Source organism: Brevibacillus laterosporus DSM 25 (assembly GCF_002706795.1).
Taxonomy (GTDB): domain Bacteria; phylum Bacillota; class Bacilli; order Brevibacillales; family Brevibacillaceae; genus Brevibacillus_B; species Brevibacillus_B laterosporus.
In genome coordinates this window covers 757,672-815,342 of record NZ_CP017705.1, presented here as the reverse complement: position 1 = coordinate 815,342, position 57,671 = coordinate 757,672, and the positions used below count along the sequence as shown (strand labels likewise).

General features: G+C 40.8%; 62 protein-coding genes (2 of these 62 only partly in view). 46 read left to right on the top strand and 16 right to left on the bottom strand.

Annotation, left to right across the window (positions count from 1 at the left end; translation table 11 throughout):
- Positions 1-586, top strand: the 3' portion of a protein-coding gene (gene qoxC / locus BrL25_RS03975; RefSeq protein ID WP_018674024.1) for a cytochrome aa3 quinol oxidase subunit III. It extends 17 nt beyond the left edge of the window; 586 of the gene's 603 nt are visible here — the last part of the coding sequence; the start codon falls outside the window, past its left edge; the stop codon is at positions 584-586.
- The gene (gene qoxD, locus BrL25_RS03970; protein WP_018674023.1) at positions 583-867 is read left to right on the top strand and encodes a cytochrome aa3 quinol oxidase subunit IV; all 285 of its coding nucleotides are present in this window, start codon (positions 583-585) and stop codon (positions 865-867) included. Before qoxC ends, qoxD begins: the two co-directional genes overlap by 4 nt.
- Before the next feature lie 93 nt (positions 868-960).
- Here qoxD and BrL25_RS03965 read toward each other — a convergent pair whose 3' ends face one another.
- On the bottom strand, positions 961-1,536 hold the full coding sequence (locus BrL25_RS03965; protein ID WP_018674022.1) for a hypothetical protein: 576 nt from the start codon (positions 1,534-1,536) through the stop codon (positions 961-963).
- Positions 1,537-1,788: 252 nt separating this feature from the next.
- On the opposite strand from BrL25_RS03965, the gene BrL25_RS03960 reads away from it, so the two are divergent.
- The 9 genes from BrL25_RS03960 (at position 1,789) to BrL25_RS26365 (ending at position 10,261) form a co-directional block, all read left to right on the top strand.
- Entirely contained in the window at positions 1,789-3,015 is a 1,227-nt protein-coding gene (locus BrL25_RS03960) for a M20 metallopeptidase family protein (RefSeq protein ID WP_018674021.1), read from the top strand.
- A 40-nt stretch (positions 3,016-3,055) separates the two neighbouring features.
- Positions 3,056-4,357 carry an MFS transporter gene (locus tag BrL25_RS03955; protein ID WP_018674020.1) on the top strand — a complete coding sequence of 434 codons (1,302 nt, stop codon included), beginning with the start codon at positions 3,056-3,058 and terminating at the stop codon, positions 4,355-4,357.
- Positions 4,358-4,359: 2 nt separating this feature from the next.
- A complete protein-coding gene (locus BrL25_RS03950) occupies positions 4,360-5,703 on the top strand; it encodes a CapA family protein (protein WP_018674019.1) in 1,344 nt (447 codons plus the stop codon).
- Positions 5,704-5,819: 116 nt separating this feature from the next.
- Positions 5,820-6,752: a manganese-dependent inorganic pyrophosphatase gene (locus tag BrL25_RS03945; RefSeq protein ID WP_018674018.1), complete on the top strand. Its 933-nt coding sequence runs from the start codon at positions 5,820-5,822 to the stop codon at positions 6,750-6,752.
- Positions 6,753-6,949: 197 nt separating this feature from the next.
- Entirely contained in the window at positions 6,950-8,362 is a 1,413-nt protein-coding gene (locus BrL25_RS03940) for a hypothetical protein (RefSeq protein ID WP_018674017.1), read from the top strand.
- A complete protein-coding gene (locus BrL25_RS26210; protein ID WP_255193678.1) occupies positions 8,313-8,435 on the top strand; it encodes a hypothetical protein in 123 nt (40 codons plus the stop codon). The genes BrL25_RS03940 and BrL25_RS26210 overlap by 50 nt, the downstream gene beginning before the upstream one ends.
- Before the next feature lie 117 nt (positions 8,436-8,552).
- Positions 8,553-8,861, top strand: a complete 309-nt coding sequence (locus BrL25_RS03935; RefSeq protein WP_099327224.1) for a transposase — start codon at positions 8,553-8,555, stop codon at positions 8,859-8,861.
- A complete protein-coding gene (locus BrL25_RS03930; protein ID WP_236848055.1) occupies positions 8,858-9,736 on the top strand; it encodes an IS3 family transposase in 879 nt (292 codons plus the stop codon). The genes BrL25_RS03935 and BrL25_RS03930 overlap by 4 nt, the downstream gene beginning before the upstream one ends.
- 228 nt (positions 9,737-9,964) lie before the next feature.
- The gene (locus BrL25_RS26365) at positions 9,965-10,261 is read left to right on the top strand and encodes an aspartyl-phosphate phosphatase Spo0E family protein (protein ID WP_308470847.1); all 297 of its coding nucleotides are present in this window, start codon (positions 9,965-9,967) and stop codon (positions 10,259-10,261) included.
- Between the two features lie 17 nt (positions 10,262-10,278).
- On the opposite strand, the gene BrL25_RS03920 is transcribed toward BrL25_RS26365, so the two are convergent.
- Together BrL25_RS03920 and BrL25_RS03915 are read right to left on the bottom strand one after the other, a co-directional pair.
- Positions 10,279-10,596: a zinc-binding dehydrogenase gene (locus BrL25_RS03920; RefSeq protein ID WP_018674353.1), complete on the bottom strand. Its 318-nt coding sequence runs from the start codon at positions 10,594-10,596 to the stop codon at positions 10,279-10,281.
- 278 nt (positions 10,597-10,874) lie between these two features.
- Positions 10,875-11,240, bottom strand: coding sequence for a helix-turn-helix domain-containing protein (locus BrL25_RS03915; RefSeq protein WP_018674352.1), 366 nt, complete (start codon positions 11,238-11,240; stop codon positions 10,875-10,877).
- Between the two features lie 338 nt (positions 11,241-11,578).
- Between BrL25_RS03915 and ytaF the strand changes: the two genes are divergently transcribed.
- From ytaF to BrL25_RS03900, 3 genes are all read left to right on the top strand, one after another.
- A complete protein-coding gene (gene ytaF, locus BrL25_RS03910) occupies positions 11,579-12,211 on the top strand; it encodes a sporulation membrane protein YtaF (RefSeq protein ID WP_018674351.1) in 633 nt (210 codons plus the stop codon).
- 194 nt (positions 12,212-12,405) lie between these two features.
- Positions 12,406-12,744 (top strand): winged helix-turn-helix transcriptional regulator, encoded by a 339-nt coding sequence (locus tag BrL25_RS03905; protein WP_018674350.1) that lies wholly within the window; start codon positions 12,406-12,408, stop codon positions 12,742-12,744.
- A gap of 215 nt (positions 12,745-12,959) precedes the next feature.
- Entirely contained in the window at positions 12,960-13,673 is a 714-nt protein-coding gene (locus tag BrL25_RS03900; RefSeq protein ID WP_018674349.1) for an SDR family oxidoreductase, read from the top strand.
- A gap of 83 nt (positions 13,674-13,756) precedes the next feature.
- Here BrL25_RS03900 and BrL25_RS03895 read toward each other — a convergent pair whose 3' ends face one another.
- The 4 genes from BrL25_RS03895 to BrL25_RS03880 form a co-directional block, all read right to left on the bottom strand.
- A complete protein-coding gene (locus tag BrL25_RS03895) occupies positions 13,757-14,650 on the bottom strand; it encodes an EamA family transporter (protein ID WP_018674348.1) in 894 nt (297 codons plus the stop codon).
- Positions 14,651-14,747: 97 nt separating this feature from the next.
- A complete protein-coding gene (locus BrL25_RS03890; RefSeq protein WP_018674347.1) occupies positions 14,748-15,920 on the bottom strand; it encodes a pyridoxal phosphate-dependent aminotransferase in 1,173 nt (390 codons plus the stop codon).
- A gap of 47 nt (positions 15,921-15,967) precedes the next feature.
- On the bottom strand, positions 15,968-17,605 hold the full coding sequence (locus BrL25_RS03885; protein ID WP_018674346.1) for a pyridoxal phosphate-dependent decarboxylase family protein: 1,638 nt from the start codon (positions 17,603-17,605) through the stop codon (positions 15,968-15,970).
- Between the two features lie 379 nt (positions 17,606-17,984).
- Entirely contained in the window at positions 17,985-18,350 is a 366-nt protein-coding gene (locus tag BrL25_RS03880) for a helix-turn-helix domain-containing protein (protein WP_018674345.1), read from the bottom strand.
- Between the two features lie 160 nt (positions 18,351-18,510).
- Here BrL25_RS03880 and BrL25_RS03875 point away from each other — a divergent pair, with 160 nt between their 5' ends.
- The 4 genes from BrL25_RS03875 to BrL25_RS26205 all read left to right on the top strand — a co-directional run bounded on the left by BrL25_RS03875 (position 18,511) and on the right by BrL25_RS26205 (position 21,976).
- Positions 18,511-18,750, top strand: a complete 240-nt coding sequence (locus tag BrL25_RS03875; RefSeq protein ID WP_018674344.1) for a helix-turn-helix domain-containing protein — start codon at positions 18,511-18,513, stop codon at positions 18,748-18,750.
- Positions 18,751-18,802: 52 nt separating this feature from the next.
- Positions 18,803-20,170, top strand: a complete 1,368-nt coding sequence (locus BrL25_RS03870) for a helix-turn-helix domain-containing protein (RefSeq protein ID WP_018674343.1) — start codon at positions 18,803-18,805, stop codon at positions 20,168-20,170.
- Between the two features lie 320 nt (positions 20,171-20,490).
- Entirely contained in the window at positions 20,491-21,903 is a 1,413-nt protein-coding gene (locus BrL25_RS03865; protein WP_018674342.1) for a hypothetical protein, read from the top strand.
- Positions 21,854-21,976, top strand: a complete 123-nt coding sequence (locus tag BrL25_RS26205; protein WP_255193680.1) for a hypothetical protein — start codon at positions 21,854-21,856, stop codon at positions 21,974-21,976. Before BrL25_RS03865 ends, BrL25_RS26205 begins: the two co-directional genes overlap by 50 nt.
- Positions 21,977-22,067: 91 nt before the next feature.
- On the opposite strand, the gene BrL25_RS03860 is transcribed toward BrL25_RS26205, so the two are convergent.
- Positions 22,068-22,739, bottom strand: a complete 672-nt coding sequence (locus tag BrL25_RS03860; protein WP_018674340.1) for an O-methyltransferase — start codon at positions 22,737-22,739, stop codon at positions 22,068-22,070.
- Between the two features lie 182 nt (positions 22,740-22,921).
- Between BrL25_RS03860 and BrL25_RS03855 the strand changes: the two genes are divergently transcribed.
- Positions 22,922-23,140, top strand: coding sequence for a sigma factor (locus tag BrL25_RS03855; protein WP_026315380.1), 219 nt, complete (start codon positions 22,922-22,924; stop codon positions 23,138-23,140).
- A gap of 74 nt (positions 23,141-23,214) precedes the next feature.
- Complete coding sequence (locus tag BrL25_RS03850; protein WP_018674339.1) at positions 23,215-23,469, top strand: hypothetical protein; 255 nt, start codon at positions 23,215-23,217, stop codon at positions 23,467-23,469.
- A gap of 78 nt (positions 23,470-23,547) precedes the next feature.
- On the opposite strand, the gene BrL25_RS03845 is transcribed toward BrL25_RS03850, so the two are convergent.
- The gene (locus BrL25_RS03845; RefSeq protein ID WP_018674338.1) at positions 23,548-24,906 is read right to left on the bottom strand and encodes a TrkH family potassium uptake protein; all 1,359 of its coding nucleotides are present in this window, start codon (positions 24,904-24,906) and stop codon (positions 23,548-23,550) included.
- Positions 24,907-25,052: 146 nt separating this feature from the next.
- Entirely contained in the window at positions 25,053-25,772 is a 720-nt protein-coding gene (locus BrL25_RS03840; RefSeq protein WP_018674337.1) for a 3-ketoacyl-ACP reductase, read from the bottom strand.
- Between the two features lie 214 nt (positions 25,773-25,986).
- On the opposite strand from BrL25_RS03840, the gene BrL25_RS03835 reads away from it, so the two are divergent.
- Positions 25,987-26,679 carry an SDR family oxidoreductase gene (locus BrL25_RS03835; protein ID WP_018674336.1) on the top strand — a complete coding sequence of 231 codons (693 nt, stop codon included), beginning with the start codon at positions 25,987-25,989 and terminating at the stop codon, positions 26,677-26,679.
- 462 nt (positions 26,680-27,141) lie between these two features.
- Here BrL25_RS03835 and BrL25_RS03830 read toward each other — a convergent pair whose 3' ends face one another.
- Positions 27,142-28,020, bottom strand: a complete 879-nt coding sequence (locus BrL25_RS03830) for an IS3 family transposase (protein WP_236848055.1) — start codon at positions 28,018-28,020, stop codon at positions 27,142-27,144.
- Positions 28,017-28,325 carry a transposase gene (locus BrL25_RS03825; protein ID WP_099327224.1) on the bottom strand — a complete coding sequence of 103 codons (309 nt, stop codon included), beginning with the start codon at positions 28,323-28,325 and terminating at the stop codon, positions 28,017-28,019. Before BrL25_RS03825 ends, BrL25_RS03830 begins: the two co-directional genes overlap by 4 nt.
- A 280-nt stretch (positions 28,326-28,605) precedes the next feature.
- On the opposite strand from BrL25_RS03825, the gene BrL25_RS25090 reads away from it, so the two are divergent.
- The 3 genes from BrL25_RS25090 (at position 28,606) to BrL25_RS03810 (ending at position 32,758) form a co-directional block, all read left to right on the top strand.
- Positions 28,606-30,372 carry a copper amine oxidase N-terminal domain-containing protein gene (locus BrL25_RS25090; protein ID WP_018674052.1) on the top strand — a complete coding sequence of 589 codons (1,767 nt, stop codon included), beginning with the start codon at positions 28,606-28,608 and terminating at the stop codon, positions 30,370-30,372.
- Positions 30,373-30,596: 224 nt separating this feature from the next.
- Positions 30,597-31,472 (top strand): LysR family transcriptional regulator, encoded by an 876-nt coding sequence (locus BrL25_RS03815; RefSeq protein ID WP_018674053.1) that lies wholly within the window; start codon positions 30,597-30,599, stop codon positions 31,470-31,472.
- An 80-nt stretch (positions 31,473-31,552) separates the two neighbouring features.
- Positions 31,553-32,758 (top strand): MFS transporter, encoded by a 1,206-nt coding sequence (locus BrL25_RS03810; protein WP_018674054.1) that lies wholly within the window; start codon positions 31,553-31,555, stop codon positions 32,756-32,758.
- 125 nt (positions 32,759-32,883) lie between these two features.
- On the opposite strand, the gene BrL25_RS03805 is transcribed toward BrL25_RS03810, so the two are convergent.
- Both BrL25_RS03805 and BrL25_RS03800 read right to left on the bottom strand, forming a co-directional pair.
- Positions 32,884-33,600, bottom strand: coding sequence for a response regulator transcription factor (locus BrL25_RS03805; RefSeq protein ID WP_018674055.1), 717 nt, complete (start codon positions 33,598-33,600; stop codon positions 32,884-32,886).
- 5 nt (positions 33,601-33,605) lie between these two features.
- A complete protein-coding gene (locus tag BrL25_RS03800; RefSeq protein WP_018674056.1) occupies positions 33,606-34,802 on the bottom strand; it encodes a sensor histidine kinase in 1,197 nt (398 codons plus the stop codon).
- A gap of 201 nt (positions 34,803-35,003) precedes the next feature.
- Between BrL25_RS03800 and BrL25_RS03795 the strand changes: the two genes are divergently transcribed.
- The 6 genes from BrL25_RS03795 to BrL25_RS03765 all read left to right on the top strand — a co-directional run bounded on the left by BrL25_RS03795 (position 35,004) and on the right by BrL25_RS03765 (position 43,161).
- Positions 35,004-35,420 (top strand): MarR family transcriptional regulator, encoded by a 417-nt coding sequence (locus BrL25_RS03795; RefSeq protein WP_018674057.1) that lies wholly within the window; start codon positions 35,004-35,006, stop codon positions 35,418-35,420.
- 22 nt (positions 35,421-35,442) lie between these two features.
- Positions 35,443-38,571, top strand: a complete 3,129-nt coding sequence (locus BrL25_RS03790) for an efflux RND transporter permease subunit (RefSeq protein ID WP_018674058.1) — start codon at positions 35,443-35,445, stop codon at positions 38,569-38,571.
- A 25-nt stretch (positions 38,572-38,596) separates the two neighbouring features.
- A complete protein-coding gene (locus tag BrL25_RS03785; protein ID WP_018674059.1) occupies positions 38,597-39,847 on the top strand; it encodes an efflux RND transporter periplasmic adaptor subunit in 1,251 nt (416 codons plus the stop codon).
- 703 nt (positions 39,848-40,550) lie between these two features.
- Entirely contained in the window at positions 40,551-41,372 is an 822-nt protein-coding gene (locus tag BrL25_RS25085) for a hypothetical protein (RefSeq protein ID WP_018674060.1), read from the top strand.
- 60 nt (positions 41,373-41,432) lie between these two features.
- On the top strand, positions 41,433-42,485 hold the full coding sequence (locus tag BrL25_RS25465) for a hypothetical protein (protein ID WP_236848090.1): 1,053 nt from the start codon (positions 41,433-41,435) through the stop codon (positions 42,483-42,485).
- A gap of 319 nt (positions 42,486-42,804) precedes the next feature.
- Positions 42,805-43,161 (top strand): (2Fe-2S) ferredoxin domain-containing protein, encoded by a 357-nt coding sequence (locus BrL25_RS03765; protein ID WP_018674062.1) that lies wholly within the window; start codon positions 42,805-42,807, stop codon positions 43,159-43,161.
- Between the two features lie 250 nt (positions 43,162-43,411).
- Here the strand turns inward: BrL25_RS03765 and BrL25_RS03760 are convergent, their stop codons facing one another.
- A complete protein-coding gene (locus BrL25_RS03760) occupies positions 43,412-43,960 on the bottom strand; it encodes a cysteine hydrolase family protein (protein WP_018674063.1) in 549 nt (182 codons plus the stop codon).
- A gap of 201 nt (positions 43,961-44,161) precedes the next feature.
- Between BrL25_RS03760 and BrL25_RS03755 the strand changes: the two genes are divergently transcribed.
- The 4 genes from BrL25_RS03755 to BrL25_RS03740 all read left to right on the top strand — a co-directional run bounded on the left by BrL25_RS03755 (position 44,162) and on the right by BrL25_RS03740 (position 48,864).
- Entirely contained in the window at positions 44,162-44,872 is a 711-nt protein-coding gene (locus BrL25_RS03755; protein ID WP_018674064.1) for a response regulator transcription factor, read from the top strand.
- A 157-nt stretch (positions 44,873-45,029) separates the two neighbouring features.
- Entirely contained in the window at positions 45,030-45,983 is a 954-nt protein-coding gene (locus tag BrL25_RS03750) for a sensor histidine kinase (protein ID WP_051088630.1), read from the top strand.
- 108 nt (positions 45,984-46,091) lie between these two features.
- Complete coding sequence (locus BrL25_RS03745) at positions 46,092-46,862, top strand: ABC transporter ATP-binding protein (RefSeq protein WP_018674066.1); 771 nt, start codon at positions 46,092-46,094, stop codon at positions 46,860-46,862.
- The gene (locus BrL25_RS03740; protein WP_018674067.1) at positions 46,837-48,864 is read left to right on the top strand and encodes an ABC transporter permease; all 2,028 of its coding nucleotides are present in this window, start codon (positions 46,837-46,839) and stop codon (positions 48,862-48,864) included. Before BrL25_RS03745 ends, BrL25_RS03740 begins: the two co-directional genes overlap by 26 nt.
- A gap of 198 nt (positions 48,865-49,062) precedes the next feature.
- Here the strand turns inward: BrL25_RS03740 and BrL25_RS03735 are convergent, their stop codons facing one another.
- Complete coding sequence (locus tag BrL25_RS03735; protein WP_018674068.1) at positions 49,063-49,419, bottom strand: helix-turn-helix domain-containing protein; 357 nt, start codon at positions 49,417-49,419, stop codon at positions 49,063-49,065.
- A 196-nt stretch (positions 49,420-49,615) separates the two neighbouring features.
- Between BrL25_RS03735 and BrL25_RS03730 the strand changes: the two genes are divergently transcribed.
- The 12 genes from BrL25_RS03730 to BrL25_RS03680 all read left to right on the top strand — a co-directional run.
- Positions 49,616-49,816 (top strand): XtrA/YqaO family protein, encoded by a 201-nt coding sequence (locus BrL25_RS03730; RefSeq protein ID WP_018674069.1) that lies wholly within the window; start codon positions 49,616-49,618, stop codon positions 49,814-49,816.
- Between the two features lie 143 nt (positions 49,817-49,959).
- Positions 49,960-50,121, top strand: coding sequence for a hypothetical protein (locus BrL25_RS25080; RefSeq protein ID WP_018674070.1), 162 nt, complete (start codon positions 49,960-49,962; stop codon positions 50,119-50,121).
- 118 nt (positions 50,122-50,239) lie between these two features.
- Positions 50,240-50,854, top strand: coding sequence for a sigma factor-like helix-turn-helix DNA-binding protein (locus tag BrL25_RS03725; protein ID WP_018674071.1), 615 nt, complete (start codon positions 50,240-50,242; stop codon positions 50,852-50,854).
- Positions 50,855-50,909: 55 nt separating this feature from the next.
- Positions 50,910-51,134, top strand: a complete 225-nt coding sequence (locus BrL25_RS03720; protein WP_018674072.1) for a hypothetical protein — start codon at positions 50,910-50,912, stop codon at positions 51,132-51,134.
- A gap of 3 nt (positions 51,135-51,137) precedes the next feature.
- Positions 51,138-51,587, top strand: a complete 450-nt coding sequence (locus BrL25_RS03715) for a hypothetical protein (protein ID WP_018674073.1) — start codon at positions 51,138-51,140, stop codon at positions 51,585-51,587.
- The gene (locus tag BrL25_RS03710; protein ID WP_018674074.1) at positions 51,580-51,843 is read left to right on the top strand and encodes a hypothetical protein; all 264 of its coding nucleotides are present in this window, start codon (positions 51,580-51,582) and stop codon (positions 51,841-51,843) included. The genes BrL25_RS03715 and BrL25_RS03710 overlap by 8 nt, the downstream gene beginning before the upstream one ends.
- A 2-nt stretch (positions 51,844-51,845) precedes the next feature.
- Positions 51,846-53,183: a phage tail sheath subtilisin-like domain-containing protein gene (locus BrL25_RS03705; RefSeq protein WP_018674075.1), complete on the top strand. Its 1,338-nt coding sequence runs from the start codon at positions 51,846-51,848 to the stop codon at positions 53,181-53,183.
- A gap of 2 nt (positions 53,184-53,185) precedes the next feature.
- A complete protein-coding gene (locus BrL25_RS03700; protein ID WP_018674076.1) occupies positions 53,186-53,638 on the top strand; it encodes a hypothetical protein in 453 nt (150 codons plus the stop codon).
- An 11-nt stretch (positions 53,639-53,649) separates the two neighbouring features.
- Positions 53,650-54,030, top strand: a complete 381-nt coding sequence (locus BrL25_RS03695; protein ID WP_018674077.1) for a hypothetical protein — start codon at positions 53,650-53,652, stop codon at positions 54,028-54,030.
- A 208-nt stretch (positions 54,031-54,238) separates the two neighbouring features.
- Complete coding sequence (locus BrL25_RS03690; protein ID WP_018674078.1) at positions 54,239-56,773, top strand: phage tail tape measure protein; 2,535 nt, start codon at positions 54,239-54,241, stop codon at positions 56,771-56,773.
- Positions 56,770-57,384: a hypothetical protein gene (locus BrL25_RS03685; RefSeq protein WP_018674079.1), complete on the top strand. Its 615-nt coding sequence runs from the start codon at positions 56,770-56,772 to the stop codon at positions 57,382-57,384. Before BrL25_RS03690 ends, BrL25_RS03685 begins: the two co-directional genes overlap by 4 nt.
- A 12-nt stretch (positions 57,385-57,396) precedes the next feature.
- A protein-coding gene (locus tag BrL25_RS03680) for an XkdQ/YqbQ family protein (protein ID WP_018674080.1) crosses the window boundary here: on the top strand, positions 57,397-57,671 show its start. Its footprint extends 673 nt past the window's final position; 275 of the gene's 948 nt are visible here — the first part of the coding sequence; the start codon lies at positions 57,397-57,399; the stop codon falls past the right edge of the window.

The following is a 57,671-nucleotide window of genomic DNA, read 5'->3' as shown; positions in this document are numbered from 1 at the left end:
ACTGCCACTTGAATACAGCACGGAACAAAATTCCTTAAACATTTTAGGATTCTGGATCTTCCTAGGAGCCGAAATTGTACTTTTCGGCACGCTTTTTGCTTCCTATTTCACATTGGTCGATCGCACTGGCAATGGCCCTACTGGAGCCGAAATTTTTGAAATTACTCCCGTGCTAATTGAAACCATCCTGCTTTTAACAAGTAGCTTTATCATCGGTCTCGGCATTCATGCGATGCGTATCGGCAACAAAAAAGCAATGATTACATTTTTTACGATCACATTGCTGCTCGGGCTTGGATTCCTAGGTGTTGAAATCTATGAGTTTCTTCATTACGATCACATTGGAGCAGGCTTGCAAACCAGCGCATTTACAGCGATTCTATTAACAACATTGGGAACACATGGAGCGCACGTTTCCTTTGGATTATTCTGGGGATTATATATTATTATGCAGGTCAGGAAACGAGGATTGACGCCTCAAACAGCGAATAAATCATTCATTTTCTCACTGTACTGGCATTTCCTAGACGTTGTTTGGATCTTCATTTTTAGCTTCGTCTATCTGAAAGGAATGATGCAAACATGAGAGAATTATTCCCACGCAAACAGGTAATGGGCTTTGGATTGTCGATGATTCTTACTGCATTGGCTTTGACTGTTTATTTCTTTGACATTTCATTTGCAGTCGGGATGACAATTTTGCTTGCAACAGCATTCATTCAAGCTGCCGTACAGCTCGTTGTATTTATGCACACGAGTGAAACAGGAGACAAAGTATCAATTTATACCAATCTCTATTACGCATTATTCATAGCGCTTGTTACCGTTTTCGGAACCTTACTATGCATGATCTGGGGTTATCAGTGATCGGTTATAACTAAAGAATTAAAAAGGAGCCTAATCTCGATGGATCGGGCTCCTTTTTCTATTAGAACTCTAGGTTGGTTGATCTGTGATATCTTACTTCGTTTCCTTCAACCGATAGGTCTCAAAAAATTCCTTTTTGGCGATGCGATATACTTCAGAATAGTCCAGCGGCGATACGAGATAGTCGCCTTCCTTAACGATCATTTTCTCATCCCAAGCTGCAATAAAGTAAAATTCCTGTGTAGGGATCTGAGCTTCTTTTAGCAAGTCGGAGGTTACTTCAATCGCTTTAATTTCACCTACTGCTTGATACTCTTTAAATCCATCTTTTGCTTGGCCGATTTGTTTATATCTTTTAGCAAACTTGTCCGGTTTTAAAATGTACATTTCTTTCGCTTCGGTTTGGTTTTTCACGATCATATCCTTAGCCACGGCGGTATTTTCTGTTTCTACACCATCTTTGGTGATGGTTGCGATCTTTTCGCCTCCAACGGCTTCTTTGGCATAAACGCGAGTAAATTTTTCATAAGTAGACGCTTTTTCTAGTTTAGGCTGTAAAAGAGAAATCATGTCCTGCTGTGCAATAGGGTCATTTTCGGTAGAACGGAGGGGGTCACAAGCAGTTAAAAGAAGCATGAGGGCAAATAATGCTACTACGATTTTTTTCATAGATGTACCTCCTAGTTTATGCTGTCTTTTCAAGACTATCGTAAATGTTGGGAATAAACAATAAGTATCTCGTCACTGTTTTGCTTCTTACCTTGCGATGCATTCATCCAGAAAGTACAATAGGTAATAACTGATAATTCTGATAAAAAACAGTAAGTTTTTTCGTCAAAATCCATTCATGATGAACCAAGTGGCATTTGTTTGTTGGCACTAGCAAATATCACATATTGATCTTACGAGGGAGGAAAGCCGATGCTACATCAGGCATGTACCAAATTAGAAGAACTGTACACGGAAATGGTGGACTTACGTCGGGATTTTCATATGTACCCAGAGCTGTCTTTTCAAGAGGTAGAGACACCCAAAAAAATTGCTGCTTATTTGAGAAAGCTTGGTATTGAAGTACAGGAAGGGGTTGGTGGTCGAGGAATTGTTGCTACGATCTATGGAAAAAAACAGAAGAGCTCAGGGGAGCCAGGTAAAACGGTGGCGTTACGAGCCGATTTTGATGCGCTTCCGATTCAGGATGAGAAGCAGGTGGAATATAAGTCAAGGGTTCCTGGGGTCATGCATGCATGTGGACATGATATCCATACAGCGGCTTTATTGGGAACGGCTAAAATCATCAAAGAGTATGAGCATGAACTTAGTGGAACAGTGGTATTAATCTTTCAGCATGCAGAGGAGCTAATTCCTGGCGGGGCGATCTCGATGGTAGAGGATGGTTGCCTGGATGGAGTGGATGTTATTTATGGGGCGCATGTATTCTCAGGACTACCGCTGGGAGTGATTGGCGTACAAGAAGGATATATGCTGGCTGCGGGCGATGAATTTCAAATTGAAATTCAAGGCAAAGGTGGACATGGAGCAAGTCCTCATGAGTCCATTGATCCAGTAGTGATTGGTAGCCAGCTTATTCTGAATTTACAGCAAGTGGTGAGCAGACGTGTAGATCCCTTACAGCCGGCTGTAGTAACGATAGGCTCCTTTCAAAGTGGCGCTACTTACAATGTAATTCCAGATACTGCACAGATTCTGGGAACAGTCCGAACATTTAGTGAAGAAACACGTACTAGCATTGAAAAGGAAATGCAACAAATCGTCCAGCATACAGTTGAAGGCGCTGGCGCTACTGTTCAATTTACGTATCGCAGAGGCTATCCGTCTGTCTGGAATGATCCGGCGGAGACCAGGAGAGTGGAGGCTATCGCGAAGCAGCTAGTCGGGAATGAACGAGTCATTCGGGTTCCCCCACAGATGGGTGGTGAGGACTTTGCTTATTATTTGCAGAAAATACCGGGGAATTTTATCGGTGTAGGAGGCGGAAATAGTGAAATAAATGCCACATATCCGCACCACCATCCGATGTTTGATGTGGATGAACGCTCGATGCTACAGATCGGTAAGCTATTTTTGGGCTTACTTGCTGAGCATTTAGTTGTATCTGAAGATGAGGGGGCAGTAAAAACAACATCATGACCAAGAATGGATCAGAGAAAATGTGTAGGGGGAGTCTCTGATGGCATGGGTAACGGTCGTATTTCTATTTGTTTTATACATGATTAACTATCTGGATAAATCGATTGCTGGATATTCCGCTACCCAAATTATTCAGGAGATGACGCTTAGTCCAACACAATGGGGAGTGGTTGGTAGCAGTTTTTTCTGGTTTTTTGCTATTGCTGGTGTCATTGGGGCAGGCGTATCTGACAGGATAGGTACCAAAAAAATGCTGACGATCCTAGCGATTTGCTGGACAGTTATACAAGCTGGCTCACTTGTAATTACGAGCTTACCTATCTTAATAATGGCGAGGGTTCTGCTAGGAATCGGAGAAGGACCTACATGGCCAGTCATTGTTAGTCACATTAGCAAGTGGTTTCCCGCAGAGCGACGTGGCTTTATTTTTGCCTTGTTAACCTTGGGGGCGTCCATTGGTTCTAGTTTGTTTACTCCTGCTTTGGTATCCTCTATTGAACACTGGGGATGGAGATGGGCCTGGGCTGCGTTGGGAGCCGTAAGCCTCGTCTGGGTAATGTTCTGGCTAGTAGGTGGAAAGGATCGTCCGGACGGGAAAGGGGTGTCTGAAAATCATGTATCGCCAAAGAGTCACTTTGCCCAACTCGCAACAAGCCAGTCTGTAAGTAAATCCTCCGCGTTGCATTGGTCTGATGTCCGTCACATATTATTATCAGCAGACTTCCTATTTTCTTTCCTGCTTTACTTTGCACAGATGTGGGGTGTGACCTTCGTGTTGGTTTGGTTACCAACATATCTAGTGAAAGTAATGAAGCTGAGTTCTACTCAGATGAGCACATCTATCGCCATAATTGGTACAATCGCTGGACTAATCACGTTGCTAGCTTGTATGTTAGCAGACCGTTTGTTTCAAAGAACGAAGCTGGTACGCCAATCATATGTAGCAGTCGGCGGCATTGCTGTACTGACAGGCGGTATTTTGTTTAGCCTAGTTCCTTTGTTTCAATCTACGTCAATACTTCTTTGCCTCTTTTGTTTAGGAATAGGATTAACGACAACAGCAGGAAGCCTTGCTTCTGTGATTGGAAGTACACTATTACCTGAGCGAACAGGTCTAATTATGGGGGTTATGTCTGGACTAGTAACGTTGGCAGGTATGATTTCCCCCCTCGTGACAGGAGCCATCGTACAAGCTGCTGGAGCTAATCTGACCAACGGATTTCATCAGGTAGTACTTCTGAATGCGTTTATTTATGTTACTAGTGGTTGGCTGTTCCTCTTGAACGTAAAACGCAAGGAACAGGTCAAATTATCTCATACTGCTGATTGGGAGGGAAAGTAATCATGAATTCAATCATGACCTTCGTAACTACAGGAGATTATCTTCAAACCAGACGAGTACCCAGCTATCAGGAACCAAGCTTCCAGGAGATTGCAAAGCTTATTTGTCAGGCAGATGTACGCCTGACTAATTTAGAGATGCATGTTTCTTACAATGAAGGTACCCCAAATGCGATTTCTGGCGGTACTCATGTGCAAACAACCCCCGATCGATTGGAGGATGTAGTGGCATACGGATTTAATGTAGTGGGCACAGCCAACAATCACTCAATGGATTTTTGCCATGATGGCTTGTTACTTACTAACAAATATCTGCGAGAAGCTGGGCTATTGCACACAGGGATGGGGGCCAATCTGTTTGAAGCTGGCCGGCCTGTCTATTTGGATACCCCTTCAGGGAGAGTAGCGCTTCTTTCTGTGACCTCCTCCTTTCATCAAACCCATCTGGCTTCCGAACAGCGCCGCGACGGGAAAGGTCGTCCCGGTGTGAATGGGCTAAGACATGTGAAAAAACATCTAGTATCGCAAGCCGATTTTGAGGTATTGAAACGAATCGCTAGTCAAACAGAGGTAAATGCTCTATATGAAATGCTGGTGGAAGAGGCATTTCTGTCCCCATTACCAGAAGGAGTTCTACCGTTTGGCTATGATTTGTATGGATATCCTGCCATTTTTTATGCGGGAGAAAAAGAAAAATTGCTCACAATGCCGCATGAGCAGGATATGAAACGTCTGGAAGCCAGCATTGATGATGCAACACGTCAAGCGGATTATGTCATCGTAAGCTTCCATGCTCATGAAATGAAAGGGGCAAATAAGCAGCTTCCCGCTGATTTTGTGGAGATAGCTTCCCGTAGGTTTATTGATGCTGGCGCCCATGCGGTAGTCGGGCACGGGCCACATACGCTACGCGGTATCGAGATTTATCAGAATCGACCGATTTTTTATAGCCTAAGTAATTTTATTTTTCAGGATGAAACCCTGGAAGTGTTACCACAGGAATTTTATGATGCCAATTCATTCCCACAGGATATGAGCATTATGCAGGCCATGGACTCGAAAACAAATCAAGGGACAAAAGGCTTGCTGTCGATTCCTGAGGTCATGGAATCGGTCATCGCTTCATGGAGTATGGAGAATGGTCAAATAAAAGAGATTACCCTGTACCCTATTGAGCTCGGATGTGGCAAAAAACGTCATCAAAATGGTTTTCCTGAGCTAAGTAGGAATGAAGCGATTGTAAAACGAGTAGCAGAGCTATCAAAACCATATGGCACAGAGATTCAGGTTGTGGAGGGGATTGGCGTAGTACATATCACACCAAAAAAAATGGGAATAAAAGTGTAAAGTTTTACAGAAGGATTCAAAAACATGAATTTTATATTTATAATGTAAAGGGAGAGTGTCATGACTCCTATGATATGATAATTATATCCCTAAAACACCGAATAAGGAGAACGATTATGGAAAAAACACTAATTTTCGGACATAAAAACCCAGACACAGATACGATTTGTTCCGCATTGATTTATGCAGATTTAAAAACAAAATTGGGGGCAAACGTGGAACCAGTTCGTTTAGGCAACATGAACGGAGAAACAGAATTCGTCCTCAAATACTTTAACGTGGAGGCTCCACGCTTAGTAGAAACCATAGCGACAGAAGCTCAAGATGTTATCCTTGTAGATCACAATGAGCGTCAACAAAGTGCGAACGACATCGATCAGGTTCGCGTGGTTGAGGTTATTGATCATCACCGTATCGCTAACTTTGAGACAAATCACCCACTGTATTTCCGTGCTGAGCCAGTTGGATGCACGACTACTATTTTAAATAAAATGTATAAAGAGAACGGTGTAGAGGTAACGAAAACGATTGCTGGTCTTATGCTTTCTGCAATCATTTCTGACACGCTGTTGCTCAAATCCCCAACTTGCACGGAACAAGATGTGAAAGCAGCTCATGAACTAGCAGCAATTGCTGGGGTTGATTTGCAAGCCTATGGCTTAGAAATGTTAAAAGCAGGTGCAGACCTTAGCGACAAAACAATTAGCCAATTGATTTCTCTTGACTCAAAAGAGTTTGCTATGGGTAATTCCAAAGTGGAAATCGCTCAAGTAAATGCAGTTGATGTGAATGATGTGCTAGTTAATCAGGCTGAAATCGAATCGCATCTAACTTCTATCATTGAAGAAAAAGGGTTAGATTTGTTCCTATTTGTCGTGACAGATATTCTAAATAATGATTCCGTTGGCTTGGCGGTAGGTCGTGCTACTAAGGCTGTAGAGCAAGCATTCAACGTGACTTTAGAAGATAACAAAGCACTTTTAAAAGGTGTTGTATCTCGTAAGAAACAAATTGTACCAGTATTAACAGAAGCATTTAGCAAGATGTAATTCCAAAAAAAACCATTCATTCAATAAAATCAAGGCTTCCTTCGCGGTGTGATCGATTGATCTCACAGAAAGGAAGCTTTCTTTCATTTGTCGAAAAATATAAAATTTTACATTTTTTGAGATTTTAGTAGCGAATTCTCTGAAATAAATGTAAAATATAGTAAAATATTGATATTTCGTTAAAAAGGAGTGTTTACATGGTCGGGAGTAATCATGTGATGGTGCGATCGATACGGTCGGAAATTGAATATCGCATCAAATCATATAACTACACGCTTAGTAAACTCAGTGAATTGACTAATATCAATGCCGGGCACTTAAGTGGATTCTTAAAAGGAAATCCTATCCGGGCATTAACCATTGATCAATTAAATGCGATTGGACGAGCTTTTGGCGAGCCTACTGGATGGCTGTACGATTTATATGTGGAGGAATGCTTCCAAAGAGGAAAGGTTTCGAAGCGACGAGTTAGACCCTATCTGGTTCAATGTGCAGAATTAGGGAGGCATGACTGTATACAGATGGTGATCCCCCAGTTGTTGGAGGACCCTAAAAACATCGAAGTTCTCTTTGCCGTAGCAGAGCAGCTGTTTTATAAGGGAAAACAGAAGGAATCCGCTTATTTTTACCAGTTGGTGGTTGATAACGAAAAAAATAGCCATTCAGAAAGATCTGTTATTAGTCAATATCGTTTATTTCGAGCGCTACTTGGAAGCAATGCCGAAGAGAATGGAAAAGCTGTTATTCGTTTTGAACCGTTTCGAAAGCGACTCTCGGAAGGTCATCAATTGGACGCGTTATTGCAGCTAGCCAATGTGAGCTTTACTCTGCATAAGTGGAAAGAAGTAGAGAAATATGCAGACGAGTTAAGAGAGTTGGCTACCTTAGTCTACGAAAATGAACAAAATAAGCAGAAAAGTAATAGAAAAGGTGAACCTCTTAAAACAGAGCGACATTTGGTTGTCTATTATGGACAGGCCTATTTATTAAAATCAGAAGCATTAGAAAAACAAGGCTTGTATAAAAAGGCAAATGAGTACGCTGCTGGATATGCTGATTTAGGCTGGTTTGAAAATCTTGATGAAGTAGGCCAAAAGGAGGTACAGAAGTTCCGATTATGGGCCCGAGCAAATCGATATACGTTTGACCTACTCATGGGACAATTAGATATTCTTCCAGATTATATTGCTTTCCTTGAGGATAACCCAAAGGAGCTTCTTGCTGGCCTAGTGACCATTGTAGAATCTGCAAATAAATATGATTTTTCAATAGACAACATCCTAGAGAATTTTTCATTAGAGATAGATTGCTTTGATGGATACACAGACACGATTAATGTAGAACGCCATCTTCGGTTCAGGTATCAGTTAGCGATTTACCAGTTCAAAAATGAACGTTTTCATAAAGGAATAGTCGAAACCCTACGATGTCTCACTTTATCTACTACTACGAACGATCACAAGAATTTCATACGCTGCGTAACACTTTTTGAAGCACATAGATACCACGCGACAGGGCAACAGAAACAGGATTATAAAAAAATTATGGAGGAGGTAAGGAATGATGAAAGTCTTTTTGCTTTCGCTAGTAATGATCTTTGGGTTGTGTAGTCAGGTGGCGGATGTAGCAGTGGCAAAGGCAAATGATAGAGTGATTCAATACGATCATGGGATTGGTGGATAAATAAATACTCACTGTCCTTTTCGCACAGAGCACACCTTCTATTAGTGATATTATCCCCTTTTAGTAGACAGTAAGAAGCAAGACCCCTTACTGTATTAACTAGGAGGGGAATTTTCTATGGGGGAAATTAGAAAAACATATTCAAAGGATTTTAAGTTAAAAGCCGTACGGCTTTATTTGAGCGGTGAACAAGGGTACAAAACACTTACAAGGGATCTCGGCATTAGTGACCCTTCTATTTTAAGAAGATGGGTTGATCATTATAGAAAGGAAGGTATACAGGGACTAGATGAAAAACGCGGGAGAACAAAAAATCCTCTTAGAGGAAGACCACGAATAAGGCCAGAGAGTACGGAGGAAGAGATAGTTCGATTACGTGCAGAGAACGAATTCTTAAAAAAGTGGCTAGGTCTAGAAAAGAGGTGAAACCGAAAGATAAATGCTGTTTTTTCGAGCTTATTAAAGAATTGTCTAAAAAGTATTCTATTACTTTATTGTGTAAAATTACGAAAGTATCTCGTAGTGGTTTTTACAAGTGGCTTTCTCGTGAGAAACACCCCACCTCAAAACAATTGGTAAATGAAAAATTAAGAGAAATGATCATGGAGTGTCATCAAGAGGTCAAAGGTATTTACGGGTATCCCCGAATAAAAGTGTGGTTATTTAGAAGGTACGGGCTAAAAGTCAATCATAAACGTGTGTATCGCATTATGAAGGAACTTGGGATACAAGCGCTAATCCGTAAAAAACGAAAATTCTTTGGGCGCAAAGAGAAGGTTGTCATCTCCGAAAACAAGCTGAATCGAAATTTTTGCGCCTCACGGCCAAATGAGAAATGGGCTACAGATATTACCTACATACTATTTAATGGTCGCCGTCTTTATCTGTCTGTCATATACGACATGTATAACAACGAAGTTGTTGCCTACAAAACAAGCAAACGTAATGATTTACGACTCGTAATGGATACCGTAAAATTAGCGATTAAAAAGCGGGATGTAAGCGGAGTCCTCCTACACAGTGATCAAGGATACCAGTACACCTCAAAGCAGTATAACCAGTTCCTTCAGCAATATAAAATCGTAGCAAGTATGTCTAGAAAAGGTAACTGTTTAGATAACGCCTGTATTGAGGGGTTCTTTGGGCATTTAAAAACAGAGTGTTTGTACCTTCATTCGTTTCAAACAGATAAAGAAGTGGAAGAAGCTCTTCACGGTTACATTAATTTCTATAATCAGCAACGGTTTCAATCTCGATTAAAAAACCTGAGTCCGATAGAATACCGAACTCAGGTAGCCTAGATGGGGCTTGTTTAAAGTTGTCTACTTGACAGGGGCAAGATCATAGGAAGGGTGCTTTTTTTTTTGTGTTCGCAAGAAGGAGATCATCGAGAAAATATCGATAAAAAAATCTTTATGTTAAAAAATGGGTAAAATAGATTATTTTTACAATATTTCTCAAAATGGGTTTTTTGGGATAATGGGATATAGTGTAAATAAGACATTTGATCTAAAAAGGAGGAGGTCGATATTAAAGATCTAAAAAAGGTAGAGCACGTTCTACTCTATCATAGGAAAAGAACGCCTAGAACGAATCTGAAATACTCTGCCCCTATCAAATCCAGTAGTCCTTTAGCAGGAAAACGGATTCAAAGCTATCAGACTGAGGACGAGTTACACACAGATGCAGAGAATCTTAGAAAAAAATTAGTAGAACTGGTCTGCAAAGAAGGTACATTTTCAAGCCTTGCAGTCTTAGAGATGAGTCAACAATTAGATGAGTATATTGTCCATATGCAGAAAAGGATTAAATCCTACAAACACTAGTGCTTCCTGTTCAGATGTCAGTGATTTCTAAAGCAGTAATAAGACTTTGCCAATGCTTTGCCTACCTTCCATCCATGCATGGCTTGTGCGGTTTCTACAATAGAGGAGTGTTTACCGATTTGAATGTGTATTACTCTACCATAGGAGGCGAGACAATCCATACTTTTTTCGGACACCTCACCGGAAATAGAATCCAGAATAATAGGGGCGCCTTTCCCATCTGTCACATCATGTACCTGTTGTATAAAATTGCAATGATTCGAGCCAATAACATGGTTGGCGCCCACTTCTTGTACGATCGTAGCTTTATGTTCACCGCTCACAACCCCATTCACTAGTCCCGTCCCATCCGCATGACCAATTGAAAAGCAGTTGTTCCAATTCCACCGGCTGCCGAATACATAGGCACAATTTCTCCTATTTCAACTCTAGTAACATGCGTAAATAAATGGTAGAGCGTATTTGTTATAGACTCATCAATAAGCGATAGATTTGCATCTCTATTATATATCAGAAAATTCCGGATTAAAAGACAGGCAACACGTCATAATGGGCATTTTGATTATTTACCGCATCGTGGGTAAAGCAAAAGGCCCGTATCTAGTATACGAGCCTACTCGTCATGATTTTTCTGTTTTTGTTCTGCTAGATAAGCTAGAAAACGGACATGCTCTAGTGCTTTTTGCTTATCTTCCTCCGAGAGCTTATCCAATTCAGAGAGAAATAGTGCTTCAAAAGCAGAATAAGAGCTGGCCGTTTCTTTGACTAAGTCGGGACGTTTGTTACCAAAAAGAATGCAATCAGCAGATACTTCTAGTGACTCTGCTAGACGAGAAATATCATCATGATTGGGATTTGTATAGGCTCTTTCCCAGTTAGAAATCACTTGTGATGAAACATTTACCCGAGCGGCCAACTCTTGTTGTGTCCATTTTTTCTGTTTTCGGAGAGCTTTGATTCGTAGTCCGATCGTTGGCATTCTTGTCACCTCTTTACCCAAATAATAACAAGAACTAACGAATTTAGGTAGTTTACTAACGATAATTGAGAGTATTACAAAAAATAACAATTGAAGAAACGAGTTACGTTATTCTAATGGTTATTCATTTTTCATAACATGCATTTGTTTTCTTGGAGAAACCAAATAACTTATCAGGGGTGTACCAATGATCGCGAGGTAAGCAGGAAATGTAATGGAAGCTAAAAGAGATAGACCAAGGTGTTGATATTTTCTCAACAGATATGGAACAAAATGACACTTTTCGTCAACATTCCTAATACAATAAAAAAAACAGTGTTTAGGAGTGAGATGGAAAAATGAATTGGCTTCTCATACTAGGATTTGCTGTCTCATCGAGTCTCGATAATCTCGGTGTAGGAATATCGTACGGTATTCGCAATATTCGCATTGGCTTTCTTTCCAATTGTGTGATTGCTGGTATCTGCTTTATTTTGAGTGAAATTGGGATTTATTTCGGTCAGCTGCTGACAGCTATACTTCCTGGGATACTTCCCGTTCTGATAGGTGCTCTGCTTTTATTCGTTATTGGCGTACGGATTATCTTATTGGCATTCCCACGTAAAGAACAGGTTTTGGCAATATCAAGCGAAGGTGGCGTGAACACCAGAAGCATCAAGGGAATCCTGCAAAATCCTGAAGAGGTGGACTTGGACAAATCAGGAGGAATTGGAGTAGGTGAAGCATTTATTTTGGGAATTGCCCTTGCTGCAAATGCTGTTACCAATGGTCTAAGTGCAGGCCTAATGGGCTTATCTCCGCACGCTATTTCGCTAACTGCGGCGATAGGTAGCTTCATAACACTCTGGGCAGGAGTTGCTTTAGGAAAAAAAGTAGCCTCCATTCGGATTGCTTCTTTCACCTTAGGTCAATTCGGCACCATTATAAGTGGAGTGATGCTTTTGGTGATCGCGGCCAACACTCTGTTGTAACTGATAACAAACAAGTATGACAAGAAAAGCAACTGCTTGTGGTAAAGCGGTTGCTTTCGTTTTTACGTTACTATTAGAAAATATAGAGCAACTTTCCTTTAGGAAGTAATTATATTTTTGTCTCATCGTTACGAAAAGATATTTATGTGGTAAGATGCAGTACATCAGCCGAAAAATTGTACAGGAGGATATTCATGAGTACGATAGAGCCAATTGTATTGACTAAGGGAATACCAGGCGAGATATGTCCTATTGCCAAGACACTCGATGTGATTGGTACGAAGTGGACTTTTTTAATCATTCGCGACCTGCTTATTCAAGGAACGATGAGATTTAGCGACCTGCTCAAATCAATGGATGGAATTAGTCCCAAAACATTATCACTTCGTCTCAAGGAGCTGGAGATACAAGGGGTAGTAGCAAGAAAGGTGTATCCAGAGGTTCCTCCACGTGTGGAATACACGTTAACGGACAAAGGCAAGCAATTAGAAGGAATTTTTATTGAATTGAAGCGATTTGGACTAACGTTGTAAAATCCGATGCATTTTGTCAAGAAAAAGGACCAAAGGGTTCTTTTTTTGTTATCGGGAGAAATTTTGTATAAAAAATTTTAGGCCTCTATACCGTGCTACAACAAAAACTTACGAAAATGTAACTTTGTGAATGAAATATCACTCCTTCAAATCATGATTGTTTCGAAATAAAATGATCTCAACAAAAAATGTTTTGAAACAGGAGGAGTTACAACATGTTGAATGGTAAAAAAGTTGTGGTTATTGGCGGGAGTTCTGGAATAGGCTTGGAAACGGCTAAGCTTGCACTAGCAGAAGGTGCTGATGTTGTCATTGCCAGCCGTTCTGAGGAAAAGCTACAGGAGGCCAAAAAGAAGCTAGGCAAAAATGTAACAACCTATATGTTGGATCTAACACAAGAGATGCAGGTGCAATCTTTCTTCCAGCAAGTAGGTGCACTTGATCATTTAGTTATTACTGCTGCTGAAACCTCTGGTGGTCCATTCCTTGAAATGGAAGTGGGCAAGGCACGTCAATTGTTTGATAACAAATTTTGGGGGCAATACTACGCCGCTAAATATGGAGCACCTAATATAAATGTAGATGGTTCCATTACCTTGTTTTCCGGTGTGGTGGCTTATAAATCTATGATTGGATCGGCTACGCTTGGAGCAGTTAATGCAGCTGTTGCCAATCTGGGTCAAACGCTAGCCTTGGAATTATCTCCTGTACGCGTGAATGTCGTCTCCCCAGGTATCATTGATACGCCATCACGCAGTAAAATGCCTGAAGAAGCACGTACTAGCTTTTATAAAGATGTGGCAAATAAGCTTCCTGTAAAACGAATAGGACAACCTACAGATGTAGCACAGGGCGTGATGTATTTGCTTCATAATGATTTTGTTACGGGGACCACTCTTCATATTGAAGGTGGGCATATCCTGCTATAACCTGAAATCCCCTTCTCTTAAAAGAACAAAGCATGTATCTCTAAGAGAAGGGGATTGGTTGTCTAATCATCAGCTTTCATTACTTATCGAGGGATTTCCCCTTTATCTGCACGAGTTACAAAGTGAGCTAGCTGTGGGATGGCAATGCCGATGAAAATGAAGCTTACACCTATCCATTGCGACACAGACACAGCTTCTTTTAAAATAAGCACAGATAAAATAACGGTAACAGGTAATTCCGCTGTCGCTAGAATCGTAGCAAGCCCGGAGCCGATTTTTGGAATCCCGATGGAGAAAGCAATCGAAGGGATTACAATACTAAAGGTTCCTAAGGCTAGTGCGTATTTCCATAGACCTTTTTCTAATGTGCCATCATAGAGAAAGGTCGGTGGGAAAACGATGAGTATGAGTACTAATGCACCCGCTATCAGTAATACACTCCGCGGAAATGGCGGAACGTCCACTGCCACTTTTCCACTTACAAAAAGATAACAGGCAAACGAAACAGCTGACAATAATCCTAGGAGGATACCGCTTATTTCAAAGGATTGAACGGATTGATTCAGTAAGCCACCGGAAAGAGCAGTTCCGACTAATAAGAATAGCACAGAGATGATTTTTTCTTTTGATGGTAATGTCTTGGTGGAGATTGACTCAATAATGATACCGATCCAGACAAATTGAAATAAGAGAACGATGCCGATAGAAGCGGGGATCGTTTGTAATGCAGCATAATAACAGATTCCAGTGAAACTAGCTGATGTACCGGCAAAAAATAAAACAATTGCCTTTTTGAGTGGGACTCGCTGTCTAAAAAATAATAACGTCAGTACAAGTAATAAGAGCCATCCCGTTAGATATTGGCTTCCAATTACCTCGCCAAGTGTAAAGCCCATCTGATACGCAAACTTGACAAATATGGCTAATACACCAATGCTACAAGCTCCTGCTAACACAAGAAATGAATAACGAAACAATTCGAGCCTCCGTATAGATGGAAAATTTTAATAGATAAGCTGAGAAGTCTCCCACTTCAAGCGCTACCTAAGTGGTGAGCTGTTCACGCAAGCCTTCTTATGTTGCTACGCTTACCTTCATCTTTTGTAGGCGTGCAATGACCTCTTGCAGCACCTCCATGTCCTTAACAAGTGCAATACGCACATATCCTGCACCACCTGCACCAAATCCACTGCCAGGCGAAAGGAGAATCCCCGCTTGGTCTAAAAGATAGCTTACGAAATTTCGATCACCCATTTCTTCATACTCGCTAGGAATCTTTGTCCAAAGAAAGAAGGATGCTGGTGACTTTTGAACCTCCCAGCCTAGCTTTTGAAGCTCTGGGACAAAATAATCCATGCGTTCCTGATAGCGTTTCGTCTGCTCAGATGCGTAATATTCCATATGATCAAGTGCATCTATGGCAACACATTGAAATGGTAAGAACATGCCAAAATCAACGTTGAATTTCATCGTTCGTAACCCTTGTAATACGGTTTTATTTCCTAAAGCAAAACCAATACGCCATCCAGCTACGTTACAAGATTTGCTTAAACTATATAGCTCAACAGCGACATCCCTTCCCCCAGGTAAGGAAAGAATACTAGGAACCTCAACACCATCATAGGAGATTTCGGCATAAGCTAGATCATGTATGATAACAAAGTTAAATTCCTTTGCAAGAGCAATGGCCTCTGCCAAAAAGTCTTTAGATAACACGGTTGCTGTTGGATTTCCCGGTGAACAAAGGACCATCACCCTGGCTTTTTGTAGATCCTCTTTCGAAATCTGTGATAAGTCTGGTAAGAAGGTTTCTTTTTCACATGGAAAATAAATCGGTACGCCGCCCACTAAATGTAAACAGTTCGTATAGACGCTGTATGAAGGGGAGGGAACAAGAACGCTATCTCCTTCATCTAATAGGGAGGACAGCAGGTAATAAATCCCCTCTTTTGTTCCTAGTACATCTAAAACCTCTGTTTCATCACATAAGCTGACTCCGAATCGACGTGCATAATAAGACGCAACCGCTTTTTTTAGCTTTTTCCCAACGTCTGGAGTAAAATCACCGTAGCCATGATAACTTGGGTTTGAAATGTATTCTTTTAATTTTTCCACTAATTCGGGATTGGGCGGACCATCTGGATTCCCGATTGCTAAGCTAATGACAGGTCTTGTTTGCCTTTGTAATTGCTCCTCAATAAAACTAAATGCATCTTCTGGCAGGGTTTGGATGTAGGTTTTTGCCATGTATAGGCTCCTTTCCAAGTCATTTTTCTCCTTCCTAAATAAGAGAATTAGCGGATTGGTTTTTCTAAGAGACGATTCTCTACTCCAATTTCTCCTGAAGTCACTTTCATTTCAAATTCATAGATGCATGCTGCTAATTTACTTACAATCTTTGAGATATGATCTTCTGAAAATAAAGACATTGGATATAGTAAGAAAGCAATCTTCATGTTATCTTCTGGATTCACTTTAAATTCTGGTACAATACTAATTAAGGGAAGCTCGCGTCCTTTATTGGTTTCATTCCAACAATATTGAATGAACGTTTTGGCAATTTCGCTAAAATCAAAATGGGAGGAATGTAAGCGGATGCGATTAAATGAAATCGTAAATACTAGCTCCCATCCAAGGGAAGCACGATTAATAACAGAGATACCGCTTACTTTTTCAAGCTCCTCCTTAAATTTTATACGTAGCGTATGTAGCTGGACTAAATATTCCTGAAAACCTACTCTTCCTAATCGGTTCATTGCTACCCAGGCAGCAGCGATGCCACTAGCAGGACGAGAATTTTCTATGGTATAGCGATAGGCGCGGAAGTTACCAAATTCATAGTCGTTTTCTCCATACGTATAGGAACCTTCATTTAAACGATTAAAGCATTCATCCGTTTTGGAAACAAATAAACTTGTTGAGTATGGGCACAAACCATTTTTGTGCATATCCACGCCAAACGAATCAAACCGAGAAACACCTTGCATTTTTTCTACTGCTCGCTTAATTTTGCCACGAATTTCAGGATTTTCGATTTTCTGTTCCCATTCTTTTTCACTTAGTCCCATAAAAGTAAACCACAGCCATCCGATAACACTATCTAAATGAAAATAGGGAAAATAGGTTTGCTTTGTTTCTGTAAAAACCTGCTCAACACACTGGTAAACCTCATTCGTATCATCACAAGCAAAGTTAATCGTGGTACCACCGCAACAGACAACGGCTGCAATGCGTTTTCCTTTAGCGAGCTGCTCGTGTAGAACCTGTTTTAGCTTGGTTACATCCATGCGCCAATCTTTTGTTGTTCCAATACGAATACATTGATCTGCTCCTAATCCAAGTATGGAACAAACATGCTCAACACAATAGTGTGCTCCTTCATTTGTTACAACCACGAGATCGTTTGGGATGCCTTCACGTCTTGATTCAGGGGCGATTTTTGAAATGGCTGATTTTATTGCGTAGAAAAGTGTTAATTTTCCGCCATTGCAAGAGATGCCATGTGATTGCTCCCAGCCTACTAAACGACCAATGGCTCTGGCTATGCGTTGCTCAAATAAGATCGTTTTGCCACCAAAAGCATCCATTAAACTATTGGAATTGTATAATTGCGTCATTGTTGTTGCTGCTACTGTATCTAACAAAGGTGAGGGAACCATATTAAAGAGCGAATAGGGTGAGTGTGGACGAATACTGCCTTCAAACATTTCAGCAAGACTCGTAAATACTTCTTCTGTATGTTTCCCTGTTTCTGGCATATAGCAGTTTTCTAGATCTTCTTTATAATGAAATGCTTTTGTAGAAAATTTAGGATTTAGATGATTCGTCGCTTGAAGCTGTTTTTGAAGGAGGGCTGTCTTATTGAATAATGTCTCTACATTATCTTCGTGTGGAAGTAAAAATTCTGTTTCTAGCATTGTGTCTTTTATCATATCGAAACCTCCAGTAAGTACTGCTAACTATCATGTGATTTATAAATCAACAATTTCGATTTTTTATACAAGGGAGATCGTAAGCAATTCATTTTGTTTGTATAAAGTATGTTGGCTTATGTCGTATCCCTCCTATGCTAGAGTAAAGAACGGAATGGTTACATTATGCTACGCATATAATTTCAACAAATAGGAAAGGGTTATACTATTTGGAATTATATTGTCTATAATATAACCTAAAATAGGCTATTTTGTCGATATTTGTATTTACCTATAATGAAATGAATTTATTTTTGTTGAATTATTCTGAATTTTCGTGTTTGTCCATGAGATGTATCGACTAGTCTCAACGTATAAAAGCCCGCACATAACATGCGAGCTACTTGTCGTGATCCTGTTGTTTTTGATTTGCTACATAACGCAGGTAACGGATGTGTTCCAGCGCCTTTTTCCTATCTTCTTCTGATAGCTGTTCTAATTCAGATAAATATAATGCTTCAAAATCAGAATAGGGGCTAGAAGCCTCTTTAACCAGCTTAGTATGCTTACTGCCAAAAAGGATGTAGTCAGCAGAAACTTCTAATGATTCAGACAGTCGATAAATATCATCATGATTGGGATTCGTGTAAGATCTCTCCCAGTTAGAAATGACTTGTGGTGAGACGTTTACACGAGTAGCCAATTCCTGTTGCGTCCATTTTTTCTTTTTCCGCAGCTCTTTGATTCGTTGACCGATCAATGGCATTCTCGTCACCTCTTTTTAAAATAATATCAGTAACTAACGAATTTAGGTAGTTTACTAACGGAATTTGAGAAAGTGAAGAAAAAAGAGCATTGACAGTAACGTGTTACGTTATTATGATAGAGATATAAGCTCCTAAAAATTGGAATGAGAGGTGCTACATATGGTTCATCAGAATGTCGAGAGAGTCAGGCGGGCAAAAGGAATCACGAAGACGCATTTGGCAAAGATACTAGGGCTATCATTACAGGGATATAGACATATTACGTGCGGGCAGGTGAGGCTTGATGTAGAACGCTTGCAGATTATTGCAAATGTATTAGACGTTGAACCAGGCATTTTTTTTGATGATGAACTAACGGATTCAGTTATAAAATCTATGAACCAATCTAAAACAGCTTGAGAGCGAAAGAATCGTTAGAAATAACGGTAAAAGCTACAAAGGTGGGGAATGGATGGAAGGAACGGCTTTACAATATGAAGCGTTTGGGGAAGGGATGAGAAAACGGAGAAAGGACAGGAAGTTAAGCCTGTCACAGCTATCCAAAATGACGGGAATTAGCAAGGGGGTGATTTCAAAAATAGAGAGTGGGGAAACCCGCAAACCTGAATGGCGGACCATTAAACCGTTAGCTATTTCCCTACAGATTCCGTGGGAAGATGTCATTGGCTACTATGCAGATGTGGAACGGCGCCCCAAGATTTTACTTGATTTGCTCTCCAAATCCATTTCACTACGACAGACCCCACTGATTAAAAAAGTAGCGCTACGTTTTATTCAACTACCGACTGAGGATAGTTATGTGCTCATGGAAAAGTTGTATGAGCGATCCTGTCTGGTTGATGATCTTCCCATCCGATTCACTTTATTCAATTTTATCGTAAGCTACGCAAGGGAAAGAGGTATGCAAGAATACCTAGCTAAAGGCCTTTTGCAAATCTATCTGGCACAACGGCAGGATTTAAAACAACTGGAAGAATCCTTTCAAATCGGAGAGGAGGTGTTGCATTACATTGTGTTTTTGACGCAGGAGGAAAGGATTGATTTCCTTTACAAATTAGCCCTGCAAGCTTATGCATTAAAGAAGTACGAAAAATGTATCGCTCTTAGTAAAGCAGGGATTCGAGAGGATCAAGGCAGTAGCGAGTTTAAAGCGAGAGGCTACCTAGCTATGATTAATTCCCTGTCACGTTTAGGGCGATACGAAGCTGTAGAGTGGCACCTAGAGCAATTTCAACAGCTTCCCTATTCATTTGTAACAGAGGCTGCATTGCTAACAAGAGCTATTTTACACGCAAGGAGACAGGAGTATCAGTTTGCTATTCCCTTACTCCAAGAGTGTTTAGTCACAGGCAGTCCGTCTTCCAAAATTCATGTGGTAAATGAGCTTCTGGATATCTTCCTTACCACCAATAATGTGAAAGCCTGCGAGGAGCTATTTCATCAAGAAAAAGAATGGCTGTATATGAACTTGCAAACACCTTACAAGCATTTAGCGGTAGGGAAATATTATCGGTTTAAAGGATTTCATCAAATCAAGGTTGGTCATGTGGACGAGGGACTTGAGAGTTACAGTAAGAGTCTGCTTGTCTATGCAAAACTAAATGCCTTTTCCGAAATGAATGAATGCATCAATGATATCCTGACACATTTTGTCGCTTGCTCCAAAGCCATTACTGTAGAGCAAATGGAACAATTGCAACGCGTGTATCAACAAATTGTTTCTGAACACTATCAGATTAAGGGGGGCGTAATTTATGAAAAAAGCAATAGGAATGCTTCTAATGTCTGTAACGATGCTTGTGACTGTCACGCTTACTGACTCTGTGGCTCAAACACAAAGCGGGACAAGTCATCAGGTTCATCCATATGACTATGATCCAGGGTATTAAAAACCTGGGCTATGTAAAGCCGTAAATCAATGGAACACAGGAGCGTTTACTAAATAGCGCTCCTGTGTAAAAAAGCAATAAACGTATGGACGTTTCGGTTATAAGGATAGGCTGTACGGAAATCTAAGTGGAAAAGACCAGCCGTTCCCAGCTATCTAAGGTCCGAATAGTCCGTTCCTATTCTAAAGAAGCACAGGAAGAAACGAAAGTAGCCTACAAATAGATATGATTGTTTAAAAGGAGTGATTACATGATTGATCGTAATCATGTTAGGGCGCGATCCATACGTACGGAAATTGAACATCGTCTCCAATTACATGACTACACCCTTAGCAAACTAAGTGAATTATCTCATATCAATAATGGACATTTAAGTGGTTTTTTGAATGGGAATCCTTCAAGGACATTAACGGTTGCACAACTAGATTCAATCGCAAATGTTTTTAATGAGCCTCCTGGTTGGCTGTATGACTTGTATATAGATGAGTGTTTTCCAAGAGGAAGGGTATCAAGGAGAAGAGTATGTCCCTATTTAATTAGATGTGCTGAGATTGGTAGACATGACTGCATTCAGCCAGTTGTCTCAGCTTTATTGGAGCAGCGCAAAAACATAGAAATTCTCTTTTATGTAGCTGAGCAGTTATTTCAAAATGGGAAGCAGGAAGAAGCAAATTACTTTTATCAGTTAGTGATTGATAACGAGAAGGATAGTTATTCAGACCGATTTATTATGAGTCAATATCGCTTATTCCGATCCATACAGGAAACCGATATGGAAGAAAATTGGAAGGCTGTTATCCGATTTGAAACTTATCGAAAAAGACTATCCGAGCGTCATCAGTTGGATGCACTTCTACAGCTTGCTAATGTATGTTTTACATTACATAAGTGGAAAGAAGTGGAGAAGTACGGAGATGAATTAAGGAAATTAGCTACTCTGGTTTATCAAAATGAACTTTTCAAGCTGAAGAATAATCGAGTTTATCAGCCGCTTAGAACCGAGCGTCATTTGGTTGTTTATTATGGGCAAGGATATCTTTTAAAGGCCGTATCTTTGGAAAAACAAGGGCTATTTGAGCAAGCCAAGGAATTTGTTTCTGGTTATGCTGATCTGAGCTGGTTTGAACTACTTGACGAGTCTGGACAAGCAGAAGTCGAAAAATTCAACCTTTGGGCTACAGCAAACCTGTATACACTAGATATGCTCATGGGAAATACAAGTGTGATTTCCGACTATATCAAATTCCTTGAGGATCATCCTACGGAAATCTTATCCGGCGTAGTGACAATCATGAAATCAGCCAATCAGCATGGTTTTTTAATAGATCATCTATTAGAGAAATTTTCGGCAGAAATACGTTCTTTTGAAGACTCCCATGATCCAATTAGCGTAGATCGACATCTACGGTTTCGATATGATTTGGCTATTTACCATTTTCAAAATGAACGGTTTGAGAGTGGAATAATAGATACTCTCCGATGTCTCGATTTGTCCATCGTGATGAATAATCAAAAGAAGTTCATCCAATGCGTAACACTTTTTGAAGCATATAGATATCACGCCACAGATCAGCAAAAAAGAGAGTATAAAAAATGGATGGAGGAGGTGAGAAATGATGAAGGGATTTTTGCTATCGCTAGTAATGGCTTTTGGAGTGTTTAGTCAAGCGGCAGATGTAGAAGTAGCAAAAGTAGAACATACAGTAACTCCCTATGAACATGGAGTAGGTGGTTGATTCTTGTTTTTCATTTTGAAGCACTCCTCATACATAAGGAGTGCTTTTTTATTTATGTAACCCACTTGTTTATCTTATATGAGATGTATCTCTATTCTTTCACGACACCAAGCACAAATCCGTCATAACCTTTGCTCCCCACAGTTTGGATAGCTGTTGATTCAATGCGGGGTTCAGAAGATAGTAAGTCAATGAATTGTCGAATGCCTTGAATACGATCGTCTTCGCTCTCAGGATGAATCACTTCTCCATCACGTACCACATTATCTCCAAGAATAATGGCCCCCGGATTGCAAAGCTTCAAAGCCCATTGTAAATAATGCGGATTGTTTTGTTTATCGGCATCAATAAAAACCATATCGAAGCCCGTCATCCCTTTTTCTTGAAGGGTAGGAAGTGTTTCTAGTGCGGGGCCTACAAGAATGCTTACTTTTTCAGCGAGTCCCGCTTTTTTTACATTCTCTTCAGCGATATGAGCGAACGATTGTTCATATTCGAGTGAAATAAGTTGACCATCTTGAGGTAGAGCGCGAGCAAGCCAAATACTGCTGTATCCACCAAGTGTCCCTATTTCTAAGATTTTCTTTGCTCCTCTTATCTTTGCGAGTAGGTACAGTAGCTTCCCTTGATTTGGTGCGACATCAATAGCAGGCATACCAGCTTTAGCATTTGCTTGGAGAACCACATCCAGAATTGGATCAGAAGGGAGTAGCATACTGTTGAAATACTGGTCAACCTCAGTCCATTTTTTAGGTGATTCCATGTAAATCCTCCTCCTTTAATTTCAAAACAGCAATTTATTTGCCCTGAATATGCTCCTAGTGTAATACAGGATAAAGAATAAATCGAATAAAAAGAGATTTTTTTTTGAATTGTTCGTCGTATATAAGTGAACAGGCAAAAAATCAGGAATGTCTCGTACATCTTTGAGATTGGAGGTTGGGAATGCAGGACGATAAAAGGATCATTGAGCAGGTTCTCCAAGGCAATAAAGAAGCATACGCAGAGCTTATTGACAGATATCAGACAAAGGTATTTTTTATCCTAAAAAAAATGTTAGGTCACTCGCAAAATCAAAAAGACATGGGTCAGGAGATTTTTATTAAGGCCTACTACCATCTATCTGAATATAGGTCAACTTCAAGCGGAAATCATGCTGGTTGATAACCATACACCAGAGAAGGAGTATCTCGAAAAAGAACAGCGATTGTTCGTAAGCATATACGGAAGCTAGCATTGTGATAGAGGGTACTTTGGCGAAAGATATTGTCTATGTGGATGAATGGGAGGCAAAAGACGAAAAGGGAAATACGTATATTGCTGTGTTTGACAGGGGATTAAGTCGCAATTCGAATGGAAATGTTGTGATGAATGGGGAATTGAGGATTCAACAACTAAAAACACGCCCTAAAGAGCTTACGATTACGTATAAGCGTAAAGTAAAAGAGGATCGGAATGTGAATTGGGAAGTACCGATACAGATGGGGAAGTAGTTTATAAACCTGATTTGATAAGCTTTGTTGGTTTAACACTACAAAAAAGGCGCTCATTCCAAGCGCCTTTTTCTCTTCCTATTGACCAATAATAATCCGCTCTTTCGGATAGTGATAACGAACAGATGGAGCATCCTTTTTTAAGAATAGTAGCAGGTTGATAATCCCAATCCGTCCAATCACCATCATGATGATGAGAATTAGTTTACCAGGTGTGCTTAATTCCGAAGTAATTCCCATCGATAATCCAGTTGTACCAAAGGCTGAACAGACCTCAAATAGAATGGCCTGTATCGATAAGTCCTCGAACCATACCATGAAAATAACAGCTGTGAACACCATTATGATCGCGACAAAAAACACCATAAACGATTTGAGAACATCTTCTTGGACTAGCTCACGACCAAACACTTTTACATCCTTTTGTCCGCGCATATAAGTATACACGGTTGCAATTAGGACGAAAAACGTGGTCGTACGAATCCCACCCCCCACACTGCTAGGAGAGGCACCAATAAACATCATGCCAGATAGCATGACAAGGGTAGGGATGGACAGCAGGCCGATATCCATCGTGGCTAAGCCACCGCTTCGTGTGGAAACAGATTGGAACAGGGAGTAAAAAAGTGCTTCATGCCAGCTTTTATTCTGTAGAAAGGCATCCTTTTCAAAAAAGTAAAAGAGTAGTGTCCCAACCACGATCAGTGTAAAGAAAGTCAAGGTTGTTACCTTCGTGAATAAGGAAAACGTAAATCGATATTGTCCCTTTCGATGGGTTGCATAGCTGACCAGCTCGATCAGCACAGGAAAACCAATCGCACCACAAATGATAAGGATCATATTCACGCTCTGAACAAAATAATCTCCCGAAAAGCTTACTAAAGAATTACCGAAGATATCGAATCCAGCATTGGTAAATGCACTAATGGAAACAAAGTAGCCATAATAATAGGCGGTATACCAATCAGTCTGATAGCCAGTCCAAAAAAAATAACTGCCTAGCAATACGGTACCGATTAGCTCAATTAAGATGGTTAGCAATAAAATACTTCGTGTCAATTTAACCAATCCTGATAGAGTGGGACGATTGTGATCCGTAGCAATCCATTTTCTTTGTTCTAAGCCAATTCGTTGTCCAAGTATCATCCACAAAAAGGTACCTAAGGTCATAATGCCGATCCCACCTATTTGAAAAAACAAGGTGAGTAAAATAATTCCACTCTGATTAAACACTTCACTAATTTGGATGACGGTTAGACCCGTTACGCTAATCGCACTGGCAGCAGTAAATAAAGAATCGACAAAGGATAGAGATACGCCAGGCTGGTGAAAGATGGGTAACCAGAGAAGTAATGCAGCGAGGATAACACTGCTAAGATAAAACATTACGATAATTTGTACGGAGCTTAAGCGCCGTTTTTTATAAGAGAGCAGCAACTCGCTTACCTCCTGAGTAAGTAATACAGGTAATTCTACCGAAAAATATTGTAACAAGCAAAAAGAGTTTTTAACAGTGCAAAAAAAAAGAAGCCTCTCTTTTAAGAAGAAAAAGAGGGCTTCTCATGATCATCAAATCTCTAGCATTATTGCGGATTCGTTGTCCAAATACCAGAAGTTTTAATGAATACACGCTCAGGCAAACGCAGGGTGGCTAAAGCTAGTTCCGCTACATCCTCTGGCTGCATCATGTGGTCGTCTGCACCAATTTTTAGCCCAGCATTGACAGCTAGTTCGGTGTTTACTGTGCTTGGAGTCAGCGCTGTGACACGAATGTTGTGTTTGCGAACCTCTTGCAATACAGATTCTGTAAAGCCCATCACAGCGAATTTCGAGGCGCAGTACGCGGAGCCTGTTGCAAAACCGCGTTCTCCAGCTGTAGAAGCTACATTGATGATATTTCCACTATTTTGGGCGATCATATCTGGTAATGCAGCGTATGTCATGTAGTAGGTTCCAAACAAATTCACGGAAACGATACGCTCCCATTCTTCTGGGGACATGTCTGTGACTGCACCGAAAGTAGCAGTACCAGCATTATTAATCAGGATGTCGATAGAACCAAGCTCTGCTTTTATTTTGGCATATGCTGCTTCGACATCGCTGCGTTTTGAGATATCAGCCGTTGCAATACTAACTGTAATACCGTAGGTTTTCGCAAGCTCAGTAGCCAACTCCTTCAGATCAGATTCTGTGCGGGCTACCAGACCTAGATGGGTTCCTTCTTTTGCCAAAGCGATGGCAATGGAACGACCAATTCCTTTTCCTGCCCCTGTAATTAACGCTTTTTTTCCTTGAAAGTCCATGTTGGCAATCCTCCCATTTTTAACTTGTTATAACTGATGATACGTAAATGCCTTTTGTTATGTCAATTTTGTAAGTGCAACTAGTTGTTATAGCTGGATAAAAAGCATGATACACTATAATCCATAAGCCCATTATACACGAATTCGCATGAAGTCTTGTAGATGAACTGGGTTGAACAAGGATAGATACTGTATAAGGGAATGGTGAAATGTTATGGATAAACAGGTCGTTGTTATTACAGGGGCAGGAAGTGGTTTAGGCGCTTCTTTAGCGAAACGTTATTCGGCGCAAGGCTTTCATGTTTGTTTGCTTGGACGAACGAAGACAAAGCTAGAACGAATAGCAAAGCAATTGACTGGCAGCTATTCCATCCATGAAGGAGACGTTGCGAATAAACCAGCAATCATGGAAATCATGGCGTCCATTCTCAATACGTACAATAGAATTGATGTATTAATCAACAATGCGGGGACGGGAAGCTTTGATTTGGCTGAAAACCTAACCGAGGAAGCCGTTCACCAAATGATTGATAGTAATTTAAAGGGAACGATTTTTAGTACGCAGGAAGTATTAAAACAAATGAAAGAGCAGAATCACGGAACGATCATCAACATCGTGTCTACAGCCGGTAAAGTAGGCAAAGCAAGTGAGTCTGTCTACTGTGCCAGCAAATTCGGTGTGAGAGGGTTTACAGAGAGTTTAGCTATTGAGGTAAAAGAAACACCAATTCAAGTGGTTGGCATCTACATGGGCGGCATGAAAACAGAATTCTGGGATGGCATTTTCACAGAAGAACGCATGAAGCACCTGATGGAACCAGATGATGTTGCCGACGTGATTATGGCAAATGTGAAGCCAAGACAACGCCTGGTCGTATCTGAAGTAGTCATTCAAAACCAAAAGTAGAGAATCGAAAACATCGTTGGAGCTGACAGCTTATCGCATTTATACATCGCTTGTCTTTATAAGATTGGCTTACTTACGTAAATAGGACACCTTTTATTCGCTCGGAGTATGATTTTACATTTTTCAAGTAGACAATTTTAAACAAGCCCCATCTAGCCTGACTGAGTTCGGTATTCTACCGGACTCAGTTTTTTTATTCGCCAATTTTACGTCATCATTACGAGTCGTAAATCATTACGGTTGCTTGTTTTCGGAGGTGAAAACCTTCTCTTTGGTGTCCAAACAAACTTCGTTTTTTACGGATACGTGCTTGTATCCCGGGATTCCTTGCAAGTGTTTTGTCCCCTCGCTCTCCGTCCAAATAAAGCCAGACGGCTATTAACTGAAAATCCTTTGAATATGTCTTTCTAATTTCAAAATGATCTTGCCCCTGTCAAGTAGACAACTTTAAACAAGCCCCATCTAGGCTACCTGAGTTCGGTATTCTATCGGACTCAGGTTTTTTAATCGAGATTGAAACCGTTGCTGATTATAGAAATTAATGTAACCGTGAAGAGCTTCTTCCACTTCTTTATCTGTTTGAAACGAATGAAGGTACAAACACTCTGTTTTTAAATGCCCAAAGAACCCCTCAATACAGGCGTTATCTAAACAGTTACCTTTTCTAGACATACTTGCTACGATTTTATATTGCTGAAGGAACTGGTTATACTGCTTTGAGGTGTACTGGTATCCTTGATCACTGTGTAGGAGGACTCCGCTTACATCCCGCTTTTTAATCGCTAATTTTACGGTATCCATTACGAGTCGTAAATCATTACGTTTGCTTGTTTTGTAGGCAACAACTTCGTTGTTATACATGTCGTATATGACAGACAGATAAAGACGGCGACCATTAAATAGTATGTAGGTAATATCTGTAGCCCATTTCTCATTTGGCCGTGAGGCGCAAAAATTTCGATTCAGCTTGTTTTCGGAGATGACAACCTTCTCTTTGCGCCCAAAGAATTTTCGTTTTTTACGGATTAGCGCTTGTATCCCAAGTTCCTTCATAATGCGATACACACGTTTATGATTGACTTTTAGCCCGTACCTTCTAAATAACCACACTTTTATTCGGGGATACCCGTAAATACCTTTGACCTCTTGATGACACTCCATGATCATTTCTCTTAATTTTTCATTTACCAATTGTTTTGAGGTGGGGTGTTTCTCACGAGAAAGCCACTTGTAAAAACCACTACGAGATACTTTCGTAATTTTACACAATAAAGTAATAGAATACTTTTTAGACAATTCTTTAATAAGCTCGAAAAAACAGCATTTATCTTTCGGTTTCACCTCTTTTCTAGACCTAGCCACTTTTTTAAGAATTCGTTCTCTGCACGTAATCGAACTATCTCTTCCTCCGTACTCTCTGGCCTTATTCGTGGTCTTCCTCTAAGAGGATTTTTTGTTCTCCCGCGTTTTTCATCTAGTCCCTGTATACCTTCCTTTCTATAATGATCAACCCATCTTCTTAAAATAGAAGGGTCACTAATGCCGAGATCCCTTGTAAGTGTTTTGTACCCTTGTTCACCGCTCAAATAAAGCCGTACGGCTTTTAACTTAAAATCCTTTGAATATGTTTTTCTAATTTCCCCCATAGAAAATTCCCCTCCTAGTTAATACAGTAAGGGGTCTTGCTTCTTACTGTCTACTAAAAGGGGATAATATCAAAAAAGGGAGTCTTATTTTTTGTTCACTTCCACCATAGCTTTAGATTTATTATAAAATAGGTCTTTGGTCGTTGTTATATAGAGATTAATTGGAGTTTATTAGAAAAAAGTAGTTATATTAACCTAATTCTAAAGCAGTGTTGTGCCGATATATAAATGAAGGAAATATTTTATTATCCTAATTAATGAGATAAAAAGGAGAGCAAACATGAAGCGATTTCAAACAATAGTAGTGATTGTTCTCGCCGTTGTATTTATGTATACAACGATGGGGATATCGCAGGCAGAAGCTGTGGGAGGTACACTGATCATAAAGGAACCTGTCTATTATCAGCCTCAACTACTTGAGGTAATTAGTAACAAGGATGGAAGTATCACAGGGGAAGTTATGGTGGACTCTAAATATGCAGCCAGTGTCATACTACAAGTTAGTGATGGAACTGGTGAGGTAATAAGAGAAATTGAACTTGTAAACGAATCCAAAAAAGGTATACAAGCTCCCAGTGGTATCAAAAAAAAAATCAGTACCAATACAAAACTGTTACGTGTCGATGGTGAGCTCAGATCAGTAAATGTAACGATTATTTCGTTTACCGTGCCAGCCAAAATTCTCGAATTATCTCCAAATGAATATGAGGTAAGTGTTGAAACTAGCAATACGGTTGTTAAGATGGAGCATACAGAATACCAATATTCTGAAAAACAGACCATTGGCATTCAAGGTGGAAAGGTACTTACAACCTCCTTTCCAGTTTCTTTTCCTGGCACTCTAGAAATGGATAATGATGGAAAACTTATTATTACGCTCAACCTTACGTCCATCTATGATAAATCTACCTTTTATCTAGTGGTAATGGATGAAAAGAGCCAACAAGTAAAACGTATCAAATTGAAAACGAAGCAACGAACGATTTCGAGCAAAGATTTAAACCTAGATACCGGTACATATACAATTTATATAGAGGTTTCTGATGTGAAAGGCTCTGCTAATTCTAATCGGGTTACGCTTGTAATACCAGACAGTAGCAAGGTAATTTCCGGAGACGATGATTTTCCTGGATATGTAAAGGTATCTGAGGATGGTATGATTACGATTAACCTAAAAATTACGTCTGAATATCAAAAGGCCAAATTTAACGTTGTTATTAAAAACGACAACGGTAAGATTGTGAAACGTATCCCGATCAGTACCAAAAATTCGAAAATATCTACAAAAGGACTAACCTTGTCTTCGGGTAACTATGAAATTTTACTTGAAATGGTGTTGCAAGGGAAAAAATATCATTCCAGTGCTGCCTCATGGTCTTATGGAACTAGCCATGTATTTTCAGTTCCGACTGGACAAGCCTTTCCTGGCGGAATTAAAGTGAATACCAATGGGACGATTACCATCAACCTGCAATGGAAATCTAGCTATTCTTCCTATCATGCTAATGTAGTAGTTTATGATATATACGGCGATGTTGTAAAACGTATTCCTATCACCGATAAAAACCCAATGATCTCTTATAGGGAGTTAGGTTTATCCACGGGAGGATATAACATTGTTATTGAGATTGTTGATCCTGACAGTGAGATGTCTGCAAGTACATTGCCTACTTTCATCCCAATTAATCAAAGCAAAGATATTGTCATTTTTATTGATGGAGAGTTACAGGTTTTTAAAAAGGCACCAGTAGAAATCAAGGGAAGAACTTTGGTTCCATTAAGAGCCATTTTTGAGGCCCTGGGAGCAAGAGTAGACTGGGATGAAGCGACCCAGACCGTAACTGCAATGAAGGATGGTACGACCATTAAGCTTACCATTGGTTCCAAAGTAGCTTACAAAAATGGTAAGAAACTAAATCTGGACGTTCCTGCGCAGTTGTTTAACGGAGATACGACCATGGTTCCAATCCGCTTTGTTAGTGAAGCACTGGGTGCCAAGGTTACTTGGGATGGGTACTCGAATGCCGTCATTATTAGTAATGATTAGTACAGCTACTACCCATTTGCTGTTCTTCCTATAATAGCTTCGTTTTACAAAAAGTCACTTTGATCATCATCCGGAATATAGGGTGGTGACATGTGACTTTTTTATATTTTGTTTATTCATAACCTGTATGCATGAATATCATGCAAATACGTAAATTGAAGTCATGACAAACTTGAAGTATGATACACAAAAGGCAAAAGAAAACAAAAACGGAGACGTACGATATGGAGTGGCAACAAATTTTATATTTTCGCAAGGTCGCACAGACACAGCACATTACACGATCGGCAGAAATGTTAAATGTGTCCCAGCCTGCATTAAGTAGAGCAATTGCTCGTTTAGAGGAGGAGCTAAATACGCCTTTGTTTGAGCGAAAAGGGCGAAATATCGTGTTAAATCAATACGGAGAACTATTTTTAAAGCGAGTGGAGCGAGCCATTCAGGAGATCGAGGAAGGGAAGCAAGAAATTCAGGACTTGATTAACCCTGATCACGGCAAGATACGGATCGCTTTTCTGCATTCACTCGGGATTGAAGTAGTACCTGAGTTTATTCGTTCATTTCGTTTGCAATATCCACAGGTTAGCTTTCATCTACATCAAGCTTCCATGGGGCAGATTGTGGAGCAACTAAAAACGGGGTTAATTGATATCGCCCTATTTTCCATGTTGGAACCGATTGACGAAGTACATTGGGAGCCTTTAATTACGGAGGAGCTGTTTCTCATTGTCTCTAAGACGCATCCTCTTGCAAATCGGACACAGATTGAGCTACAAGAAATTGCGAATGAACCTTTTATTTGCTTTAAGCAGGGCTATGGTCTGCGAACCTTGACAGATACACTATGTAGGCAAGCTGGTTTTACTCCTGATATAACCTTTGAAGGAGAAGAGATTGCTACGATAGCTGGTCTGGTGGCAGTTGAATTGGGAGTTAGCCTTGTGCCAGATGTAAACGTACTAGATAAATCGAAAATTTCATTACTTCGTGTGCTAGATCCAGCTTGCAAACGGACCATTGGACTCGCTTGGAAAGAAAAGCGTTATTTATCTCCTGTTGCAAGAAGGTTTATTTCATTTGTAAAGGGACACTATATCTAATTGGTTTGTGGCATCAAACGAATTCATAGCTTAAAGCTGCATCGTTTTCTAACTGAATAAAAAGAGAGAGGATTTACACCATGAGTTATATCAAGCAAGGGTCAAGCGCATTTCGCCGAACCAACATAGCGTTGTTTGCAGGAGGATTAAATACATTTGCCATCCTATACTGCACGCAGCCTTTGTTGCCTGAATTCACCAAGGAGTTTCAGGTTTCTCCAACGCTGGCCAGTCTTTCCCTATCTGTAACCACGCTGGCCTTAGCTATAAGTATGTTATTTCTTGGTTCATTGTCAGAGGCGTGGGGGCGTAAACCGATTATGATGGTTTCCTTGATTGGAGCTTCTTTGTTGGCAGTGTGTACAGCGTTTAGCTATCAATTTCAAGTCTTACTTGGCATTCGTATACTAGTCGGGATGGTCCTGGCTGGATTACCGGCTATTGCAATGGCTTATCTGGGTGAAGAAATTGATAAAAGTAGCTTAGGAGTAGCGATGGGGCTATATATAAGCGGAAATTCCATTGGTGGAATGGGAGGACGAATCATCACAGGAACGCTAACCGATTTGTTTAATTGGCATGTGGCCTTGGTTGGAATCGGGGTGTTAAGTCTCTTGTGCACGATTTTGTTCTGGGTCATGCTGCCACCCTCTAAACATTTTTCACCACGTAAATTAGAGGTAAAGACATTAGCAAAATCGCTCTGGAGCCATTGCAAGGATCATCGTTTGCTTTATTTATATGGTCTTGGCTTTCTGTTAATGGGTAGCTTCGTGACGTTATATAACTACATTGGATACCAATTAGTTGAACCGCCATATTCTCTTTCACAGACAATCGTTGGCTGGATTTTTATTGTGTATTTGGTTGGTACATTTAGCTCTACCTGGATGGGAAAGATGGCAGACAGACTGGGACGCGCTAAAATGCTGTGGATGTCTTTAGTTATTATGCTTGGGGGTATTGGACTTACATTAGAACCCCATTTATTTAGTAAAATTGCTGGAATTGCGATCTTTACATTTGGTTTTTTTGGAGGACATTCCATCGCTAGTAGCTGGGTAGGAAGATTAGCTACTCATGATAAAGCACAGGCTTCTTCCTTGTATCTATTCTTTTATTACGTTGGATCGAGTCTAGGTGGGACGTTTGGCGGCTTGTTCTGGTCGTTATTTGGATGGGCTGGGGTTGTTGGCATGATTGGTGGATTTATCGTGATTGGATTCCTTTTGCTGCTGAAGCTCTCTCATGTAGAGCAGTCTCCAGCGACATTACGTATTCAGTAATTCTTCATTTTGCAAAATATAACGCGTTTCATTAGATAAAAAAGGAAAAGGATAGGAGCCAAAGTGCATCCTGTCCTTTTCACATTTCTAACAAATATGGTCTGTCATCTATCTCTAGATAGAATTTACTTTACCAATTTATGCCGTAGGGCTAGTACTACAGCTTGCGTACGGTCATCGACATTTAATTTTTGTAAAATACGATGGACATGTGACTTTACAGTGCCTTCAGAGATAAAGAGATTTTGGGCAATTTGATCATTGCGGTAGCCGAATGCTAATTGTTGCAAGACATCCTGCTCTCGTTCCGTCAGTTCATCTAGGAGTACCAGGTTATTCTCTTCGTGATAAATCTCCTGTGCTTTGTCTGTATGGGTTGTGGCATTCGTTTCCGATTTTTGTTTCTTTAACACCTCAGCTAATGCTTTGGCAGCTGTCGCTGTGTGAAAAGAGGCTTCTCCATTATAAGCACGTCGGATTAAATCTAACATCTCTTGGGAATCGGCATCCTTTAGCATATAACCAACCGCACCTGCTAGAATGCCATCCACAACGTAATCATGGTTATCGAACGTTGTTAAAATGAGAACTTTTACTTTGGGTACATGTTTTACAATTTCGTGTGTTGCTTCAATACCCGTACACTTGGGCATTTGTACGTCCATGAGAATGACATCAGGCTTTAGCTCGCAAGCTAAATTGATTATTTCCTCCCCATCAGCCGCCTCTCCGATAACCTCCATATCCTCTTGTACATTTATGACATACCCAAGACCCTGTCTGATCATCTTTTGATCGTCTGCCAGCATGACTCGAATCTTTTGATGTTTGTGATCTACCATAGTAGCTATGTGTTCCCTTCTAAAGGTGTATGGTGGTAAGGAACCGTTGCTATAATCTCAAAGCCAAAGGGTTCCCTCATCTGATATTTCAGTGTTCCGTTTAATTCCATGGTGCGTTCTTTCATACCAGATAAACCAAAGCCAGGTTTAACTCCTTCCTGAGAAAGATTTTGGCCGTTGTCATGAATTGCTAAAACGATAGTATCAGCCATCTTAGTAATTTCAACCCAAATAGCTGTAGCATTGGAATGACGCAATGTATTCGTAATGGCTTCTTGTAGAATTCGATAAAAAACAATCGTTACCTCGTTTGTTAAATCCAACTCTTCTTCATTGGTTACAAACGTACAGGACAGATCCGTATTTTTCTCCGTTTGGGACAAAAGAGCTTGCAAAGGTGTTATGCCAAACGTTCTCTTGTCGACTGCGAGAGTATGAACGGAGCCACGGATATCCTCCAAACTTTGTTTCGCTACATCCAGCATATTATTGACAGCCATCTGTGCGTCGTTTGGACCAGACTTCAGCATATAGGTAAGCGCATGTAGCTGTACGATAAGAGAAGTAAGGCTGTGACCTAAAGAGTCATGAATATCGCGGGCAATCCGGTTTCGTTCCTCTAGTACGGCTACTTGCAATGTATTTACAGTCATTTCCTGCAATTCATTATGTGCATCCTGTAATTTTGTATGTGCTTTTTGCAATTCTTTTAAATGCTGTTGATTTAATTGGTACGCTTCATGATGAGAACGATATCCGCGTGCTCCCAGATAGCATCCTATAAAGGAAAGTAAAAAGGGAACAACATGTGTGGTGTAGCTATGGGTTATCCAGATGAGTAATACACTGGTAATCACCCCAAAAAAGCTGGCTAGTGGTAGCGAATATTTTTTATCAATGCGAAGACCAATGATAATCGCAAGCAGGATGATCATACCAAACCCTTCTGGCCCCAGATAAATGCCTTTAAATAGGGTAATTCCCCCGACTAGTAACAGAATGATAGTCATTTTTATGGAAGGCAGTTGAATAGAGGAGGTCCAAAATAAAATCAGATACCCACAAAACAGCATTACTGAAAAAATAAATTGTATAGGTGATTCATGATTATAGGAGTTTGGTAGCCATGTCAAAAGAGATAAGGCTAAGAACCAGACCAATAAGAGTCGTTTGCGGAGGGCCTTTGTTATGTTATCAATCAAAGATTAGCCCACCCTTCTTCAAAGTTTTCGATCATTTGTTCACATCTATTGTAGCATGGGGTGTCATCTATCTCTAGATAGACAAAGCCTGTGCTGGGTTTTCCATCCCTCGATAGATTTGCCTATTCCAACTTGCCGCTACAATGAAAACTGTGACATTTCGTATTGCGAACAATTGACCAACGGCAGGAGGTGGCTTGGATGGAAGAGTTGATTACCATGGCAAAGCTTCTCAAAGAAGCGAGTGCCCTTTTTACATGGATCACAGGGGAAGAATTAGAAAGTAAAGATATCACCTGGCAGCAGGTGCTGATTCTGGAGCAAATAGTGCACGGACCAAAAACCATTGGGGAAATCAGTAAGGCTGTTAGTCTTTCGTACAGTACGGTATCTGGATTAATTGATCGCCTGCAGCGAGATAACATCGTCATAAGGCTCAAGGATAAAAAGGATAAACGATTGGTTTGGGTTGCGATGTCCCAACGATTTGATCATGCGGACGATTTCGCAGAACACCAAGCGGAAATGGAGACGTTTGAGCAAAAGACAACTCAGATGATTTCATCCCTCCATGTCTTGCAAGAAATGTATACAACCAAAAAAAGAATATCTAGTTAAGACATTGGTGAGGTGAAAGAGAGTGAATATATCTGAAGTGTCGGTGAAACGACCTGTTCTAATTATCATGTTAACCCTTGCAGTCATGATTTTTGGAATAGTATCTCTGCCAAGATTGGCTATTGATTTGTATCCAGAATTGAATTTTCCGGTCGCAGTTGTCGTTACGTCTGTCGATGGCGCGGCGCCGAGTGAAGTGGAGAAGCTGGTAACGAAACCAATAGAAAGCGCGGTAGGGACTGTTTCCAATTTAAAAGAAGTATCATCTATTTCGATCCAAGGAGCATCGCAGGTTATTCTCAACTTTAATTGGGGAACTGATTTGGATCAAGCTACATTGGAATTGCGGGAAAAAGTTGATCGGGTGCGTCAACTGCTTCCATCCTCAGCTAAATCTCCACAGGTTTTGCGGATCGATCCAAATAGTATGCCGATTATGACATTTGCCTTGACAGGCGAGGATGATGTCAACCAATTGAAAAAGATAGCAGAGGACTCCATTCAAAACCGCCTGGAAAGAATTGATGGTGTGGCTGGAGTGAATCTGGTTGGCGGTCAGGATCGCGTGGTGGATGTGGTGTTGGACCCTGCTAAAATTTCGGCGTATGGATTAACCATCGACCAAATTCAGCAGGCGATTGCCAGTAACAACCTGTCTGGTTCAGGTGGTGCGGTACGCGAAGGTGACGGGAAATATAATATTCGAGTACAAGGTGAGTACGATAGTGTAGCGAAGATCGGATTAACACCTATTCGCATAGGGACTGGTTCCCTTCGCCTACAAGATATTGCTACCATCAATGATACAACGGCGAAAATAAATCAGTTCAGCTATGTTAATGGAAAGCCAAGCCTAGGTATTACCATTACAAAAGCATCTGGTGGAAATACGATTCAAGTAGCGGATGCTGTTAGTCAAGAAATGAAAGAGATTGAGAAGACATTACCTTCCAACCTAAAACTAACAACTACGTTAGATTCGTCCACGTTTATTAAAGATTCCATCTATACTACAGCAGAGCATGCTTTGTTCGGTGGTTTGTTTGGGATTATTATTTTGTTCTTCTTCTTAGGTAGCTTCCAATCGATGATTGTTGCTATCATCGTGTTACCCATCTCCATCATATCAACCTTCTTGCTGATGTATGCGACAGGTCAAACGATCAACCTGATTTCCTTATCGGGTTTAACGCTTGGACTAGGATCACTTGTTGACTTCGCAGTCGTAATGCTGGAGAACATTTTCCGTCAAAGGGAGAAAGGGAAGGGCATGGTAGCAGCAGCGTTAGATGGTTCGAAGGAAGTGGGTACAGCTGTAATGGCTTCTGCTTTGGCACAGATATGCGTGTTCTTGCCAATTGCGCTTGTAGATGGCATCGCAGCAGAAATTTTTAGACCTCTAGCCCTAACAGTTGTGTATTCTCACATTGCTGCTTTGGTTTTCTCCATCATCTTAGTACCGATGTTAAGCTCACGGATACTGAAAAAAGTACCAGAGCATAACAATCGGGATGGATATCGTGGAATCAATCCAGTGATCTGGTTCAATATTGGATTCCATAAAGTAGAAAAAGGCTATAAAAAGCTGTTGGATTTTTCCCTACATCACCGCAAAACAGTAGCGATTGTTACTGTGGCTATGATGATAGGTTCTATAGCGCTGACACCATTGGTTGGAGCAGAGTTTATGCCATCGATGGATCAGGGACAAGTCACAATTGATATTAAAATGCCAAACGGTACTGTTTTGGAAGAAACAAAGAAGGTAGCCCAACAAGTGGAAAAGATAGCGGCGCAAGTACCGGAGCTGGATATCCTGAGCACCTCGATTGGTAGCGGGGGATCAGCAGCTGTGGCAACCTCTACTTCTAACAAGGCCACGGTTGATTTAAAATTGGTCGAGGTAAAAGATCGCAAACGCTCCACTGAGGAGATTATGGCAGATTTGCGTAAACAAGTAGCATCGATTGCTGGCGCTGACATTAAGGTGAAAGAACAATCTGCTGGTATGTCCACTGGCTCTCCTTTGCAGATTACCTTACGCGGTGATGATATTGAGGTTCTAAAAGATGTGAGCGGGATTATTAAACAAGAAGTAATCAGTATCCCAGGAACCAGTAATGTGATTACCACATTGGATGATACGCAACAAGAATTTGAAGTGAAGATTGACGCGGAAAAAGCGAGTATGTATGGGCTGAGCTCCGGACAGATTTTAACGGCTGTCGGCACAGCATTTAATGGACAAACGGTGACAAAATATCGCACGGGTGATGATGAAATCAATGTGCAATTAAAATGGCCTGAACAGTACCAGGAGGATACGAATTACTTGAATAGCTTGCGAATGACTGCACCAGGCGGCGCGCAGGTGGCATTGTCTTCTGTTGCTGAAGTTACAAAAGTAGAGGCACCTCTAACGATTAATCGCTCCAATCAGGCTCGTGAAGTAAAAATCACTGGTGATTTAGCAGGTCGTGATTTGAACTCAGTTACTACTGATGTACAAACAAAGCTAAATAAGCTCTCCCTACCAGATGGCTATAAAATTGAGTATGGCGGAGAGAGCAAAGATATGATGGAGTCCTTTAGTAGCCTTGGATTGGCTGTCATTTTGTCAATCGTCTTACTTTATATGGTAATGGCTGCTCAATTTGAATCTTTATATACACCGTTTATTATCATGTTCTCCATTCCACCTACCTTTGCAGGCGTTATGCTTGGCCTGTTGTTTACCAATACTTCGATCAGTGTGTCTGTGTTTATTGGATACATTCTACTGATTGGATTGGTGGTCAATAACGCCATCGTATTAATTGATTATGCGAACCAATTGCGAGACAAAGGTATGAGTGTGAGGGATGCGATTTTGGAAGCAGGACCCGTACGCTTGCGTCCCATTCTCATGACGACATTGACTACCATTCTAGCAATTGGCCCATTAGCTTTTGCTACAGGATCCGGTAGTGAGTCTCAAGCTCCGATGGCTATCACAGTTATTTTCGGATTAAGCTTTGCTACCCTCATTACTCTGGTGTTGATTCCAGTCGTGTATACTTGGTTCGATGATTGGTCTTCTAAACGTAAACAAAAGAAAGAACGGAAACGACTAAAGAAACAACAAGCAGCCATTTCGGTAATGGAATCGTAAGGGCCAAGAGATGGAGGAGGGGGAAATGAAATTGAAAACAAAAACAAATATCAATAAAAAAATGATTCTAGTAGCAGCTTCCGCTCTGTTTTTAGTAGCGGGATGTTCAAATCAAGCGGCGGAGAATACTCCGGCCGAACAGACAGAGAGTGTAACACCTGTTCAGATTGAAATGTCTAAACTAGGAACAGTCTCTTCTAGTGCAGGCTTTACAGCTAAATTGGCACCTAGTCAGGATGTGCAACTAAGTCCAAAAATCTCTGGGAAAATTACCTCCCTACCTGTAAGTTTAGGGCAGTATGTAAAACAAGGGGAAACTTTGTTTAGTGTGGATGAACAAGATGTAATAAATTCTATCAAGCAGGCAGAAGCGGCTTATCAGGTAGCTAAAGCGAATTTGAACCAAGCAGGCAATAGCTCCAGTCAAGGTCTCGAACAAGCAAAAAATGGTTTGAGTCAAGCACAAACAGCCTTACAAGATGCAGAACGAAATCAGCAACGGATGCAAACGCTATTTAATCAAGGAGCAATCTCTCTTCAACAATATGAACAAGCAAATTTACAGCTTGCCAACGCGAAAACAGCTGTTGCCAATGCCCAAGAAGGGGTAAAGTCAGCCACTCAAATGTCAGCGGTAGGTGTATCGGAGGCTTCCGTAAAGCAAGCAGCCGTGAGCTTGGAAAATGCTCGAACGCAATTAGGAAATGCAGTAGTAAAAGCTCCGTTTAGCGGGTACATTTCAAGTGTGAATGGAGCAATCGGACAGGTGGCTTCTCCACAAAGCCCTGTAGTTACATTAGTTAATACCAATCCACTTGTTGTGAAAGCCAATTTGTCTGAACAAGATATTCCACAGGTGAAGGTGGGCGACGAGGTAAAAGTGAATATTACTGCATTGGGAAAGGAATTGACGGCTAAAGTAACGGCTGTCAGCCCGGTGATGGATCAACAGCTTAAATCCTATCCCATTGAAATATCAATCCCTAATCCAAACAACGAATTGAAAGCAGATATGGTTGTAAATATGAATCTGCTAGGCCAACAAGGAAAAGGGCAGGAGAAGGTAGTTGTTCCTCGCAAGGCTGTGTTCGATCGCGATGGGAAACAGTATGTTTACGTTGTAGAAGGTGAGGTAGCTAAACAAGTTGCGGTAACCACAGGAGAAGGGTCTAGTGAAGCTATCGAAATTCTGACAGGAATAAAAGCAGATCAGCAGGTAGTCATAAAAGGACAGACACTGTTGAAGGATGGAAGTAAGGTAACGATCCAAAAATAAGAGCAACCGAACGGATATAGGTAAAATGATCTATAGAAAAAATGCTGTCACATTCCATTTGTGGCAGCTTTTTTCATATAAATAGAGTCACTTGAGCGATTTTTACTCGTTTAGAAATGGAAAGTTTGAAGAAAGAGAGGATCATGGAGAACTCGATTTAAGGGAAGGCACTTTTTATCGTATAGAAGAAAGTAGAGAAATGACCCCTGAACAACGTGAAGCATTAGGCATTCCTCTCCTCCAATACTTGATGACAGTATCTTTAAAGCAAACGTCCGAATTTCCTTCTCGGACGTTTTTTATTTGAATCAAACTCATTTCAAAAAATCGTGTCACAAAAATAGTTTTACCAGCATCCTTATAGTTGACTGCAATTGGCAAGTAGTGAAAAAGGTCTTCTCATATGCCAATTATAAAATGATAGTAAGAAATAAGGAGGCTTTCCCATTGAAAAAACGGCACGGTAGCTGTCTCGTGATAGAATACTTCTCCACCTGTTTAGCAATGAGAATATAGGATTCTATTATAACTTTTTCGGATTGAGGAAATCTCTCATTACACTCTATTCTCTTACATGTAAAAACAGGATAGTAAAATATACTCATTTCTACAAAAAAACATTTGTGAAAATAATGACAATAACATATACTGGGAATGGTTGTATATTTTAACTAGATTTGCTTAATAAGAGGGAGGTTATTTTATGAAAAGAAAGGTTCTTCCCCATCTTGTGCTTACTACAGCGATTCTAGGTTCACTTGTTATGATTTCAGCACCAAGTACCCATGCTGAAAAGAGTATTGGACAGATTCCTGATCAGATGTTGGCCGGGACAGTAATTGAGTATGACGATTCTAACAACATGGTTGTGATTGAAAAAGGAGAAAAACTCACCTCAAATGAGAGAGTTCAAGCGGTTCAAAAAGAGGAACTCTCTAAATCGGAACTAGTAAAATTGACAGAAGAAGAAACGTTCGTTCAGAAGATTTTAGATGAAGCTAAAGAACTTCCAGTCTATCATATACAAAATCCAGCACCTCAGCCAGGAATGAAAGTCATTTACGATGGAGAGGGATTCATTAAAAAAATTGTTTATCCCTCCTCAATTAAGGAAGATGACGGGGTAGAAGCACTAGCTTATAAGGCTTTGCCTAGAGGAACGCGTAAGGCGGCTGGTACATATAAGTATGGTGCTAATAATAATTCCATTGTAATTACAGGCTCATCATCTGGTAGTGTATTAGGTACAGGAAGATTTACAAATTTTACCGATACAATAGGTGAAAGTGATAATACATTGGTAAGAGGGGATTGCGCTACAAGAGGGGACATTGATAATCCAAAATATAATACCTCTATCAATGCACGTAATACAACAAATAACAAAGCAGCCACGGTAACCAAGAGGGACAATGGTGCATTACCAGATGCTGTGCTGGATATATGGAAAACAGGTGTTGAAGACTTTGGACTGAAATGGGATAAAAATCTTTCATTTAAAGGTAGATACTATTATGAGTTTTAATAAGTACAGGATAGGGGTTTTTACCCTATCCTCTTTCCCTGTAAAGAAAGGAAGGTGAACATGAGTAGAAAGAGAATTTGTTTTATAATGGTTATGATATTCACTCTCCTTCTTCCGGGATGTATGGAGCAAGCCGTAAATCAAAAATCCCAAATTATGACTACCCAAAACGAAAAAACGCATAACCTTGGGGACTATTTATCAATTACGTATACAGAATATGCTAATGGTAAAGATACAACCGATGGAATGGTAATGCGGGTTATGAGCTATGATTTGCAGTCTAAGGTCATGGCAAAGCTCGCTGATATTCCTTACACATCGCAATATCCGTTATCTGTTGTGTCACTGATGGATAATAAGATTTACTATTCAGCAGATGTACAAGATAAAGGAGATCAATTATTCTCCTACGATCTACAGTCGAAAAAGACGGAACAGCTATCGAAGGAATTATTTGCCATTAACTACATTGTGCCTACGACGAAAAAAGGACCTATCATTTTGGCGGCCGTGAAGAAAGGCGAGCGTGTCCTAAAAACCGTTTTGTACGACAAACAGAAGCATAAATTAGATTTCATGGACGATAAAGATCTTGATAGCAACACGTGGGCGGTGTCATACAATAAGGAAGTCAATAAAAGCTATCTCGCTCGTTTTTCAGAGAATGAAAGGGAAAAGCAGAGAAACATCTCTAATAAGCAACAGATAGCCATGGTTCCACCCGACTATACAGTTGTTGAACTAAATAACGAAACGAAAAAAGAGCGCCCGATCATTTCGCTGAAAAAAGAGCAAATCATTGCTTTATCAAGTACGGGAAATCAGCTATTTCTAATTACCTCTCCTAGTATCAATCGTCCACCTATCGAGTATAGTCTTGTGGATAGCAAAACGGGTAAAAGAACGAAACTAGATCTCCCCATTTCTTCTAGAAGCGATGTCTATCTTTCCCATGACGCTAAGGGCATTTATTATCTGGGCAGTACTTCAAAAAAAGATTTTAACAAAGGTCGCGGAATATATTACTATGATTTTGCTACTAAAAAAATACAACCTATCTTTTTACAGGAGAATGGGTTTATTAATAATTTTATGCTCGTGGCTCGGTAATGAGGGAGCATACTGCCGTCGGATACCTCTGACGGTTTTTTTGTTACGATTAAATCTCCCTACAGTTCAGGTGAAAGTAATGTAAGTCATCTGATCAAAATCATGTAATAGTAGTAATGCAGAAACAGGTACTCTGTTATCAATCCAACAATCTTCCATTTTTGCTTATAAAGAGGTGGCATATCAAGCTGTTATGCTACATACATGTACCAAAAGAGGAAGAGCTGTAGGGATGCCCAAACTCTCCAGAACATTTCAATGAGGAATCATTTTCAGTCAAATGCTGATACAATAAGGGGACACTAGAAGGGGGAAGGTTATGGCAACATGGGATTTATCGAAAACAAAGCACCATATCTTGCTGTGTAATGGTGGTAGCTGTATGCGAAAAGGGGGCGAAGAAGTCACTGTGGCGATTCGTCAGGAAATAGCACGGCTACAAGCGGATGAACAGATTCATACAACTCGGACCAGATGTAATGGGCGTTGCGAGGATGCCTGTGTCTTAATTGTGTATCCAGATGGAGTTTGGTATCGGAATGTTCAGCCTGAGGATGCGAAAGAGATTGTAGGAAAGCTTGTTCAAGGGCAGCATTATCAGGAGAAAATTAGCCATCGATATCGCGGTGACGGATTTGTAAGAAATGAGACCGTAGCGTTTGGTGTGAAGAAATAAATGAAACTATTCTCAGCAAAAAAGCCATTGCTGGAGAGCAGCTTTTATATTGGTATGATCATGAATCAAGATAAACATTGATTTCTTACTAACATATAATGAAAGAAACAGACTCCCAGATTGAGGAGTCTGTTTTTGTTTGACTAATTAAAACGATAACTACCTACTTCTAAGCAAAACTTCTAAAATAAGGTCTATGTCCAAACATTTAATAAAGCTACGTTCTCAATTCGAAATCCTTTATCTTACATCAGCGAGCTAGCTCGGAAGAAAAAATCTCACTAGAATCTTTTACTGTGATGTGATGATGGAGGGTGCCTAGTCCGTTCAATGTTTCGTTATGATGGTCAATAATGGAGATGGCATCCAGGGTAGGCGTATTTGCTGTCGAATGGCAATCGCCAACCAAGGTTACATCATAACCGCGGGAGACTGCGCTTCTGCAAGCTGTATCAATACAAAATTGAGTTTGAAAGCCAACAATAATGAGATGCTTGATATCTCGATCTATAAGTTCTTGGTGTAGCGATGTTTCAAAGAATGAATCGCAAGCTGTCTTTTTAATAACTATTTCACCTTCAAGAGGTGCAACGGTAGGATGAATTTCAGTCATATGCGCCCCTTCTTCAAAAGGAGTGCCAGCTGGACCAATATGCTGAATAAACAGAACAGGGATGTTGAGCTCACGAGCTTTTGCTTGTAATGAGCTAATTTTGCCAACGATTTCTTCCCCATGATAAGAATGATAAGTAATGATACTCTGGGTGTCTACAATAACCAGTGCTGTTTTATCAATCATATAGGTGATCATCCTTCCTTATTTTGGCTTATGTAAATTATACAACAAATAAAAGTAATGAAATACAGCTATTGCAACAAAAAAAGGAAAACAGGGAGCAAAGTGACGAAAAAGGATACTTTTACGTCAAACGATGAGAAGAGTGTAAAGGAAAGATAGATGATAGCTTTTCTTTAACAAGAATAAAGGATGAAAAAGCTTATGACTACAATCATGATTATTGAAGATGATCCGAAAATTGCAGAAATGTTGAAAGAGCATATAAAGAGGTATAAATACCATGCAGTTGTAGTTCGAAATTTTGATCTCATTATGGAAAGCTTTTTAGAATGGAAGCCAGATATGGTATTACTAGATATTAATCTACCAAGCTTTGATGGCTATTACTGGTGTCGTCAGCTTCGATTGGTATCAACGTGTCCTATCGTGTTTATATCAGCGCGCAGTGCAGAGATGGATCAGGTAATGGCACTTGAGCATGGTGCAGATGATTATATTACCAAGCCCTTTCATTATGAACTGGTAATGGCCAAAATTCGCAGTCACTTACGCAGAGCCTACGGAGACTATGCGCCTAAGATAGAGGAGCGCACGGTAGAGCATAAGGGATTATGCCTTTATCCAGAAAGATTAGAAGTGAGATTGCAGGATGAGGTGAGCTTGCTAACCAAAAAGGAAGCGATTTTACTGGAGGCCTTGCTTACTGCTTATCCCCGTGTGTCTAGTCGGACTAAGCTCTTGGACAAGCTGTGGGACGATCAGGCATATGTAGATGATAATACGTTGAGCGTGAATATCACTCGGTTACGAAAGAAGCTTGCTGAATTAGGAATTGAGGACGCAATTGAGACGGTCAGGGGAGCTGGTTATCGCTTACAGATCACGTGGAATCATGCGGGAGGGGGAAGGTGAAATGAGCAAGGAACACAACACGAGACCCTTTGAAGGAAGTTCGGAGGAACGCGCAGATAGGAATACGTTTTTTCGTGCGGATTCGTTTTGCCACAAACAGCATGTACGGTTATTTTTGCGAGAGCATGTCCCACTTATTTTATATTCTTATATCTTAATGCTTCTTCTCTTGCTTGTCTTTTGGTTCGATGGCTATAATCATGTGCTGACAGCTTTGTACGCTATTTTTTTAGGGAATTTTCTTTTACTGATGTATCTTACGTACCGATATGTGAGCCATCGTTCTTTTTATCTACGTCTATCCCAGCCGCTCGAGGTAATGCATGAGTTCATGTCAGAATACAACCATTCGCCGCTTCCTGAAGCCTTAGAAATCTTATTAGATGCCCAATATAGAGGGTATCAGGAGCAGATAAAGAGCTGGGAACGTCAGCATCAAGGTCATATTACCTTTATGAATCAGTGGGTACATCAAATGAAAACCCCTTTATCCGTCATTGAATTAATTACTCAGAGGGAAGATGACGAGCGGTTTGAAAGCATTGCGGAGGAGACAGATAAGCTACGCAAAGGCTTAGACATGGCTTTATATATCGCAAGGCTGGAAACGTTTGAACAGGATTTTAGCGTGGACCATGTTCATCTATTGCCGATTGTAAATAAGGTTGTTCATGACAATAAGGGCTTTTTCATCCGAAATTATGTTTATCCTGACGTAAAAATAGAATCGACATTAACAGTAGAAACGGATGCGAAATGGTTGGTCTTTATGCTAGATCAGTTGTTATCGAATGCTATTAAATATTCAGCGGGTACCCATGAAAAAGTGACGATTTCTGCTTATACACAGGGTGAGGCTGTTGTTTTGGAAGTACAGGATAGAGGAGTAGGTATTCCGACTGCTGATCTTCCTCGCGTGTTTCGCTCCTTTTTTACCGGAGAAAATGGGAGAGAGTTCAAGGAATCCACAGGAATGGGCCTTTATTTGGTCAAGGAAGTGGCGGAAAAACTGAATCATTCGGTCGAAATCCAGTCTGAAGCGGGGAAAGGAACGATTGTACAGATAATTTTTCCTTACGCTTCTCGCCGCACTTTGAATAGGTATGGCTGAAGTGAAATCTTACAAATTTGTAAGCAAAATGAAAGAGTGTTTTATATGAACCTTCTCTCTAGTTGATTACACTGGATAACAGAAGGAAAGGGAAAGGGGAGTGTGCACATGGATATCGTAAAGGCTCGTGCACTTAGCAAAGTTTATCAAGGAAAGATTTCCTATGAAGCATTATCCAATATTGATTTGACCATTAAAGAAGGAGAGTTTGTTGGAATCATGGGACCGTCGGGGAGTGGTAAAACCACCTTGCTTAACATGATTTCTACAATTGATTCGCCCACATCAGGGGAAGTATTTATTAACAATCAAAACCCTCATCTCCTTTCGCCAGATCAATTGGCGCTATTTCGAAGACGGGAATTGGGGTTTGTGTTTCAATCATTTAACCTTTTACATACGTTGACTGTTAAAGAGAACATTCTATTACCGTTAACTCTTGATGGTACTAGCTTGGATAAAATGAATGATAAAGTAACCGCTATCGCTGACAAATTAGGCATTACTCCTATTTTAAATAAACGTACGTATGAGATTTCAGGGGGACAAGCCCAGCGAACAGCGATAGCAAGAGCAATGATTCATCAACCGAAATTACTGCTTGCCGATGAACCAACAGGTAATTTGGACTCAAAGGCAGCGCGGGATGTCATGCAATTGTTATCAACCTACAACGAGTACGATCAAACTACTATGATGTTGGTGACACATGATGCTTTCGCTGCTAGCTATTGCCATCGAGTTGTTTTTATTAAAGATGGAAAGCTCTTTAATGAAGTATATCGTGGTGATAATCGTCAGGCATTCTATCAGAAAATCATGAATGTATTGTCGTTATTAGGGGGAGAGGCACATGACTTTTCAACAATACGCTCGTAATAATGTAATGCGCAACAAGCGAGCTTATGCTGCCCATTTTTTAAGCTGTGCCTTCTCCGTGATGATGTTTTTCACCTATTCCCTGATCTCTTTTCATCCTGAATTGCAAGGAGATTTAACAGGCTGGAGTGTAACAATGAATTCGCTTGGAAAAATGGCGATGAAATTGCCTCCTTATTTCATCTTCATCTTCTCTTTCTTCTTTGTTTTGTATTCTGTCAGTGCTTTTTTGCAAACACGGAAAAAAGAATTTGGCATTTTGCTTATTCATGGAATGACCAACAAGCAATTAAACAAGCTTGTATTTATGGAGAATATGATTATTGGCGTTCTTTCTATGGTATCAGGAATATTGGTTGGTCTGGTATTTGCCAAGCTTGTGTTACTGATTAGTGCAGATATGCTAGCTATTACGAAAGGATTACCATTCTATTTGCCCTATAAAGCAATCGGAATTACCCTACTGGCCTTTTTCGTGCTGTTTTTAGCTATTTCTTTCTTCACCTCCAGAACCATGAGGGTCAATAAGCTGGTGGAGCTAATGCAAGCAGGTGAGAAACCGAAGCCGGAGCCTAAGGCTTCTATTTGGTTATCGATTCTTGCTGTTGTGTTGATTGGAACAGGGTATCTTTGTGTTTTCTATTTCGCGCTGGGGACTTATCTATTTACGCTATTATTTGGCGGGGTGGTACTGGTTGTCATTGGAACGTACTTCTTTTTTACTCAGTGCAGTGTATTTATCATTCGGTTTTTACAGAAGCGGGACAGGCTATTTTTTAAAAGAACCAACATCCTGACGATGTCAGAATTGGTATACCGCATGCGAGACAATGCCAATATGTTTTTTATGGTAGCGGTAGTCTCAGCAGTAGCCTTTGTAGCTATTGGAACTTGCGCAGCTATGGGAAATCAGGAACTGGCTAAAATAAAAAATCCATATGCGTTTACCTATGTTTCTTATTCGAAAAATCCACAGGAGAAGGAGCATGTTGCTCTGATTGGAAAAGAGTTAACGAACGCAGGCTTCTCTTATCATCAGGCCTATGGTGAAATATTCTGGGCTGACAATAATTCGGTCATGTCCATCACTAATTATAACCATCTGGCACAAGCCCTTGGTTATCCAACAGAAACCTTGAACGAAGGAGAATTTTTGTGGATACCAGGGAAATTTGCCCAAGAACGGGGATTTTCAAAACAAAGCATTGAGAAACAGCTCCAGATTACAAATGGAAATGTAAAGCTGGATTTATCATTAAAAAAAGCGGTTGATCATATGGTTACGCCACAAAATTTCTACGATGATTATTATGTGGCAGTAACAGATCAGGCCTACGAACAAATTCTTGCTGGTCGGTTTGAAGCTAATGCGGATTCACACACAGATTCCCTAGAGCCACAAAAGGAAAGCGGCCAGTTAAATACTTCAGACCAAGCATCATCCCAAGATTTGCAAGAATCTGAATCAGAAACCGTGTCTCTTCCTATTAGAATCAATGTCTTTGTGGTCGATGACTGGGTAAACACTGTAGATATAGCAAATCAATTGAGTGAAGCGTTGCTAAACTATGAATCACCGTATCAGTTTTCTGCCTTAAGCTTGGAGTGGAAAGAGGCAAAGCAAGAGAATGGATTATTACTGATATCCAGCGTTATGATTGGCATTGTGTTCTTCACATTTGCTTCTAGCTTTCTATATTTCCGATTATATACGGATTTGGACAGGGAGCATGCGCAATATCAGCTAATCGGAAAGCTAGGCCTTACCGGTAAAGAATTAAGAAAAACCGTGACAAGACAGTTGCTTATTATGTTCTTCCTACCTATCGTAATAGCGATTGTACACAGTGGAGTTGCATTTACTGCCCTACAGCAATTGCTTCCATATTCGGTGGTGACTAGTTCTGTGATTGTTCTCGGATGTTTTGTGGCTGCCCAGTTTCTGTATTTCTGGCTGATTCGCTGGCGGTATCTTAAATTGCTGCACAGAGGCATAGTTTAAGATTCATCTGGGACTTTTTGTGCCAGATGATAGATTCGGCACGTCAGATAGAGGTAAAAATATAGAGGTATAAAATAGAAGTAAAAGTAAAAATAAAAGAGGCATAGGGATGAAAGATTCCTTATGCCTTTTCATATATGAATGAAATAAACTAGCTCATGAAAAAGAGCTCATGACATGCTAGGGTGGTATATCAAATCACCTAGACTTTGCCCGCTTTTCTTTCATTCTTCGAAAAAGCTCCAAGCTTTCCTTCAAGTACTCCGCCTCTTCTGCTGTTAAAGAGTCGCCACCTGTGATAAAGGCAAGTCCTGTAGCTTCTTCGCTATCATCTGAGGAGAAATGATTTTCTTCTTTAGACTGTTTGTTGAGCAAATAGTCTGTAGAGGTTTGATATATTTCAGCTAATTCCTTAAGCGAAGTAGCATCCGGCTCATAGGTATTTGATTCCCATTTTGAGACAGTGGTGTTGTCGACGCCTAGTTTGTCTGCAATCTCTTTTTGGGTCCATTTATATTCTTTTCGTTTTTCCTTTAATCGTTCTCCAAGAGTCATTCTATCACCGCCTTGTCTACCTTATGATCAATACCTAGCCTGTTTAACCCTATTATATCTATTTAGTTGAGGTATTAGCAAGTTTAGGTTGACTTTTGAGTTTTAATCAACTAATATAAAGATGAAAGTTGATTAATGCTCAAGTTTTTCGTGTATCATCCATTGTTTCCGAAGGTTCCAGAGGGGGAAGATGAGAATGCGGTCTACAGAGATGAAACTAACACTGGACATGAAACAGATAACAATTCCGGTCGGTGAGGAAGCTAGTATGGTTCTCATCGATCCTGTTCAAGGGAAGATTAAAATAGTGCCTCTGGTTCACCACGGTGAGACTGTCGTCAAATCTAGTCAAGGAAAGATAGCCAAAATAGCATTTCAAGAAAATGAATTATTTTAACAACCGCATATTAGCCTGATACCGAGATGCGGGAGGGCGCTAGATATTTCCACTATGAGTGGGAGTTTCTGGCGTCCTTTTTTGATTGGGAAAAAACGATTAAACCTGTATCGGCATTCAATCAATTGAAAAGGAGGGAAAACATGAGCAAGCACAATCCAAAACAAAGAAGTCTACATCAAGTGAGTAAAGCATCAACCAGGCAAAAAAAACCTAGAGCAATCTCTGAATATGAATGGAGACGCTTAATGGGAGATACCACAAGCATTCAATTTTTGAAAGATAGAGCGGCAAGCAGACGGTGAATTTACCACAGCCCAAGCAATTAACGAAATGAACGTATATGAAGCAATTGTAATTCTTACCGCAATGGATACATAGATGCACATGAAAAAAGTACGAAAGCACAAGGGGGATAAAAGCATGACAAAAAACATGAAAAAACTAATTACTTCCTATAAAGCAACCAAGAAACAACTAAAGAGTATGTTAGCCCAAGTAGCGAATTCGGATCAACGAGCTAGTGCTGACTGTGTACATGGAACTGATCAGGAAGCATTACGTAGTAGTCTAGCTGCAAGCATTCGCGATGTGGAGTATGCGATTCTATGGCTTGAAACAGGCAGACAGCCAGATAATCAACGTGGCATTGAGAGACGATCAAAGGAACAGCGAGAGATTTTATTAGACCCTTTTAAAATGCAGAGCTATGTGACTCCGGGAACAGGCGGATGCCGAGTCGGTGTAAGTGATGCCGAACGAGACCTAATCGATTTCTATCTTCAATTTGTCACAGAAAAAGAAAGAGAATGCTATCTGATGGTGCATGGGAGTGGCTTTACTCATGAGAAAGCTGCTGAAATGCTCTTTCTATCTCGAGGAAATGTATCCACCTTGCTGTCACGTGCCCAACAAAAAATTGAGTTTGCCAAGAATCTAACAGCTATCCTTGCGATGGCTGTTTTCTTTTTAATCAGCGGAGGTGTAAAAACCCTTCATTACGAACGTTTGTTTGCGTGGGGCAGAAGCCACCTATAAGTGTAAGGACCATTTGGCGAGGCGGTAACGGTTCAGCAAGGAGGTACACACCAGAATGATCCTGCATCCAAGATTACTAGGAGCAGTCAGAGAACAATTGGCTAACAAAAGGAAGCCGTCGGCTCACCAGCAGCTATCAACAGAGAAGCGATCAACAGAACAACAATCAACAGAACAAAAGGCTTATCAGACTAGGAAGCAGGTAAAGACGTATGAAGGGAGATCACCTCCCATATCCACAAAAAGCAATGAGCTAAAACCTTGCGAGGAGGTGCAATGAAAGATGGACAGAGATTTGTCCACACTAGTTGATTTGGTAGAGGAGGCATACCCCAATATACCGATCATCTCCCAATTAGGAGAGTGGATGAAGGGGACGTTTCAATTGCCATCCGCTTTTGTCATGACCCAAACAATAACGGAAAAGGGAAATAGCCTGACCAGCTACAAAGTGATTTGCGAAGCAACCATTATGTTGCACTATCCCTTGGAACAAGAAAAACATGTTCCGCTTTCTATAGCTGTCCTTCGAGATTTGTTACGAAAGCAACGTTATAGTTACCGTGGCAAAAACAAGCTCTTGCTTGACATTGACCCGAGCACTTTCACTGTGAATACAGAGAAAAAGGAACGGGCCGAAATTACGTTTCGCTATGAGTACCTCATGCCTGTACGAAGAGAGCAGGTAGATAAAATTACGATCTTTGATGTGAAGGAGGATGGACATGGCTAAATCAACAGGACAAACAAATGAAGGAACAGTGAAAAAAGCTCAACCGAAAAAGAACAACGAGCAAGCAGATCTACAGCCTCTCAACACTACTACTCAGGAGGCCAAGCGCACTCGTCAGGAATGGATTGAGAGTGCACCGTTGTTGCAAGCAGAGAGGTTTGAAGTAGCAGGAGCGTTACATGCATGTACGGATCAGCAGGTAATAAGTGAAGAACAAGTACGACAATACGTATCTACATTTCGAGGAGGTAAGTAAGTATGACAATCCAACGTGAACGACCAGGTGTAAACGTAGAATTAAAAGCGAAAGCGCAGGAACGAGTTCTACCTAAAAGTGGTGTGGTACTTGTACCATATCTAGCTGAATGGGGAGCTCCTGATCAAGTCATTACTATGAAGGGCTATGAAGAGCGCGTAGCAGAAACCTTTGGACAAATTGGAATTTTAGAGTTGGCCGCAGAAGGAGGCGCTACTGTAGTTGGCTATCGTATGACGAACGGTAAGGGTGTCGCGGCTACCTATTCGCAAGAAGGTTCCTTTGCCATCGAAGCACGTTATCCAGGCCTAGTTGGTAACGAACTACAAATCTCGATTAAAGATTCAACAGCAGAATTAGGGAAAAAGGAATTACAGGTCAAAGGTCCGGTAAAAACAGAGAAGTTTTCTTTTGCAAATATGGACGAGCTAGTAACCAAAGCAGAACAATCCATTTATATCAAAGTGAAAAAGCTGGGTGACAAAGCGGCAGAAGAAACAACGCTGACGTCACTGTCAGGTGGAACAAGTGGCATCACTACTCTAGCGGCAAATGACTTTACCACTTTATTTAACTCCATCGCAGGTATTGATTTCGACGCGATGTATTTGCCGTCAGCTGACGCTGGAATTCAAGCAGCAGCCAAACAATTCATGGTTGATCGCGAGCTTTTCAGCAAAAAACGTAGCACGCTAGTAATCGGTGGTATGCCAGAAAAAGATAGCAACATGAACGAGCATGTAGAGCGTTCTGTAGCCAACAATTCTCGACGTGTCGTAAACTGCGCCATTGCAGGTCAACATGTGAACGGCAAGACCTATGGAAGCCTAGAATGGGCGGCATGGCTAGCTGGTATGATTGCCGCTACACCTGCCCACATTTCTCTGAGTGCACAGCTGGTTCCGTTGAAAAAAGCGACAAAAGATTGGGGACACACCGAAATTCAAAATGCACTTAACTCTGGTACATTGATTGCAGTTCGTGACGGTGACGTGTACTTGATTGAAAGTGCCGTCAATACCTTAACGACATTAAAAGCAGTAGAGCGTGAGGATTTTGGTAAAATTCGCGTTTCGATGACGCTCGACCAAATTGTTAATGACATTACCTCTGTAGGCAAAAAGTATAAAGGTAAACTGGATAATAACGATATTGGCGGTGCGACGTTTGTTGGTGCGGTTAAAACCTACCTTGAAGTGCGTGAAGCGCAAGGAGCTATTGAACAGGGCTGGATTTTTGAAGATAAGAAAAATGGAATTGGTGACAAACGTGGTTTCCGCCTAGCAGCCAAGCCACTTGATGCTATTGAGCTTTTCGATATTGAATGGGAGGTGCTGTAAGCATGCGTCAAAGCGATATTAAATTAAAAAATTGTCAGGTATACGATGAAAATGGTGATCCAATCTACGGTACATTGGAAGGGAAAGCTGTCCTAAAAACAGAGTATGGTGACGTAAAACGTCTGCAAAAGGGCTCGGTACAAACCATTGACTCCTGGCATGTAGAGGTTACTTTAAAGGTATCATCTGTTAACGCCCTGCTCAAATATTTTTGCGTGGATCAAATTACCGAGGGCAAAACTCCTGTAATTCCACAGCTTTTGGGCGAAATGATCGATAAGGAAAACGGTAATACAGAACGAGTTCGTTTAACGGATATCTATCTAAACCCAGAAGAAATCACATTATGGGAAGCAAAGGCGGACGGAAACGATAATGCGACTTATGAAATTAAGGGTCGCAGTAACAAGAAGCCTGATTACCTTGATAAATTACCAGAATATACAGAAGAATAGGGGGACTTTCCATGGGGAAATTAGAAAAATTTTTAGCGCAAGCAAATGAAACAACACCACGTCATGAGGTAGAAGTCAGCATTGATGGTGAGGTATGGAAGGTACGTCAGCTTACCTTAATGGAAGGTCGTATTTGCGAGCGAGAGGCAGATAAAGGTGATAAATTCGACTGGTACCGCTACAATGATGCTCGCATTGTGAAGGCGACCGAACACGACTTTAATTGGAATGATCCAGAGCTAAAGAAAGCGTTCAAGGCAGGCGATAAATTTGAACTTCCCGGCAAACTGTTTGACCGCAACCCAGACGCCTATGCACTCCTTTTAGAAACGGTACGCAAAGCAAATCAGGGTCAGACGGAAGAGGAAGCGATTGAAGAAGCAAAAAACTAATTCAATCCGACGCGGAGGCTTGGCATGTAGCGAAGGCTTATCTGCATGGCAGAGGTCTCCCGGCGGAAATTGTTGAATATGAAGTGGATCGGTATAAGCAAAAATTATTTATTATCGCATGTCAGATCATTGAATTAGAGGCGGAGGAGTGATATCCTCCGCCGTTTTTTTATGAAGGAAAGATGTAGCATGAACGGAGGTGAATGCAATGAGCAACGATATGGTAGTCGAGCTCCTTTCCGTCCAGAAAGAGATGTTCAAGGTAAGGCAGGGCATGATGGCATGGAAAAGAGATTCGGTCTCGTTACAAGTAGCTTGGAGACAGATGGGACGCGATTTTTTACGAGAAGCTGATAGAATGGAACGGCGTATAAAAGAGGTACGTTCTCAATTACAGCAACTCGGAACTTCTGTCCAAGCCAAGCTTCGTGTGGAAATAGATGATCAGGCGACACAAAAGATTTCGCAAATGCGCAGTCAGTTTAGTCAACCCGTTGTGGTGAGTGGTGGAGGAGACGATGGCGGCTCCGCTAACCCCTTTGTTGATTTAAGAGGGCAGGCGATGAGGTGGTACAAAAACTCGATCCCCGAATCTCAATCTGCAGCAAAAGAACGAGGATTATTTATTGCCAGAGGAAAAACGGATGCTGAGGTCCAAGATTTAGATCGCAGTGTTGAGAAAATGCTCCAAATTAACCCGAATGTAAGCAAAACAGAGGCTATATCCATCTATAACAGAAGTGACGAGGTAAATTCAAAGGATAAGGCTGCATATGCCGAATTTGCTGCCAAATTAAGTATGTCTACAGGGTTCTCTGCTGATCAGAGCTTAAAAATGATGGCTCTATTACGCGACAGCACAGGAGTTAGTGATCCTGAGCGACTTGCGAATTCTCTTCAATATATGAGTACCAATATGAAGGATTTTAGCGACGATTTTGTATCCTCTATGATCAAATATACTTCCCAGCTAGGGATGGTAATGGATACACCAGAGAAAATGGCGATGCTGGTCGGCGAAATTGGTAACATGGGAATTGCATCAAATGACATGCCACTAGGCGCCTTAAAAGATATTGCATTAAAAATGTCTACTCAGGGCGATCTGAGTAGTGTATTACAAAAAGGTTATGAGGCGGATGGAAAAAGTCCTGAGGAAGCCAAACGCTTGGCTGACAGTGAGGCCATCCAAGTAACCCAGCTATTGCATTCAGATAATAAAAGCGATAATCAGACGGCAATGGGACGTATTTTTATGAATCTTGCTTCTATTAAAGATGATAATGTACGTCAAGAGATGCTAAATGCAGTAGGCTCAGGTTCCGGCAAGGAGCTATTACAGCATCTAGTGCCACTGCTGGAGAAAACGGGGAAAATTTCTGCTGGCGAAGTGGAAAATAAAGTAGCTAATAACGAAGTAAATAAATCCTATAAGGCTGCAATCGACCAAAATCCTTGGTTTGAATATATGAAAGCTCAAAGCGAAGCCAAAGCAGCTATGGTGGACTTAACAGCTACGGTAGCCAAGGATTTAACCCCTGTAATAAAAATGTTAACTGGTGCGTTGTCTACAGGTATTCAAATTTTTAATCAACTACCAGCGGGGATTAGATATACCTTAGAAGGATTGGGAGTATATCTTCTTGCTAAATGGGCGAAAGAAAATGACCAAGGCGATGGTGGTGGTGATGGCCCAGACAATAAGCAAGATAAATGCTGTTGCACAGATGGCAGCGATACAGGTGGGGAAAAAAGAGATAAGCGTAAGGGCTCGAAGAAAAAAAGAGGAGGAAAAAAGGGGAAAAGAAAGCTAGGCCCCTCCAAATTCGGCGGAAAAAACACTGGAGGAGCCAGCAAATCACCCAAAAATAATCCAAGTAACCCAAGCAATCAGAAAAAACCAACGAAACCAAAAACTCAACCTAAACCAGCCAAACCACTTTCTCGTAAAGCTACTCTCCCTACTACAGCTCCCAAAAAAGCTGGCAAGCCAGCTACCGGTTTTGGAAAACTAAAGGACATTGGTGGCAAAGCTTTTGAAGGGATAAAAAGCTTCGGTGGAGCCGCGTGGGACGGATTAAAGAATCTGGGCGGCAAAGGCTTTGGTGGGGTTAAATCCTTTGGAAAAGGCCTGCTGAAAAAAATTCCTTTTGTAGGAGAAGCCATGGATCTCGCTTCATTAGCTACGTCTGACAATAAACCGATGGAGCTATTAAAGCTAGGTGGAAGCGCTGGGATGAAAGCCGCAGGTACTATGATTGGTGCCACAGTTGGCTCGATCGTACCGGGATTAGGAACAGCTGTTGGCGGAGTAGTTGGTGGATTTTTAGGTTCGGTTGGCGGAGACTTCCTCATGGAAAAATTGCCTGATTGGTTTGGATGGGGAAAAGAAAAGCAAGAGACACCTCCTGCACCAGTGCCACCCGCACAGCCATCGATTCCAATTAGTGATGATGCTAGTCAGATCAAATCTATGAGAAGAAAACCACAAGATACGTTAGCTATAACACCAGCACCGCCCGTAAAGCCTGTAGCTACGAATGCGGCAGATAAGAAGGAGTCAGCTCAAAATCTATCGGTAACGGTCTCAACTATGCCCATCACGCTACATGCAGATGGTGTACTTCAGGATGTGGTAGGCATGATTCGATTATTGAAAGACCCTACCGTTACGAATGAAATAAAGCGTATCATCGAGACTGCTTTCGTCAATGCATTAGAGACAAGAGGTGGAAAAGCATGATTCGTATGCAGGGAAAATATCGGCTGACGTTTCCCGTAACCCCAGCAGAGGTGCAAGTAAAAGGCTACGGGAACGATGCAGAAACATCTACCAGCATTTCGCTTGTTACCAAAAACAGACTATCTGCTAATCGAGCGAAATCAATTTCCTTTGATTTTTGGCTTCCAGGTAATATAGAGTCGCCTTTAATTGAAGTGGAAGGCTATCAGGGACCGCGTGAATGGTTAGCAGGCTTAGATCGTATCTCAGGGAAAGAAGTTTTGCTCACGATTGACGAACTGAATTTAGCTTGGAATGTATTGATTGGACCTGTAGATGGGACGTTTAAAGGAATGAATGTGGATTATTACGGGTCGATCGAATTGCCTATTTTTATCAAAGACGAGTTTGTAGAGTGGTCAAGTAACAAAGAGCTTCTACAGCCACCAGTGATCATGGCTAAGCAACAAAAAGCTCGTGCCAACACCACAGGAAAGACAGCGAAGAAACAGCAAGCAAACCCATATTTACTAACACCAGCCCAAAATATGATTCATCAGGATAGAGAAATCCGTAGCAAACAGCTCAATCGTATCCAAAAGAAAAATGCTGAATTTAAGAGCAAAGCCTAGGAGGGAGCGGCTATGCGTGTCATTTATGGAAAAGATGCTACCCGACTGGAACTAACACCAGCCGTGACGGATATCTCCTGGTCTTCTTCCAGAGGACAGATCGCTCAGTCGTGTCAGATTCAACTGCGCAATCCCCCGGTATTAGCTGCTGCTGGCTATCTCATGATGTTTCCTCATGAGTTAAAGGAGAGCGAGCAGCTTTTTCACGGGCCCTTAGTGGAATGGAATCGGGACGAAAAGACGAAGGATGTGAGCGGGACTGCATATGAGCTTTCCTGGTATTTACA

Bases quoted from the DNA above. Each gene is read 5' to 3' on its own strand.
- qoxD (WP_018674023.1), top strand. From the start codon at position 583: ATGAGAGAATTATTCCCACGCAAACAGGTAATGGGCTTTGGATTGTCG.
- BrL25_RS03965 (WP_018674022.1), bottom strand. From the start codon at position 1,536: ATGAAAAAAATCGTAGTAGCATTATTTGCCCTCATGCTTCTTTTAACT.
- BrL25_RS03960 (WP_018674021.1), top strand. From the start codon at position 1,789: ATGCTACATCAGGCATGTACCAAATTAGAAGAACTGTACACGGAAATG.
- BrL25_RS03955 (WP_018674020.1), top strand. From the start codon at position 3,056: ATGGCATGGGTAACGGTCGTATTTCTATTTGTTTTATACATGATTAAC.
- BrL25_RS03950 (WP_018674019.1), top strand. From the start codon at position 4,360: ATGAATTCAATCATGACCTTCGTAACTACAGGAGATTATCTTCAAACC.
- BrL25_RS03945 (WP_018674018.1), top strand. From the start codon at position 5,820: ATGGAAAAAACACTAATTTTCGGACATAAAAACCCAGACACAGATACG.
- BrL25_RS03940 (WP_018674017.1), top strand. From the start codon at position 6,950: ATGGTCGGGAGTAATCATGTGATGGTGCGATCGATACGGTCGGAAATT.
- BrL25_RS26210 (WP_255193678.1), top strand. From the start codon at position 8,313: ATGATGAAAGTCTTTTTGCTTTCGCTAGTAATGATCTTTGGGTTGTGT.
- BrL25_RS03935 (WP_099327224.1), top strand. From the start codon at position 8,553: ATGGGGGAAATTAGAAAAACATATTCAAAGGATTTTAAGTTAAAAGCC.
- BrL25_RS03915 (WP_018674352.1), bottom strand. From the start codon at position 11,240: ATGCCAACGATCGGACTACGAATCAAAGCTCTCCGAAAACAGAAAAAA.
- ytaF (WP_018674351.1), top strand. From the start codon at position 11,579: ATGAATTGGCTTCTCATACTAGGATTTGCTGTCTCATCGAGTCTCGAT.
- BrL25_RS03905 (WP_018674350.1), top strand. From the start codon at position 12,406: ATGAGTACGATAGAGCCAATTGTATTGACTAAGGGAATACCAGGCGAG.
- BrL25_RS03900 (WP_018674349.1), top strand. From the start codon at position 12,960: ATGTTGAATGGTAAAAAAGTTGTGGTTATTGGCGGGAGTTCTGGAATA.
- BrL25_RS03890 (WP_018674347.1), bottom strand. From the start codon at position 15,920: ATGGCAAAAACCTACATCCAAACCCTGCCAGAAGATGCATTTAGTTTT.
- BrL25_RS03885 (WP_018674346.1), bottom strand. From the start codon at position 17,605: ATGATAAAAGACACAATGCTAGAAACAGAATTTTTACTTCCACACGAA.
- BrL25_RS03880 (WP_018674345.1), bottom strand. From the start codon at position 18,350: ATGCCATTGATCGGTCAACGAATCAAAGAGCTGCGGAAAAAGAAAAAA.
- BrL25_RS03875 (WP_018674344.1), top strand. From the start codon at position 18,511: ATGGTTCATCAGAATGTCGAGAGAGTCAGGCGGGCAAAAGGAATCACG.
- BrL25_RS03870 (WP_018674343.1), top strand. From the start codon at position 18,803: ATGGAAGGAACGGCTTTACAATATGAAGCGTTTGGGGAAGGGATGAGA.
- BrL25_RS03865 (WP_018674342.1), top strand. From the start codon at position 20,491: ATGATTGATCGTAATCATGTTAGGGCGCGATCCATACGTACGGAAATT.
- BrL25_RS26205 (WP_255193680.1), top strand. From the start codon at position 21,854: ATGATGAAGGGATTTTTGCTATCGCTAGTAATGGCTTTTGGAGTGTTT.
- BrL25_RS03860 (WP_018674340.1), bottom strand. From the start codon at position 22,739: ATGGAATCACCTAAAAAATGGACTGAGGTTGACCAGTATTTCAACAGT.
- BrL25_RS03855 (WP_026315380.1), top strand. From the start codon at position 22,922: ATGCAGGACGATAAAAGGATCATTGAGCAGGTTCTCCAAGGCAATAAA.
- BrL25_RS03840 (WP_018674337.1), bottom strand. From the start codon at position 25,772: ATGGACTTTCAAGGAAAAAAAGCGTTAATTACAGGGGCAGGAAAAGGA.
- BrL25_RS03835 (WP_018674336.1), top strand. From the start codon at position 25,987: ATGGATAAACAGGTCGTTGTTATTACAGGGGCAGGAAGTGGTTTAGGC.
- BrL25_RS03825 (WP_099327224.1), bottom strand. From the start codon at position 28,325: ATGGGGGAAATTAGAAAAACATATTCAAAGGATTTTAAGTTAAAAGCC.
- BrL25_RS25090 (WP_018674052.1), top strand. From the start codon at position 28,606: ATGAAGCGATTTCAAACAATAGTAGTGATTGTTCTCGCCGTTGTATTT.
- BrL25_RS03815 (WP_018674053.1), top strand. From the start codon at position 30,597: ATGGAGTGGCAACAAATTTTATATTTTCGCAAGGTCGCACAGACACAG.
- BrL25_RS03810 (WP_018674054.1), top strand. From the start codon at position 31,553: ATGAGTTATATCAAGCAAGGGTCAAGCGCATTTCGCCGAACCAACATA.
- BrL25_RS03805 (WP_018674055.1), bottom strand. From the start codon at position 33,600: ATGGTAGATCACAAACATCAAAAGATTCGAGTCATGCTGGCAGACGAT.
- BrL25_RS03795 (WP_018674057.1), top strand. From the start codon at position 35,004: ATGGAAGAGTTGATTACCATGGCAAAGCTTCTCAAAGAAGCGAGTGCC.
- BrL25_RS03785 (WP_018674059.1), top strand. From the start codon at position 38,597: ATGAAATTGAAAACAAAAACAAATATCAATAAAAAAATGATTCTAGTA.
- BrL25_RS25085 (WP_018674060.1), top strand. From the start codon at position 40,551: ATGAAAAGAAAGGTTCTTCCCCATCTTGTGCTTACTACAGCGATTCTA.
- BrL25_RS25465 (WP_236848090.1), top strand. From the start codon at position 41,433: ATGAGTAGAAAGAGAATTTGTTTTATAATGGTTATGATATTCACTCTC.
- BrL25_RS03765 (WP_018674062.1), top strand. From the start codon at position 42,805: ATGGCAACATGGGATTTATCGAAAACAAAGCACCATATCTTGCTGTGT.
- BrL25_RS03760 (WP_018674063.1), bottom strand. From the start codon at position 43,960: ATGATTGATAAAACAGCACTGGTTATTGTAGACACCCAGAGTATCATT.
- BrL25_RS03755 (WP_018674064.1), top strand. From the start codon at position 44,162: ATGACTACAATCATGATTATTGAAGATGATCCGAAAATTGCAGAAATG.
- BrL25_RS03750 (WP_051088630.1), top strand. From the start codon at position 45,030: ATGCTTCTTCTCTTGCTTGTCTTTTGGTTCGATGGCTATAATCATGTG.
- BrL25_RS03745 (WP_018674066.1), top strand. From the start codon at position 46,092: ATGGATATCGTAAAGGCTCGTGCACTTAGCAAAGTTTATCAAGGAAAG.
- BrL25_RS03740 (WP_018674067.1), top strand. From the start codon at position 46,837: ATGACTTTTCAACAATACGCTCGTAATAATGTAATGCGCAACAAGCGA.
- BrL25_RS03735 (WP_018674068.1), bottom strand. From the start codon at position 49,419: ATGACTCTTGGAGAACGATTAAAGGAAAAACGAAAAGAATATAAATGG.
- BrL25_RS03730 (WP_018674069.1), top strand. From the start codon at position 49,616: ATGCGGTCTACAGAGATGAAACTAACACTGGACATGAAACAGATAACA.
- BrL25_RS25080 (WP_018674070.1), top strand. From the start codon at position 49,960: ATGAGCAAGCACAATCCAAAACAAAGAAGTCTACATCAAGTGAGTAAA.
- BrL25_RS03725 (WP_018674071.1), top strand. From the start codon at position 50,240: ATGACAAAAAACATGAAAAAACTAATTACTTCCTATAAAGCAACCAAG.
- BrL25_RS03720 (WP_018674072.1), top strand. From the start codon at position 50,910: ATGATCCTGCATCCAAGATTACTAGGAGCAGTCAGAGAACAATTGGCT.
- BrL25_RS03715 (WP_018674073.1), top strand. From the start codon at position 51,138: ATGGACAGAGATTTGTCCACACTAGTTGATTTGGTAGAGGAGGCATAC.
- BrL25_RS03710 (WP_018674074.1), top strand. From the start codon at position 51,580: ATGGCTAAATCAACAGGACAAACAAATGAAGGAACAGTGAAAAAAGCT.
- BrL25_RS03705 (WP_018674075.1), top strand. From the start codon at position 51,846: ATGACAATCCAACGTGAACGACCAGGTGTAAACGTAGAATTAAAAGCG.
- BrL25_RS03700 (WP_018674076.1), top strand. From the start codon at position 53,186: ATGCGTCAAAGCGATATTAAATTAAAAAATTGTCAGGTATACGATGAA.
- BrL25_RS03695 (WP_018674077.1), top strand. From the start codon at position 53,650: ATGGGGAAATTAGAAAAATTTTTAGCGCAAGCAAATGAAACAACACCA.
- BrL25_RS03690 (WP_018674078.1), top strand. From the start codon at position 54,239: ATGAGCAACGATATGGTAGTCGAGCTCCTTTCCGTCCAGAAAGAGATG.
- BrL25_RS03685 (WP_018674079.1), top strand. From the start codon at position 56,770: ATGATTCGTATGCAGGGAAAATATCGGCTGACGTTTCCCGTAACCCCA.